60 protein-coding genes and 2 pseudogenes (1 of these 62 only partly in view) are annotated in these 56,767 nt (G+C 44.1%); 11 read left to right on the top strand and 51 right to left on the bottom strand.

The window, feature by feature from the left end; all coding sequences use genetic code 11:
• The 4 genes from artM to artP form a co-directional block, all read right to left on the bottom strand.
• Positions 1-379, bottom strand: the 5' portion of a protein-coding gene (artM, locus tag AB4351_RS01540; RefSeq protein ID WP_017061823.1) for an arginine ABC transporter permease ArtM. It extends 290 nt beyond the left edge of the window; 379 of the gene's 669 nt are visible here — the first part of the coding sequence; the start codon lies at positions 377-379; the stop codon falls past the left edge of the window.
• Positions 376-1,062, bottom strand: a complete 687-nt coding sequence (artQ, locus tag AB4351_RS01535; protein ID WP_017061822.1) for an arginine ABC transporter permease ArtQ — start codon at positions 1,060-1,062, stop codon at positions 376-378. Before artQ ends, artM begins: the two co-directional genes overlap by 4 nt.
• Positions 1,063-1,065: 3 nt before the next feature.
• Entirely contained in the window at positions 1,066-1,797 is a 732-nt protein-coding gene (locus AB4351_RS01530; protein WP_004733839.1) for a lysine/arginine/ornithine ABC transporter substrate-binding protein, read from the bottom strand.
• Positions 1,798-1,917: 120 nt separating this feature from the next.
• Positions 1,918-2,646: an arginine ABC transporter ATP-binding protein ArtP gene (gene artP, locus AB4351_RS01525; RefSeq protein WP_032545343.1), complete on the bottom strand. Its 729-nt coding sequence runs from the start codon at positions 2,644-2,646 to the stop codon at positions 1,918-1,920.
• A 570-nt stretch (positions 2,647-3,216) separates the two neighbouring features.
• Here artP and AB4351_RS01520 point away from each other — a divergent pair.
• Both AB4351_RS01520 and AB4351_RS01515 read left to right on the top strand, forming a co-directional pair.
• Positions 3,217-5,052 (top strand): ABC transporter ATP-binding protein/permease, encoded by a 1,836-nt coding sequence (locus tag AB4351_RS01520; RefSeq protein WP_372124900.1) that lies wholly within the window; start codon positions 3,217-3,219, stop codon positions 5,050-5,052.
• A gap of 180 nt (positions 5,053-5,232) precedes the next feature.
• Positions 5,233-5,697 carry a thioesterase family protein gene (locus AB4351_RS01515; RefSeq protein ID WP_017061819.1) on the top strand — a complete coding sequence of 155 codons (465 nt, stop codon included), beginning with the start codon at positions 5,233-5,235 and terminating at the stop codon, positions 5,695-5,697.
• A gap of 203 nt (positions 5,698-5,900) precedes the next feature.
• Here the strand turns inward: AB4351_RS01515 and AB4351_RS01510 are convergent, their stop codons facing one another.
• The gene (locus AB4351_RS01510) at positions 5,901-8,156 is read right to left on the bottom strand and encodes a peptidase U32 family protein (RefSeq protein WP_372124898.1); all 2,256 of its coding nucleotides are present in this window, start codon (positions 8,154-8,156) and stop codon (positions 5,901-5,903) included.
• A gap of 173 nt (positions 8,157-8,329) precedes the next feature.
• Between AB4351_RS01510 and AB4351_RS01505 the strand changes: the two genes are divergently transcribed.
• A complete protein-coding gene (locus tag AB4351_RS01505; RefSeq protein WP_372124916.1) occupies positions 8,330-8,920 on the top strand; it encodes a glutathione S-transferase in 591 nt (196 codons plus the stop codon).
• A gap of 223 nt (positions 8,921-9,143) precedes the next feature.
• Here the strand turns inward: AB4351_RS01505 and AB4351_RS01500 are convergent, their stop codons facing one another.
• The 6 genes from AB4351_RS01500 to AB4351_RS01475 all read right to left on the bottom strand — a co-directional run bounded on the left by AB4351_RS01500 (position 9,144) and on the right by AB4351_RS01475 (position 12,255).
• Positions 9,144-9,593 carry a GyrI-like domain-containing protein gene (locus AB4351_RS01500; RefSeq protein ID WP_372124896.1) on the bottom strand — a complete coding sequence of 150 codons (450 nt, stop codon included), beginning with the start codon at positions 9,591-9,593 and terminating at the stop codon, positions 9,144-9,146.
• 67 nt (positions 9,594-9,660) lie between these two features.
• Entirely contained in the window at positions 9,661-9,894 is a 234-nt protein-coding gene (locus tag AB4351_RS01495) for a hypothetical protein (protein WP_372110508.1), read from the bottom strand.
• 8 nt (positions 9,895-9,902) lie between these two features.
• Positions 9,903-10,154 carry a Rho-binding antiterminator gene (locus tag AB4351_RS01490; protein ID WP_004733849.1) on the bottom strand — a complete coding sequence of 84 codons (252 nt, stop codon included), beginning with the start codon at positions 10,152-10,154 and terminating at the stop codon, positions 9,903-9,905.
• 170 nt (positions 10,155-10,324) lie between these two features.
• Positions 10,325-10,957: a type B chloramphenicol O-acetyltransferase gene (gene catB, locus AB4351_RS01485; protein ID WP_017063920.1), complete on the bottom strand. Its 633-nt coding sequence runs from the start codon at positions 10,955-10,957 to the stop codon at positions 10,325-10,327.
• A 93-nt stretch (positions 10,958-11,050) separates the two neighbouring features.
• Entirely contained in the window at positions 11,051-11,782 is a 732-nt protein-coding gene (locus tag AB4351_RS01480) for a glucose 1-dehydrogenase (RefSeq protein WP_017066537.1), read from the bottom strand.
• An 89-nt stretch (positions 11,783-11,871) separates the two neighbouring features.
• Positions 11,872-12,255 carry a nuclear transport factor 2 family protein gene (locus AB4351_RS01475; RefSeq protein WP_372124895.1) on the bottom strand — a complete coding sequence of 128 codons (384 nt, stop codon included), beginning with the start codon at positions 12,253-12,255 and terminating at the stop codon, positions 11,872-11,874.
• Between the two features lie 184 nt (positions 12,256-12,439).
• Here AB4351_RS01475 and AB4351_RS01470 point away from each other — a divergent pair, with 184 nt between their 5' ends.
• Complete coding sequence (locus tag AB4351_RS01470) at positions 12,440-12,772, top strand: PBPRA1643 family SWIM/SEC-C metal-binding motif protein (RefSeq protein ID WP_017068336.1); 333 nt, start codon at positions 12,440-12,442, stop codon at positions 12,770-12,772.
• Between the two features lie 94 nt (positions 12,773-12,866).
• Here the strand turns inward: AB4351_RS01470 and AB4351_RS01465 are convergent, their stop codons facing one another.
• The 15 genes and pseudogenes from AB4351_RS01465 to AB4351_RS01395 all read right to left on the bottom strand — a co-directional run bounded on the left by AB4351_RS01465 (position 12,867) and on the right by AB4351_RS01395 (position 21,273).
• On the bottom strand, positions 12,867-13,418 hold the full coding sequence (locus AB4351_RS01465; RefSeq protein ID WP_017061809.1) for a DUF1349 domain-containing protein: 552 nt from the start codon (positions 13,416-13,418) through the stop codon (positions 12,867-12,869).
• A gap of 17 nt (positions 13,419-13,435) precedes the next feature.
• Positions 13,436-14,464, bottom strand: coding sequence for a radical SAM protein (locus AB4351_RS01460; RefSeq protein WP_017061808.1), 1,029 nt, complete (start codon positions 14,462-14,464; stop codon positions 13,436-13,438).
• Positions 14,465-14,602: 138 nt separating this feature from the next.
• Entirely contained in the window at positions 14,603-14,827 is a 225-nt protein-coding gene (locus AB4351_RS01455; protein ID WP_017061807.1) for a hypothetical protein, read from the bottom strand.
• A gap of 132 nt (positions 14,828-14,959) precedes the next feature.
• Positions 14,960-15,475, bottom strand: coding sequence for an adenylate kinase (locus AB4351_RS01450; protein WP_372124893.1), 516 nt, complete (start codon positions 15,473-15,475; stop codon positions 14,960-14,962).
• Positions 15,476-15,734: 259 nt separating this feature from the next.
• Positions 15,735-16,199, bottom strand: coding sequence for a DUF302 domain-containing protein (locus AB4351_RS01445; RefSeq protein ID WP_017066540.1), 465 nt, complete (start codon positions 16,197-16,199; stop codon positions 15,735-15,737).
• A gap of 200 nt (positions 16,200-16,399) precedes the next feature.
• A complete protein-coding gene (locus AB4351_RS01440) occupies positions 16,400-16,921 on the bottom strand; it encodes a GNAT family N-acetyltransferase (RefSeq protein WP_065583645.1) in 522 nt (173 codons plus the stop codon).
• A gap of 69 nt (positions 16,922-16,990) precedes the next feature.
• Positions 16,991-17,248, bottom strand: coding sequence for a hypothetical protein (locus AB4351_RS01435; protein WP_372124891.1), 258 nt, complete (start codon positions 17,246-17,248; stop codon positions 16,991-16,993).
• Positions 17,249-17,451: 203 nt separating this feature from the next.
• Positions 17,452-18,033 (bottom strand): HD domain-containing protein, encoded by a 582-nt coding sequence (locus AB4351_RS01430; RefSeq protein ID WP_017070700.1) that lies wholly within the window; start codon positions 18,031-18,033, stop codon positions 17,452-17,454.
• A 129-nt stretch (positions 18,034-18,162) separates the two neighbouring features.
• Positions 18,163-18,579 (bottom strand): VOC family protein, encoded by a 417-nt coding sequence (locus AB4351_RS01425; RefSeq protein ID WP_017061801.1) that lies wholly within the window; start codon positions 18,577-18,579, stop codon positions 18,163-18,165.
• A 119-nt stretch (positions 18,580-18,698) separates the two neighbouring features.
• Entirely contained in the window at positions 18,699-19,043 is a 345-nt protein-coding gene (locus AB4351_RS01420; protein WP_050649969.1) for a VOC family protein, read from the bottom strand.
• Positions 19,044-19,120: 77 nt separating this feature from the next.
• On the bottom strand, positions 19,121-19,591 hold the full coding sequence (locus AB4351_RS01415; RefSeq protein WP_017070703.1) for a GNAT family N-acetyltransferase: 471 nt from the start codon (positions 19,589-19,591) through the stop codon (positions 19,121-19,123).
• A 36-nt stretch (positions 19,592-19,627) separates the two neighbouring features.
• Positions 19,628-19,927, bottom strand: a complete 300-nt coding sequence (locus AB4351_RS01410; RefSeq protein WP_372124914.1) for a hypothetical protein — start codon at positions 19,925-19,927, stop codon at positions 19,628-19,630.
• Between the two features lie 126 nt (positions 19,928-20,053).
• Positions 20,054-20,335: pseudogene (locus AB4351_RS01405) on the bottom strand (glyoxalase); the annotation flags it as partial.
• A 78-nt stretch (positions 20,336-20,413) separates the two neighbouring features.
• Positions 20,414-21,139, bottom strand: a complete 726-nt coding sequence (locus tag AB4351_RS01400) for a pseudouridine synthase (protein ID WP_372124889.1) — start codon at positions 21,137-21,139, stop codon at positions 20,414-20,416.
• Complete coding sequence (locus AB4351_RS01395) at positions 21,112-21,273, bottom strand: hypothetical protein (RefSeq protein WP_012604036.1); 162 nt, start codon at positions 21,271-21,273, stop codon at positions 21,112-21,114. The genes AB4351_RS01400 and AB4351_RS01395 overlap by 28 nt, the downstream gene beginning before the upstream one ends.
• A 208-nt stretch (positions 21,274-21,481) precedes the next feature.
• Between AB4351_RS01395 and AB4351_RS01390 the strand changes: the two genes are divergently transcribed.
• Positions 21,482-21,883: a YkgJ family cysteine cluster protein gene (locus tag AB4351_RS01390; protein ID WP_004733901.1), complete on the top strand. Its 402-nt coding sequence runs from the start codon at positions 21,482-21,484 to the stop codon at positions 21,881-21,883.
• A 53-nt stretch (positions 21,884-21,936) separates the two neighbouring features.
• On the opposite strand, the gene AB4351_RS01385 is transcribed toward AB4351_RS01390, so the two are convergent.
• From AB4351_RS01385 to AB4351_RS01340, 10 genes are all read right to left on the bottom strand, one after another.
• A complete protein-coding gene (locus AB4351_RS01385; protein ID WP_372124887.1) occupies positions 21,937-22,338 on the bottom strand; it encodes an NUDIX domain-containing protein in 402 nt (133 codons plus the stop codon).
• Between the two features lie 228 nt (positions 22,339-22,566).
• Positions 22,567-22,947 carry an STAS/SEC14 domain-containing protein gene (locus tag AB4351_RS01380; RefSeq protein ID WP_372124885.1) on the bottom strand — a complete coding sequence of 127 codons (381 nt, stop codon included), beginning with the start codon at positions 22,945-22,947 and terminating at the stop codon, positions 22,567-22,569.
• Between the two features lie 121 nt (positions 22,948-23,068).
• Positions 23,069-23,563 carry an HAD family hydrolase gene (locus AB4351_RS01375; RefSeq protein WP_136982728.1) on the bottom strand — a complete coding sequence of 165 codons (495 nt, stop codon included), beginning with the start codon at positions 23,561-23,563 and terminating at the stop codon, positions 23,069-23,071.
• 130 nt (positions 23,564-23,693) lie between these two features.
• Entirely contained in the window at positions 23,694-24,158 is a 465-nt protein-coding gene (locus tag AB4351_RS01370) for an ASCH domain-containing protein (protein ID WP_017059207.1), read from the bottom strand.
• A gap of 262 nt (positions 24,159-24,420) precedes the next feature.
• Positions 24,421-25,476: a glycerophosphodiester phosphodiesterase gene (gene glpQ / locus AB4351_RS01365; protein WP_372124882.1), complete on the bottom strand. Its 1,056-nt coding sequence runs from the start codon at positions 25,474-25,476 to the stop codon at positions 24,421-24,423.
• 77 nt (positions 25,477-25,553) lie between these two features.
• Complete coding sequence (gene glpT, locus AB4351_RS01360) at positions 25,554-26,927, bottom strand: glycerol-3-phosphate transporter (RefSeq protein WP_029235174.1); 1,374 nt, start codon at positions 26,925-26,927, stop codon at positions 25,554-25,556.
• Between the two features lie 505 nt (positions 26,928-27,432).
• Positions 27,433-27,687, bottom strand: a complete 255-nt coding sequence (locus tag AB4351_RS01355) for a DUF3297 family protein (RefSeq protein ID WP_017059204.1) — start codon at positions 27,685-27,687, stop codon at positions 27,433-27,435.
• A gap of 242 nt (positions 27,688-27,929) precedes the next feature.
• Positions 27,930-28,364, bottom strand: a complete 435-nt coding sequence (locus tag AB4351_RS01350) for a GNAT family N-acetyltransferase (protein ID WP_017059203.1) — start codon at positions 28,362-28,364, stop codon at positions 27,930-27,932.
• A 66-nt stretch (positions 28,365-28,430) separates the two neighbouring features.
• Complete coding sequence (locus tag AB4351_RS01345) at positions 28,431-28,565, bottom strand: hypothetical protein (RefSeq protein ID WP_017059202.1); 135 nt, start codon at positions 28,563-28,565, stop codon at positions 28,431-28,433.
• Between the two features lie 23 nt (positions 28,566-28,588).
• Complete coding sequence (locus tag AB4351_RS01340; protein ID WP_372124880.1) at positions 28,589-29,719, bottom strand: PcfJ domain-containing protein; 1,131 nt, start codon at positions 29,717-29,719, stop codon at positions 28,589-28,591.
• A 235-nt stretch (positions 29,720-29,954) separates the two neighbouring features.
• Here AB4351_RS01340 and AB4351_RS01335 point away from each other — a divergent pair, with 235 nt between their 5' ends.
• The 3 genes from AB4351_RS01335 (at position 29,955) to AB4351_RS01325 (ending at position 32,982) form a co-directional block, all read left to right on the top strand.
• Entirely contained in the window at positions 29,955-30,377 is a 423-nt protein-coding gene (locus AB4351_RS01335) for a universal stress protein (protein WP_017063967.1), read from the top strand.
• A gap of 293 nt (positions 30,378-30,670) precedes the next feature.
• Entirely contained in the window at positions 30,671-32,242 is a 1,572-nt protein-coding gene (locus tag AB4351_RS01330; protein ID WP_017068315.1) for a cryptochrome/photolyase family protein, read from the top strand.
• Positions 32,242-32,982, top strand: coding sequence for an SDR family oxidoreductase (locus tag AB4351_RS01325; protein WP_372124878.1), 741 nt, complete (start codon positions 32,242-32,244; stop codon positions 32,980-32,982). The genes AB4351_RS01330 and AB4351_RS01325 overlap by 1 nt, the downstream gene beginning before the upstream one ends.
• A 147-nt stretch (positions 32,983-33,129) precedes the next feature.
• Here the strand turns inward: AB4351_RS01325 and AB4351_RS01320 are convergent, their stop codons facing one another.
• The 7 genes and pseudogenes from AB4351_RS01320 to AB4351_RS01290 all read right to left on the bottom strand — a co-directional run bounded on the left by AB4351_RS01320 (position 33,130) and on the right by AB4351_RS01290 (position 41,152).
• Entirely contained in the window at positions 33,130-34,014 is an 885-nt protein-coding gene (locus AB4351_RS01320) for a PA4780 family RIO1-like protein kinase (protein ID WP_372124876.1), read from the bottom strand.
• A gap of 147 nt (positions 34,015-34,161) precedes the next feature.
• Positions 34,162-34,311, bottom strand: coding sequence for a DUF2256 domain-containing protein (locus AB4351_RS01315; protein WP_086970005.1), 150 nt, complete (start codon positions 34,309-34,311; stop codon positions 34,162-34,164).
• 330 nt (positions 34,312-34,641) lie between these two features.
• Positions 34,642-38,358, bottom strand: coding sequence for an SbcC/MukB-like Walker B domain-containing protein (locus AB4351_RS01310; RefSeq protein WP_372124874.1), 3,717 nt, complete (start codon positions 38,356-38,358; stop codon positions 34,642-34,644).
• Between the two features lie 4 nt (positions 38,359-38,362).
• Positions 38,363-39,616 carry an exonuclease subunit SbcD gene (gene sbcD, locus AB4351_RS01305; protein ID WP_372055876.1) on the bottom strand — a complete coding sequence of 418 codons (1,254 nt, stop codon included), beginning with the start codon at positions 39,614-39,616 and terminating at the stop codon, positions 38,363-38,365.
• 213 nt (positions 39,617-39,829) lie between these two features.
• A pseudogene (locus AB4351_RS01300) lies at positions 39,830-40,003 on the bottom strand (porin family protein); the annotation flags it as partial.
• Between the two features lie 13 nt (positions 40,004-40,016).
• Entirely contained in the window at positions 40,017-40,613 is a 597-nt protein-coding gene (locus tag AB4351_RS01295; protein WP_017059193.1) for a LysE/ArgO family amino acid transporter, read from the bottom strand.
• 14 nt (positions 40,614-40,627) lie between these two features.
• Positions 40,628-41,152: a GNAT family N-acetyltransferase gene (locus tag AB4351_RS01290; RefSeq protein ID WP_372124872.1), complete on the bottom strand. Its 525-nt coding sequence runs from the start codon at positions 41,150-41,152 to the stop codon at positions 40,628-40,630.
• A 472-nt stretch (positions 41,153-41,624) separates the two neighbouring features.
• On the opposite strand from AB4351_RS01290, the gene AB4351_RS01285 reads away from it, so the two are divergent.
• Positions 41,625-42,380, top strand: coding sequence for a class I SAM-dependent methyltransferase (locus AB4351_RS01285; RefSeq protein WP_065605278.1), 756 nt, complete (start codon positions 41,625-41,627; stop codon positions 42,378-42,380).
• Between the two features lie 137 nt (positions 42,381-42,517).
• On the opposite strand, the gene AB4351_RS01280 is transcribed toward AB4351_RS01285, so the two are convergent.
• The 4 genes from AB4351_RS01280 to AB4351_RS01265 all read right to left on the bottom strand — a co-directional run bounded on the left by AB4351_RS01280 (position 42,518) and on the right by AB4351_RS01265 (position 49,555).
• Positions 42,518-44,548 carry a TonB-dependent receptor domain-containing protein gene (locus AB4351_RS01280; RefSeq protein ID WP_372124870.1) on the bottom strand — a complete coding sequence of 677 codons (2,031 nt, stop codon included), beginning with the start codon at positions 44,546-44,548 and terminating at the stop codon, positions 42,518-42,520.
• Between the two features lie 181 nt (positions 44,549-44,729).
• On the bottom strand, positions 44,730-45,650 hold the full coding sequence (locus AB4351_RS01275) for a LysR family transcriptional regulator (RefSeq protein ID WP_017059189.1): 921 nt from the start codon (positions 45,648-45,650) through the stop codon (positions 44,730-44,732).
• 229 nt (positions 45,651-45,879) lie between these two features.
• On the bottom strand, positions 45,880-48,069 hold the full coding sequence (locus AB4351_RS01270) for an immunoglobulin-like domain-containing protein (RefSeq protein WP_372124866.1): 2,190 nt from the start codon (positions 48,067-48,069) through the stop codon (positions 45,880-45,882).
• A 487-nt stretch (positions 48,070-48,556) separates the two neighbouring features.
• Positions 48,557-49,555, bottom strand: coding sequence for a DHH family phosphoesterase (locus AB4351_RS01265; protein ID WP_372074063.1), 999 nt, complete (start codon positions 49,553-49,555; stop codon positions 48,557-48,559).
• A 239-nt stretch (positions 49,556-49,794) separates the two neighbouring features.
• Between AB4351_RS01265 and AB4351_RS01260 the strand changes: the two genes are divergently transcribed.
• Positions 49,795-50,034: a PAS factor family protein gene (locus tag AB4351_RS01260; RefSeq protein WP_004733935.1), complete on the top strand. Its 240-nt coding sequence runs from the start codon at positions 49,795-49,797 to the stop codon at positions 50,032-50,034.
• A gap of 145 nt (positions 50,035-50,179) precedes the next feature.
• Here the strand turns inward: AB4351_RS01260 and AB4351_RS01255 are convergent, their stop codons facing one another.
• The 4 genes from AB4351_RS01255 to AB4351_RS01240 all read right to left on the bottom strand — a co-directional run bounded on the left by AB4351_RS01255 (position 50,180) and on the right by AB4351_RS01240 (position 55,061).
• Positions 50,180-51,904 (bottom strand): methyl-accepting chemotaxis protein, encoded by a 1,725-nt coding sequence (locus AB4351_RS01255; protein WP_372124913.1) that lies wholly within the window; start codon positions 51,902-51,904, stop codon positions 50,180-50,182.
• Between the two features lie 618 nt (positions 51,905-52,522).
• A complete protein-coding gene (locus tag AB4351_RS01250; protein ID WP_017059185.1) occupies positions 52,523-52,939 on the bottom strand; it encodes a MarR family winged helix-turn-helix transcriptional regulator in 417 nt (138 codons plus the stop codon).
• On the bottom strand, positions 52,917-53,912 hold the full coding sequence (gene dmeF, locus AB4351_RS01245) for a CDF family Co(II)/Ni(II) efflux transporter DmeF (protein WP_372124864.1): 996 nt from the start codon (positions 53,910-53,912) through the stop codon (positions 52,917-52,919). The genes AB4351_RS01250 and dmeF overlap by 23 nt, the downstream gene beginning before the upstream one ends.
• Before the next feature lie 276 nt (positions 53,913-54,188).
• Positions 54,189-55,061, bottom strand: coding sequence for a LysR family transcriptional regulator (locus tag AB4351_RS01240; RefSeq protein ID WP_017068305.1), 873 nt, complete (start codon positions 55,059-55,061; stop codon positions 54,189-54,191).
• 214 nt (positions 55,062-55,275) lie between these two features.
• On the opposite strand from AB4351_RS01240, the gene AB4351_RS01235 reads away from it, so the two are divergent.
• On the top strand, positions 55,276-56,535 hold the full coding sequence (locus AB4351_RS01235) for an adenylosuccinate synthase (protein WP_017059182.1): 1,260 nt from the start codon (positions 55,276-55,278) through the stop codon (positions 56,533-56,535).
• The last annotated feature ends 232 nt before the right edge of the window (positions 56,536-56,767 follow it).

Genomic DNA, 56,767 nt, shown 5'->3' with positions numbered 1-56,767 from the left:
CACGACACGCTTCCCACTGCCCTGCTGGAATGGCGTTGAATGCGCCTCTGAACAGTAGCGTGCTGTATGCGGCAGTGTTCAAAGCTAATGCTAACATTGCACAGAACCAAGGTTGGCTTAACCAAGTCCACATGAAGCTTTCACGAATCCAATCGAACTGACCCGGGCCGTAATAGACCAAGAAGATCTGCACCAACAATGGTGTGCCGGTGAACAGCGTGATGATGCCACGTGTTAACCAGTGAATCGCAGGTATTCTTAGGATTAGCGTTACCGTCATCAGCAGTGACAAGATACAACCAACCAGCAATGAAGCGCCTGTAAGTTGAAGACTGGTCACTAAGCCTTCAAGCATTTGAGAGAGGTATTGTTGATTCATGCCATTGCCCCTTTGTTACCCAAACCTTGAATAGAGAACTTACCATCAATCACTTTTACCAATCTTTGTGTGATTAAAGTGATGACCAAGTAGATTGCTGCTGCTGTCGCGTACCAAGTAAATGCTTCGTGCGTTGCAGCGGATGTTAGTTGTGCTTGTTTCAACAAATCCGTTACGCCAATCAGCGATACTAATGCAGTGTCTTTTAGTAACACTAACCATTGGTTGGTTAACCCTGGTAGTGCGTGTCTTACCGCTTGAGGTAACACGATACGAAAGAATGCACGAGACTGAGAAATACCAAGCGCGCTTGCTGCTTCTCTCTGCCCTTTGCTTACTGCTTTTAATGCACCACGTAAGGTTTGCGAAGCGTAAGAAGCAAAGATAAGTGACAGTGCAACAACACCAGATAAGAACGGGCTCACTTCTATGAAGTCGCCAGTGATCATGAACAGAACTTGTGTCGAACCAAAGTAGATAAACAGTACGACCAGAATTTCTGGTAAACCACGAACAATCGTCACAAATGCAGTCGTTGGCCATTTGATTGCAATACGACGAGACATCTCACCACTTGCAAACAAAACTGCTAGAACCAATCCAACCAATAGGCTTACGAACGCAAGCTGAACAGTCATCCAGCTTGCTTCGACGAGCCCTAAAGAGTAACCCGTTAATTCCATAAATTACTTACCGAAGTACTTGTTGAAGATCTTATCGTATTCGCCGTTCGCTTTTACTGCTGCAAGTGCAACGTTAAGCTGGTCTACAAGTTCTTGGTTGCTCTTGTTTACTGCGATGCCAAAGCCGTTACCGAAGTACTCTTGGTTTGTTACTTGGTCGCCAACGTACGTTAGGTTGTCTTCTTTCTTGAACCATTCTGCTACAACGGCTGTGTCACCGAATACAGAATCGATACGACCGTTTTTCATGTCGATGAATGCATCTTGGTAGCTTGAGTAAGGTACCGCTGTTACGCCAGTCATTTGCTCAAGTAGGAAGCTCTGGTGAGTAGAACCGTTTTGAACGCCAACACGCTTACCTTCTAGTGCTGCTTGGTCTGCTACTTTGCCTTCAAAAGAGATGAATGCTGCAGAGTTGTCGTAGTATGCGTTAGAGAAGTTCACTTGTTTAAGACGCGCTTCTGTGATGTCCATTGCCGAGATAGCCGCATCGTAACGTTTGAATTTAAGTGCAGGGATCAAGCTATCGAATGCTTGGTTGTGGAAAGTACAGGTTGCTTTCAGCTCTTCACAAAGTGCGTTTGCTAAGTCTACGTCAAAACCCTGAATTTGGTTGTTCTCATCCATGTATTCGAATGGTGCGTACGTTGCTTCCATCGCGAATTTGATTTCTTCTTGAGCTGCTGCGTTAAAAGAAGCAAGGCCGATAAGTGAAGCTAGTAGAATCTTTTTCATTTTGTTACTCCGAATACTGTGTAATAGCGGCCTGTGGCCATTCTTATAATTTGATTGTTTTAATTGATGTTGTGTTTAGCTAGATCTAGTGAGTCAACTTTCTTTTAATAAGTGACTTACTTAATGAGTCAGATACTCGGCAAACTCAGGTGTCTGCGGATTAACGAATGAATCGCTGGTGCCGTGTTCAACGATGTACCCTTTTTCTAGGTACAGAACGTGGCTAGCAATCTTCTTCGCGAAATCGACTTCATGCGTCACGACCACTTGGGTAATGCCCGTTCCGCTCAATTCTTTAATAATGCTCACGACTTGGTTGGTGATCTCAGGATCAAGCGCCGCTGTTGGTTCATCAAACAACAACACATCCGGTTTCATCATCAGCGCACGTGCAATCGCAACACGCTGTTGTTGACCGCCAGACAGTTGAAGTGGCCAAGCGTCTGCTTTGTCGGCAAGTTGAAGTGTCTTTAGGACTTCTTGCGCTTGCTTAATCGCTTCTTGCTTATCCAAACCCGCCACTTTGGTTGGTGCTTCAATCAAGTTTTCCATCACCGTCATGTGTGGCCATAAGTTGTATTGCTGGAACACCATGCCGACTTTACGACGAAGTTTAAGCCCCTGCTTCTCTTGGATTTGGCTTGAAAAATCGAATTGCTCATTCGCAATGTCTAATTCGCCGTTGTCCGCGATTTCTAGCAGGTTCAATACACGCAGTAATGAACTCTTGCCCGCGCCGCTTGGGCCAAGCAATACCAAGGTTTCGCCACTCTCACAGTCGAAACTAATGTCGTGAAGAACTTGGGTATCACCGTATGATTTGTTGATGCTCTTTACTTGAATACTCATGCCACAATACTGCATTAATTGTCATTTGTTGGTTATTCTATTCAATCCGAGGTTTTATGCAAGAAAAATGTATAAAAAACTACTTTGTTGAATTTTTGTAACAAATATTCCACAAAAAACAGTCGCTATAACTGGTCTTACAACCAAAACTTACAAGTCATTGATAAAGCTAATATCGAGATAAATAGCAAACGTTTTGCTATCAATTTATAAATCATCGCACGGTTGCTTGTTTATGTGTGCACTCTCCTATCAACGCTAATTTACTTGCATAAAAATTAGGGTTAAATAGCTTGGTTTCCTATCCAACTGACTGGATCAAAATGCTTAGTTTTCCTTTAAGGTCGTTTCGAATTATTCACTTAGTGTTGATGAAATATTGGAAATTGAGTTTCCTAGGGAGCGTCACAGCGCAATAAATGCTTTAATGGGTTCGATTCTCAACAACAATTACTGCCCAGCGAACAACGCGCAGTACAGGCAATAAGTCATAAAGCAATTAGCCATAAGCAACAAGCAACAAGCAACAAGCCATCTATTTTTAAAGCGACAACACATTAAGGCAGTCATATGCAAAACGATGTCTCTTCTACGCTCGACTCGAACCAGCGACAGACTCAGCGATCGACTCAACAAGCGCCAGAACCCAAACCTGAGAAAAAAAGCCTCAGTATTTTGTTTGAGCTGAGTAAATTCATTCAGCCTTATAAAGGTCGTGTTATTGCTGCGTTGATCGCGTTGATCTTCACAGCGAGCTTAACCCTTTCAGTCGGACACGGTATTCGTCTTCTTATCGACCAAGGCTTCAGCCAACAATCGTTGTCAGACTTAGGCAGCGCGATTCAATTCATCATGGTGGTGGTCGTGCTGATCTCGATTGGCACCTTCTTCCGCTTCTATTTGGTCTCTTCTGTTGGTGAGCGAGTAAGTGCGGATATACGCCTGTCGGTTTTCAATCACGTGGTGACGCTGCACCCGAGTTACTTTGAAACCAATGGCAGTGGCGACATCATGTCGCGAATCACCACGGATACCACTCTTCTTCAAAGCATCATCGGTTCATCGTTCTCGATGGCGATGCGCAGCACGTTGATGTGTATTGGTGCAATCATCATGCTGTTTGCGACCAATATTAAGCTGACGTTGATTGTATTGGCCTCGGTGCCATTTATCTTGATTCCGATCCTTGTTTATGGGCGCCGTGTAAGAGCCCTATCTCGCCAAAGCCAAGATTCGATGTCTGATGTGGGTTCTTACGCAGGTGAGGCAATTGAGCACATTAAAACGGTGCAAAGCTACAGCCGAGAAGAGCAAGAGAAAGCATCATTCGCGGTAGAAGTGGAAAAGGCGTATGAGATTGGTCGCCAGCGTGTAAAACAGCGCGCGATTCTTATTTCTGGCGTTATCGTGATTGTATTTAGTGCTATTGCAGGCATGCTTTGGGTTGGCGGCAGTGATGTTATCAACGGCACTATGTCGGCTGGTGACTTAGCGGCGTTTGTGTTCTACGCAATTATGGTTGCTTCATCGTTAGGTACGATTTCTGAAGTGATGGGTGAACTGCAACGCGCGGCAGGTGCGACCGAGCGATTAATCGAGATCCTACAAGTTGAAAGCCATATTGTTGCGCCAGTTGCGAATCCAACTTCGCTTGCTAACGTAACGCCAGAAGTTGCATTTGATGATGTGACCTTCTGTTATCCATCAAGACCGGACCAACCCGCAACAAGCAACCTCACGCTTACTGCCCATGAAGGCAAAGTGTTGGCACTGGTTGGCCCGTCTGGCGCAGGTAAAACTACCCTGTTCGAACTGCTGCAACGTTTCTACGACCCACAAGTGGGTAAGGTCACATTAGGCGGTGTTGAACTGAATCAGTTTGATCCTAACGAGCTAAGAAAGCAGATGGCATTGGTACCGCAACAACCTGCTCTGTTCAGTAACGATGTGTTCCATAACATTCGCTACGGCAACCCGCAGGCAACAGACGAGCAAGTGATCGAAGCGGCGAAGAAAGCGCACGCACACGAGTTCATTCAAAACCTACCTGATGGCTACAACAGCTTTCTTGGTGAGCGTGGTGTAAGGCTTTCTGGCGGACAGAGACAGCGTATTGCTATCGCACGTGCCATCTTGAAAGATCCGAATATTCTATTGTTGGATGAAGCAACCAGTGCACTAGACAGCGAAAGTGAGCATCACGTACAACAAGCGTTAGAAGAGTTAATGCGTGGCAGAACGACGATCATTATCGCCCATCGATTATCAACAATTAAACACGCCGACCAGATTGCGGTGCTCGATAAAGGACAGCTAGTAGACATCGGCGACCACCAGTCTCTCATCAATAGCTGCGAATTGTACCAACGCTTGGTTGAGCTGCAATTCAAACACCTTAGTGCCTAACCATTGCGTGCAGGTGTAACTAAGTGACTGACATTGTGTGGTTTCGAGCTTCAAAAACTTGAATCACACGTGTTGCAGTTTTGTTAATTTGACGGTAGGGTTTTTATTCCAATAACAACTTACCCCGATGAAGGGTAAGTCGATAACGTTAATTACACAGATAAGCATAAGAGAGTTCGCATGGAAGCACTATTATCTGACTACCCGGTAGTAACAGAAATCCCTGTCGCTTGGGGAGAAATGGACGCACTCAATCACGTTAACAACGCTGTATATTTTCGCTATTTCGAAACCGCTCGCTTAGATTTTTTCAAGCACGTCGAGCTGATGGAAGAGATGGCGATTACCAAAGTTGGTCCTGTTCTTGGTGACACTTACTGTAAGTATTTCCGCCCAGTCACGTATCCAGATACCTTGATGGTCGGCTCACGTGTTACCGATATTCAAGATGACCGATTCACCATGGAATACGCGATTGTCAGTAAGGCTCAACAGAAACTGACGACCGTTGGCACTGCGACTATCGTGATGTTTGATTTTGCTTCGAACCAGAAAGCCCTGCTCTCGCTGCGCTTAACCAATGAAATCGAAAAGATGAACACGTTGAAAAGCCCATGCTTCAAACAAGAAGCCGTGACAGAATAACGTATTCGTTGGTTGAGAAAGATTCAGAAAGTTTCAGACATTAAAAAGGCCACTCGATTGAGTGGCCTTTTGTTTATTGGTTCAGAGTGCTTATAAGCGGTTGAGCGTTATAAACCTTGAACGCTCTTTGCGTTAGAAGCTATAAGCCTTACAGCCCATAGACATTGAACCCTATAAACCTTGTACGCTATAGACCTTGCACCCTATAAACCTTGAACGTATTGAGCATTAGTTCGAACTTCAACCATCTGCTCTAGGTTCTGTTGTGAACCATCAACACCGTTAATCAAACCTTGGAAATGTTTAATCAGCTCTACTTTGTCTTGTACTTCTTTCGAACCCGCGCCGATGTTGGTCAGGTCAATGAAGAACTCGTCGAACAGACCAGAGAAGTCAGTTACTGCGTCGTGGTTCAAGAACTGCTCGTGGTTGTAAATGCTTGGGTAGCCACCCTTCTGTTTATCAACCGCAAAAGAGATGCCTTTCACGTTGGTAATCGTGGTCGCTTTCTCACACTTCAACATACAACCTGCTTCGATGCTTGGCTTGTTACAACCCACGGTTCTTTGGAAGAAACACTGACGGCTGGTCATCATCAAGATTGGGTGGTAAATGCTGTAGAACAGTTTGAAGTTCTCTGGGCGACGAATATGACGAATCTGACCTTTGTTGATCTCGTTCGAAATGAATGCGCCTGCACAGTTCAGCTCTTCTTTCAGAGTAACCAGTGCGTGAGAGTTGGTCGTGTTCATGAACGGGCCTGCAACCCACTCAATACCCATCTCGTAAGCTTTGTAAGCAATACCCGTGTTGTTGGTTACGATGCGAACTGGCTTGATCTCTTCAAGAATACGAACCGCTTCGTCGTAATCTTTACCGATCAATACCGCTGGGAACCAAGGAATCAAACGTGGGTTTGCTGCCAAGATGTCGATGTACTTGTTACAACGCTTCTTGAAGCTTTCTGGAAGTTTGAAGTAAACATCCGCGTCAGTCACGTCACACAGGTGTAAGTCTTCTACATCGGCGATAAGCATCGACATAGTCGGCTTCTCGTTCACTTTAGGGTGCTGAGGCAGTGCTGGCACTTCAACGTGCTTAATCACTTCCACAGAGCCGTTCAGAATGAAGTCGATCTCGTCTTTTAGGTCTGAAACTTCTTTTAGAGGAATCAACAAGCCTGCATCCACTTCACTGAAGTCGTGGCTTTCTAGCGTGTGAACTGCACTCTTCACGTTTTTGAATCGCTTCTCAAGTAGCTCTTGAGTAATCGCCTTCTCTTCAACCGCTTTCAATAGCGATTTAGATTGAAGAGTAAAGTTCTCTTTTGGCGTGTTCACAGTCACCGTAAATGGTTGACCCACTTTTGCGCTGAACGACAGGGCTACTGGTGTCTTGCGAATATCAAGGAACTCGATCTTGTCACGCATTTCGTTACCAAGAACGTCTTTCGCTTGGTGAAGTTCGTTGGTCACTTCTTGAATCTGTACGACTGAGATTTCGTTGTTCTGCTCCGTCGCTTTCTCAACAGCGTAGTTCATGCTGTTGTCGCGCGGGTTATCGATGAACATGTCTTTCGTTAGGTTGCCCTTTAGGAAAGAGTTGGTGAAATCACGGTTGAATACTTTGTGCAGGTTCGAATCGTCTTCGATCAACAAACCACTTTCTACAAAGCTATCAATCTGTTTACGCCATGTGTCTACCACAGTGTAAACGTAGTGTGCGCCTTTAATACGGCCTTCTACTTTCAGTGAGTCGACTTTCGCGTCAACCAATTCAGGTAGGTCGTAGTAAGCTGAGTTATCTTTCAGGTTAAGTGGGAACTTGTTGCCCGCGTTGGTGATTTCGTATTCATCACGACACGCTTGGCTACAACGACCACGGTTACCTGAGTTACCCACACTTACTGAGCTTGAGTAACACTGACCAGAGAATGCGATACACAGAGCGCCGTGTACAAACACTTCAGTTAGTACATCGTTATCGTGTGCCACTTCCGTCAGCATCTTGATTTCAGGCAGGTTCAACTCACGAGACAAGTTAACGCGTGTCGCGCCAATCTTAGACAAGAACTTAATCTGGCCTTCGTTGTGCGTAGTTAACTGAGTCGACGCGTGAACGTCTAATGATGGGAAATGCTTCTTAACCAGGTTGAATAAACCCAGGTCTTGAACAATGATGCCGTCCACTTTGGTGTTCACAAGCTGGTTCAGCAGTTTGGTGATGCTCTTAGTCTCATGCTCCAGTAGCACAACGTTAAGAGTCAGGAACACTTCACAGCCGTATTCATGAGCAAGGCGAATCACACCATTCAATTCGTCTAACGATAGGTTAGAGGCTCTGTTACGAGCGTTGAATGTGTCTAAACCACAATAAACTGCATTAGCACCCGCTACGATGGCGGCTTTTATCGCTTCTACATCGCCACCTGGGGCTAATAACTCAATTTTTCTGCTCATTTTTGAAGTCGCTCACTTACTTATAATTTTTAAGCCGCGTATTCTACCCACATCACGATCTCTTTACCACCGTACAACACTTTTCAAACTAAATGACCTCAATAATGCCGAACGAATCCGACCTACCTATCCTTTATTCTTTGCGCCGCTGCCCTTATGCATTGCGCGGAAGAATGGGCATCGCACTATCAAAGCAAAAAGTGTTACTTCGAGAAATCGTTACCAAAGACAAGCCTAGCGAACTCTTGGCCAGTTCGCCAAAAGGAACAGTGCCTGTATTGGTGTTACCCAATGGACAAGTCATTGAACAGAGCTTGGATGTGATGAACTGGTCACTTCAACAAAACGATCCTCAAGATCTTCTGCGTTCAAGCAATCCAACGCTTAGCGAACAAGTTCAGCAGCTCATTAAAACCAACGATGAAGAATTTATTGGTCACTTAGAAAGGTATCGTGCATCGGTTCGTTACCGAAACATCGATGTTGAACAACGCCGACAAGCCTGCGAAACCTTCATTAAGCAGTTAGAAGTGCGACTTACCGATCAGCCCTACTTTTTTGGAGAAAGCCCAAGCTTGGCCGATTTTGCGGTGATGCCTTTCGTCAGTCAGTTTGTGCGAGTCGAAAAGAAGTGGTTTGTGAAATCGGAATATCAAAACGTAGGACGTTGGTTAAGAGCGCACCTTGAAAGTAAGCTCTACACCCAAGTCATGAAGCAATACCCTTTGTGGAATGAAACCAAGCAAGATTGTCTTTTTGGATAACTTAAGAGAATTTTGGGTGACTTAAGGGTATCTAGGGTGATCTAGGGGAATTCTGGAATAGATAATTCCTAGGTATTAAAGTAGTTACGTGACACTTTATCTTCTTTGTAAAGAACAGATATTCAAAGGCTTAACTGGGATTCCGTTGTCTCTTTACCGGTAACGACTGTCTCTTAACTGGCAAACACAGTCTAAGCTAAGCCTTTTGTTCATTTTAACCTGATCACTGAATCGCTATCGAAATCTCGACTTCAGTTTCACCTTTGTATAGTTCAAAATCTGTCATGTAAGTTCTCACATGTGGGCAGTCAGCAGCGCTGAAATACGCCCACACTTCACCCCATAGGTCGATCACAGCTTGTGGTAATTCACCTTCAGCAGAAAACGTTAAGTATTTACCTGCTTGTATTTCGGTTTCTACAAGCGTATCAACATTCTGATCCGTAAGTGCATTAGTACACGCGATAACATCAAATTCGCCCGTAAAGTCAGACTCGTAGTTAGTGTAAACGCCATACACTTTTGAATCCGGTGTTAATTTCGGAAATGCTTGGTCAAAAAAGCCCTGCCACAATTGCCCTATCTTGGCTCTTGCTGGGTCCATCTCATCGGTATTGGTGGTTCTTACTGAAAAACCATACGCCTTTACGGCTTCTATCGTTTCAACTTTCATTCGTTCTATTCCTAAGCCAATTGACGATCTAACTGTATTGAATCCAATGTTTTATAAGATAACGATGCTAATCTTGTATCTCTTTATGGCCACATTTTTCACAGACAAGGTGACGAGAAAACTCATCCATTGACGCGACAAACGGGCCAAGGAACCAACCTTTTATCATGCCTGCCCAAAACTCACTTCGCTTTTGGTTAGGTTTGTCTGCAAACGCACTCGTCTTTCTGACCAACACCACAACGTGCTGTGTATCTTCTCGGCATGCGGTGCAATAGCATTGTTCTATGGTGTTATTCATTTGAAAGCCTATGACGTTTTGAATGAAATCTGCTGAAAATGAGGGTTGTCGACACAAACTTCTAGTGTGGAAAGGTCTGTGAGTACGACAAGTTGTTCTACACCTTGAATACTGACCTTAATGCACTCTTCACGGCTATCATTGCGTTGAGTATCTAATCCGACACATTCAATCTGCTCGCCAGATTTCAGCGTTAATTTGATTGGGTATCGGTGCATACACACAATCTCAATATAATCGTAATCGTTGCAACTAATCATAATACCCTTCCAATTCATCCACCACGCTAATGCGACATGCCATACTATTCAATATCTTTACAATCAATAAGTTACTCGTATCACAATCGCATTGCCATAATCAGATTATTGAGTAATTTGTTAAATTTAATCTCGTTCTCACCATTCACATTTCATCTGTGAACGACAATTTAAGGCTTCAAGAATCCTTTCCAATAATGGTACAAACCACCAATGTCTGAAGAACACATTAGCGACATTGCGCCTTTGATTTGTTCTTCGCTCCATTCCCACCATTTCATTTCTAGCAACTGAGCGATTTCAGTCTCATTGAAACGATAACGGATATGGCGTGCTGGGTTTGAACCGACAATCGAGTATGGCGCGACATCTTTAGTCACAACCGCTCGACTTGCGATGATGGCTCCGTCACCAACCTTAACACCACTCATGATCATGGCTTCTGTACCAATCCACACATCGTTACCAATCACGGTATCACCAGAGCGTTCAAAGCCGTCTATCGCACCTTCAAACTTCTCATCGTCTTGATAGAAAAACGGGAAGGTACTCACCCACTGGTTTTGGTGGCCTTGGTTGCCCGCCATCATAAACACGGCGCCAGAACCAATCGAGCAGTAGCTGCCAATGATCAGCTTATCGATGTCGGTTCTATCCGGTAATAGGTAACGCGCACAGTCATCAAAGCTGTGGTTATGGTAGTAACCCGAGTAATAGCTGTGCTCGCCCACGATGATGTTCGGGTTGGTCACTTGTTCTTTGAGTGACTTTCCAACAAACGGGCTTTCAAAATAGTTTTTCATGGTTGTACTCTTAGTTTCATTCTTTTAGTTAGGTACTTTTGTTGCGTGTTGATGGTTGTAACTTGTTTATATTAGTGTAAAGGCAAACGTGCCCTATCGACCGCCTGCAATATCAATAAACGAGCCGGTGACATACGAAGCTTCGTCTGATAATAACCACGCGATAGAGTTCGCGACTTCTTCTGGTGTGCCACCTCGTTGTAACGGTAACTGCGAAGCTAGTCTGTCTACGCGATCTGGCTCTCCGCCGTCTGCATGCATCTCAGTATAAATACAACCTGGCCTTACGCCATTCACTCGGATATTGCGTGAAGCTAATTCAAGCGATAAGCCTTTGGTGAGTGAATCCATCGCACCTTTCGATGCTGCGTAATCCACATACTCAAACGGTGCGCCAGTGCGAGAAGCGGCAGACGATACATTCACAATCGAACCCGCGCCATCGGCTTGTTTGATAAAGGCTTTACTGCACAGAAAGCAGCTTGATACGTTGGATTTCATCACCTTTTCAAAGCGATCCAATTCAATATCAACCAATGGTGACTGGGTAAACAAGATCCCGGCATTATTGACCAAATGAGTCACTGGGCCTAGCTTGTTACGAGCAATCTCGAATAAGGATTTCACGTCCGATTCAACAGACACATCCGCACGCACACTAATCGCGGTTCCGCCTTGTTCGCGAATCTCATTCACTAGATCTTCAGCTCGCGACTCATTGTGTATGAAGTTAACGCATACAGCATAGCCTTGACTGGCCAACAATTTAGACGTCGCTGCGCCAATGCCTCGGCTTCCGCCGGTTACAACCACTACCTTGCTCAATGAAACCTCCTAATGTTTACTTATTCTGTGCAACCTGATTATTCGATACGACCTAGTTGTTCGTGACAAACTGATCGTATCGATACAAACTAATTGTTCGATACGATCTGAACCCACTGCGATCGCCACGCCGGCGCTTCGAATGGGTCTGGCCAAAACTCAGTTTGCTTTTGGATTAAACCATCAACAATCGTGTGAAAGGTAATCACGCGATCGTTTAGTACGCTGTCCGTCACTGATACATCGGTCACGACGGTATCACCTTCGCAAACAATCGAGTTCAGCTCAAACTTCCAAACCCCATTCGCTGGATATTCAGAATTGATAGCTGTGAAGTTATCACGCCCTACCGTCAATTCAGACGACTGAGGCCAATACCCTTGAAAATCTTCCGCTAGCCATTCGGCCGCTTTGGCAAAGTCGTTGGTGCGCATTGCGTCCCAAAAACCTAATACCACGTCTTTTGATGTCATCTCTATTCCCTAATGTCTGTTTAAATCAGATAAGTGCCGATACTCTCAATCATACTTAAGTAGAAACCAAACAGCTTTTACTCACATCACTGCTTTATCAATTGCAATATATGCGTATAATCCCCGCTCCATTGCGCTATCGCCGTTAAAAATAGCGCCATTCAACATTTTTAATGAGTACCCAATGTCGAAACTATTTTTCAAAGGCCGTATCGAAACAAGACAGAACCACGTTCTTGCTGGCTACAACGTAAACCGCGATGTGAAAGCGGGTACTGAAGAATCTCCAATCGCAGTAATGGTTCAAACTGAAGCGCGCAAAGCAGAAGTTGAAGCACTAGCCGCTGAAAATACTATCTTCGTTACTGTTACAGTCGACGCAGACAAAGAAGAGAACACCATCGAGCTTGATACTCTACTGAACAAGCCAAAAACGATGACGTTTGAAAAGACCCCTAACCGTAACGATCCGTGTTCTTGCGGCAGCGGTAAAAAATACAAGAAGTGTTGTGCATAAGCGCTTTGACTTGAAGAATTTAAAAACGGACCGGTAGCAATATCGGTCCGTTTTTTTATACGCTAAGCAAGCTTATTCAGCGTAAGACAAATTATTAGGCGTCAGACAAACTGAAGCCACTAAATTTGGCGAAATTAGGCGTCGCCTTACTGCCACTGAACGTATAAAGCATCACACCCTGTTCACTGCCTACTAACGAATCAAACGTGATCACTTCCTGCCATTGTTGTTTTTCTAACGGGCGGAAATGAGCGCTGACTTTTCCGCCTTGTTTGACGAGCTTTACCGACACACTAGATTCACTAAACAACAGACGTTCCTTGATCTGTGGCTGACCATTTTGTTCTACAACGAACACCAATGAACGCTCGCCCATGAACATCTCTTTGCTCACTTTAATGTAGTTGTCGTTATCCCAGTAAATACCTAACCCAGCTTGTTCAAATGCGAGGTTTGGATCTAATTGAACCGTCACTTCTGTGCTGTAATCCGAGCTAGATACTGGATGAACGAAGATATTATCAACATCAGCTGAACCCGCACCAAAGATATTGCCCTCTTGCACTTGCATCGTCAGCACGCCGTTTTCCAAAGACCGATGTTCCGGATTTTCATTTCTGATTTGCCAGTTAACGAGGTTATTCATGTTATTAGTCCTTGCTGCTAGATCATGCGTTGACGGAGTTGGTAAAACACATTGTCGAGTTCATCGGGATTTTGCTTTTGAATGCGATTAAGCTCTCTTTGTACAGAATCGTACATAAGTTGGTTATCCATGTCTTTCAATGCGGCGTAGTAATGAATGCGACGTCCCAAGATAAAGTTATTCTGGTCATTCTCACTCATCATATTGAAACGGTCTATTGTCGCTAAGAACTTCGCTTTATCCTGTGGCAGCTGTCCGTTCAGTTCCATCAACAAATTAATACCGTGATAGTTACCATAGTTGCCCGTCACGCGGTTTAGTTTACTGATCAATTGATATTGTTCTTCAAGCATTTCACGTTCGCTAAGTGGCGTGAACTCTCCATTCTGCACCAGTTCATCCAATTCGGTTCCAGGCTTCACAGCAAGCGACAGAATGCGTATTTCATCTGGGTTGATCTGGTTAAGTAAGGCCGCCGTTTCTTCAACATGCTGCGCCGAATATTCTTTACCACCCAAGCCAAGGATAATGAAGGTCATCATCTTCATACCCGCTTGCTTCGCGTATTCGGTCGATTTCAAAATAGATTTCGGAGTAATGCCTTTTTTCATCAATTTGAGAACATCAATAGAACCCGATTCCATACCGCAATAAAGCATGTTGAGCCCTGCATCACAGATGGCTTTCATCTCTTCAGGCGACTTCTTAGTCATGCTTTGCGCTCGTCCATAAGAGCTGATCTGCTTTAACTCTGGGAAGGCTTGTTTGAGTGTATTCAACACATCCAGCAAGTCTTCGGTATCCATAGTGAATGAATCACCGTCTTGCAGAAAACAGGTCTCAAATTTACGGTTCTTATAGAATGCTTTCGCAGCCCAAATGTCTTTCTTAATCTCTTCAACGGGACGAATTGCAAACTCCATCCCCTCAAACAGCGTACAGAATTTACATTTGTTCCAAGGACAACCTTGGGTGGTGCGAATCAATAAGCTATCCGCTTCTGAAGGTGGACGAATATGCCCTTGTTGGAACTGATACTGTGTCATTTGAATGCCCAATAATTAACTATTCGCATAGGCTACTAGAAGTTCATTCAATGAAAAACACGGTACAATTTGAATTATTATCAAATGAAAACGGATAATTAAAGAAGAAGAATGTTGAAGTATTAAGTAGGTTAAAGGCTAATCAAGGTTGTCCGGTGTACGTAAATTGGTTCCACACTTTGTACATTTATAGTCACCGTTTCCGCCACTTGAAGCTAGCGACGATAAAATCATTCCAAGCAACCCTGGCTTCTTTTCATGTTGTGGCGCTTTTTCGGCTTGGTTACTGAACATAGTGTACTTGTGCAGTGTCAGTTCCTTACAGTTACTACAGAACGCTCTCGTCTTCTCACTTCCATACATAATATCTATCTCCTTAACTCAAAGCACAAACTAAACATATGGCAAATATGCCACACGTAGAGTTAAATCTAAATATTTTCATGAAGTTATGAGTAAGTAAGAGCGTTTTAAAGAAAAGTAAACTCTCGACTGTTAAGTGAAGTGTTGGTGAACAAAGTTATTCAATTCAGTCACGCTTCTGATGATATAAACCTCTTTCTCTTTAGCGCGCAATTCTAACTGCGCTTTAAAGTCGTCATTCCAAAATTTAGGACACAGTTTTAGTGTCTTATAACTTTGTATCGTGCCTTTTATAACTGAACTTCCATCAGGCCAGCCTTCAGGTTTAACGAATAGACCTTTGAGCATTCTCTTGGTTACAAACCAGTAGCTAATTGAATAAGGAAGGTCGATATAAACCAAGGTATCAGCTGCATCTAAACGTGTGTTGAACGAGCCTAGAGGGCCAAAACCATCGATGATCCAGCTTTCTGACTTAAGTATGCTCTCATGAGCCTCCTCAAATACTTCACGTTCAACAAACTCTCCGTTGGCCTTGTAAACAATAGAGTCCAACTGGTGAAGCTCTATCCCTGTAGCTAGTGCTAACGCCTTGCTGACTGTCGATTTTCCACTCCCAGGCTTGCCAAAAACCGCGATCTTTTTCATATGACTTCCTCTATTCAGATAAAACCCATAAGACAGCGACAAAAAACCCACCTTACGGGTGGGTTCGATAAACAAAGCGCATCAACAATCCCACCATTCCTATGGAATGATGATAATTCGTTGGTTAGATTGCGCTAAATTCAGTTTCATAAAACTACTTTTATATACTGTTGCTTAGTTGTCAACACAATGACTATTGGGCGATATCATCGTCATATCGCACCCATTAATAGTCTTAATGAGTGCTTATTGATCTTGGTTATTTTGCTTTCTTTTTCGCCACTGTCGCTTCTGATAGCTTGCTTAGTACACCCGATACTTTCTTAACGACCTCGTCACAGCCATTGATCGCGTGACGCTCTACCAAGTAATTAGGATCGTTGTAAGACAACCATACTTTCTTATTAGAATCCTCAGTGACTAACACCTTCTGCGGTAAATCTATCGCGACTTCTTGAGCACATTGCATTAATGGTGTCCCTACTTTCGGGTTACCAAAGATGATGACTTCCGTTGGTCTCAATTCAAGATCGACCTTACTCGCGTTTTTCTGATGGTCGATTCTCGCAAACAAGGTCAAACCTTTGCTCTTGGCGATTTCTTCAAAGCGGTCAGCGGTCTCTTTCACTGAATAATTACTTTGGTATTTAATCAAACCATCAGAAGCCGCAGCTGAAAATGATGCCGAGAGTAAAATGGCGCATAGTGGTAGTAATTTTTTCATCGTCACCTCTGAGATTTAACCTAATCAAACTTACATTCATAGCGCCACTTCCAAATTCAGCGACGTAACCCATGTCAGTATAGACGCGATTCCATTCTCAGTTTGCAGAGAGGATCACTTTTCTAATGCGTCTTATTATCATCAATTTACCTAGGGTTTATTCACATCGTTAACTCATGGAGTAACTTAAAACAAGAGAGCTAATACATATAGCCAAGCCAATCAATATCCCCTAAAGGCCATTGTTTTCCGTTCAATGGCTTTACATATAGGTCATCAATTTCTTCAACAGCGACGCCATAACTAAGGTGCTCATGAAGTCTTAACCAAGAGTTAGTACTAGTAATTTGGATATACCCTTGTGAGGAATAGAAATCATGAAGATCTGATATCAAAATAATGAAATCGACATCCCTATTCTTTGCATACTCATCCAATTCACACAGCATAGATTTACCAACACCTTGCCCTCGGACATTCTCAGCAACACAAAAATCAATAACACCTAATACTTTGTAAGCACTGTCACCAACACTGACCATACGGTAATCAAGACCAAGGTAGCCGACGAGTCGTTCTTCACGGTATTGCAGAGCTCGCATATGAGGGAGTTGTTTATAATAAGAACGCTCTACCGGATGATCGGGGAAAGAGCTATTTCTCAGAGCGGTAATGGCTTGATGTTGCTCTTTAGACACTTCAATTTCGGATATGATTTCCATACAGGCCCTTGTAATTTCTGACTCATATTTATTATTGTCATGAGATTTACATCAAATGTTCATACCCAATCAGTGCCACGACTTAGTCCCACATTTCTCACATTGGTATTCGTAATCACTGTCTACATAAAAACCGGGAACATAATGGTCACCTCTAAACAATAACGTCACCAGGTATTCCATCAACACGCCTAACTTCCATTGTTTCTTTTCAGATTCAGCGTCCGCTTTAGATTCAGCATCGGAAGCGTTAACAGCAAGGTGCGGGGTAAGTGCGTTACACTGTTCGCAGTGATAAGGATGTTTAATATACTTATTATCAAGCATTTATATAAGCCAACCAATATTTATAAAGTTGATGCATACTAACAACTTATCACTCGGTTCTCGAACTTATTGTTGTCCACTAGATCTTTATTTGAAAGAAATGAGACACAAGGTAAGTGCCATGCATCTTGAATCAGTTACCATCGAGATCTCCCTCATTGAGCCGCTAAAGCTATACTTACGCTAAGGTATGAAATTAGCTTTTACTTTAATAACCCTTTGTCTGCAGCGCCTTCAAGTTGTACTTCTAGTTCTTTCCATAGAGCACGACTGCCTTTAGAAATACGCTCGCCATTGAAGGTCAGTACTTTGTCTTTAGATACGTTGTGCTTCTTCCAGCTGTGACCACCACCATGGATGTTATGAAGCAAAGGCGGCACTCTATCGATCGCCTTACCAAATCTGGCTTCTGGTGACTCACCTGCTTCGAACTCAAGCCATAAATCCAAATACTCGCTTCTTGAATGGCTCGGTAATGATTTCAGCAAGCGCTCAACGCAGTTTCTCTCTTTGAGCTTGTTTTCTTCGGTTTCACTGGCATAAATGATGGTGTCTCCGGCATCGATTTCCCCAAGATCATGAATCAGCAGCATCTTCATTACTCGCGTAATATCGATTTCTTCATTGGCATAGTCTTTCAACATGAGTGCGCTCAAACAGACGTGCCAACTGTGCTCAGCGGAGTTTTCATATCGATCCAATCCAACCGGTTTTGTCTGTCGATGAACATCCTTTAATTGTTCAATTTCGACCATGAATTGCAGAATGCCTTTGATTTCTTCCACGATAAGCTTCCTTAACTTAAGTTGATGATTGAGCGGTGCGGAGGGTTAACCTAGCGACAAAGAAGCGTTACTCCCAATGAACCGACATTTTGTAATACGCAACACCCGATGGTTGTGGGCTAAGCTTATCTACCTGTTAGCCATAGGGTGTTCAGGATTTAACTGAAGCAGATCCCACAAGTTACCGTAAAGATCTTCAAACACAGCAACGGTGCCGTAGCCTTGCTCTTTAGGCTCTCGGACAAAGTTAATGCCCAAAGACGTCATACGTTCGTAATCACGCCAGAAGTCATCGGTGTTTAAGAATAGGAATACGCGTCCACCAGCTTGGTTGCCGATGAAATCGAGTTGCTCTGGCTTGGAAGCTCTAGCAAGTAACAGGCTCACACCGGTTGAATTTGGTGGAGCAACAACAACCCAGCGCTTATCTTCTTCTGGCAGATACGTGTCTTCGATGAGATCAAACTTAAGCTTGTTTACATAGAAATCAAGCGCTTCATCGTAGTCTTTTACCACGAGTGCAATGTGGACAATATTCTGTTTCATAACATACCTTGTTGGGGTTTTAGCTGCGTGGAATGATGCCATGAAGCAGGTAAAGACACTAGGTGTCGCATCATAAATCGTAGTATCTCGTCCGTCACAATCTAAAAGGTATACATCATTTATAACTGCCAGAATCCGAGCTCGACGCCACCTTGAATGACAATGGCACACATCCCGTGACGTGGTAACTCCATTGGCGGCACCGCAACTTCGGCGCCTAGTTTCTCGGCGGCATTTACTGCAGACTGAATATCCTCAACCAACGTGTAATGACGAACAGTTGGTTCTTCAGTTTCACGAAGCGGTGCTCGAATGCCAATTACCCCGCCATTAGATAGCTTTGCAGTGCGCGCCCCACCAAGGTTCACATCTGCACCACTGAATTTCACGTTGTAGAGCTGAGCGTATGTTGCACAAACGACATCGACCTCTGGGGTAACCACTTCAAGATATTGAACCTTCATCAAATTTCCTTCTCGTGTTCTTTAAGACTCTCAACCTGCATACAGCTGTGCAGGTGTTTCTCATCAATAATTTATTACTAAGCAATTCGACCGCGCATGATAAATTGCGGGCCTGCTGCGCCACCTAAATACTGTTGATTGATATCTTCGAAGCCGCCTTTCTTATAACAGTTGAATGCTGCCGGATTTTTGCAATTCACAGTTAAGTAAATCGACTCATACGCTGAGTAATTCGCTTTTAAATACGGAAACAAAGCCTTCACCGTGCCTGTTCCTAAACCTTTACCTTGCTGGTTTTTATCAAGCACAAAAGCTCTCAAGCCAATGCTTCCTTCAGGGCAGAATTCGTAGTGCTCTGCGTAAGCGATATCCAGCTTAAAGAAACCCACAACTTCGTTATCAGACTTAATCACGTGCAAGTGCGTCGTTTCACTGCCGTCTAATAAAAACTCTGCAGCTGTACCAGCGAACTTAACCTGTTCATCGGCGAGTTGGATGGCCTGAACTAACGCCACATGTGAATCTTCAAGCCTTTCGATAGTTATCATTGTTGTTCCTTCTGTATAACACGCACGAAAAACCGACTAGAGCTCATCGCTAGTGTCTCGAGAACCGTAGTTTGGGAAGTTGATATTAAGAACGTTATCGTCCTCAAGAGTGAATAGAACACTTCCATTCTCTACACCGGTTTCGTTTCTATCTGAACAGCCTAGAAACAGCTCCCAATCAAACGAATATTGAAGTCGGTATTGATTCGCATTGATGTGGAGAACGCCTTTGATTTTGATACCGTTCACCACATGTGCCATATCATCGATGTATGACAGATCAGGAATTAATTTTTCTTCGAATTCACGTTTATGCTCGGTTAAGAAATTGAGCAGTTCAGAACATAACTCGGAGCCATGAACCTATGGTTTAGACAGACTAGAAAACAACATTTCTAAATACTCCAAGGATTGTTTTGATATTGGGAAGATGCGCGCGAGTCTGTTACAAATTCAAGCTCAATCGGAAACGGTAACTTCAAAATCCGACACTACATTAGAGTTTTGGATGTGTTGATACCAACTTTTTACGTCTTCAACCAGCAAGTGCATCATGTAATTGTGACAGTGCGCAGGTTCATAAAAGTTTTGCAGAAGGAACGCACAACTGCCGTGTCGTAGATAGGCGATATCGTGAAATTCAGACTTCACTTCAAAGCCGATTGACTGGTAAAAACGCTTGGATAAATCGAAGTCTTTCGCGGGTACAAAAGACTTAGTTTCTGAGACTTTGAGGTTTTCCATCCTACATCCTTATAGTGTTGATATTCTGCTCCTGACCCGCTTAACGCTTTTAGTGGTTACAGCGTTTATTCAGAGCTCTTATTCAGAGTCTTGCTGAAATGAGTCGACTTCGGCTTTAGTTAGATAACGCCACTGGCCTGCTTCAACATCTAAACGAACATCACCAATCTGTTCACGGTGTAGGCCAACAACTCGATTCCCTACCGCAGCAAACATTCGTTTTACTTGATGAAACTTACCTTCTGTAATGGTCAACAGCACTTCTTTACTGTTAATCACTTCAAGCTCTGCCGGACGCGTCAGTTTTTGCTCGCCCTGCAATTGCATGCCCGCTTTGAACTTGTCAGCGACATCGTCTCTGATATCTCGTGACAATGTCACGCGATACACCTTCTTACACGACTTGGTTGGCAGCGTGATGTTGAATGACCAGCGCCCATCATCGGTAATCAAAACTAAGCCTGTGGTGTCGGCATCTAAGCGGCCTGCGATGTGCAGTTCTGAAGCTTTGTCTATCTCGATGTAGTTGAACAATGAAGGATAAACTTCATCGATATTGGAGCAGATAGTACCCGCAGGCTTGTGCATTAAAAGGTATCGAAATTCACGCAACTTAAGCGGCATGCCATTTAATAAGATGGTGTTGCTTTCATGAACCTGAGCTGATTCATCGGAGACTGTTTCACTGTTTACGTTCACCTCGCCATTATGGATGCGTTCAATCGCTTCAGGCTTGGTTAGGTCAGTGCTTTTACATAGATATTTATCAAGGCGCATTAATCGTCGGCACCACATTTTGCGCATGGCTTATAAGTACGTTCGCCTTGAGCAATCACCACATAGTCTCGAACGCAGTTATCACATAGCGCCAACTTTGGGTATGCGTCTTTCTGTTTCTTTGCGTTGATGTCGCCTTCGGTGGTGTATACGGTTCTCATTTTTATGCCTTGTTTTAATAACTTGCTAGGCGCAAATTGTATCATTGTTTACAGCCTTGTTTGGAGTGGTGTTAGGTAGTTAAAGTAATATTAAGTACTTCTATTTTAGGCTCCCTTCCCGAAACAGTTTAACCATGAACAACAAAGTCAACGTGCCACGCTTATCAGTGGTAAAATGATAAAAGCTCACCAACCAATGAAGTCACTAATGAAAAATTGTAATCAATGCGGGAAATGCTGTATCAAATACGGAGATGGTGACCTTGCCGCAACGCAAGAAGAGATTGATTTGTGGGAGCTGTTCAACCCAGACATCTTTGAATATGTTCGAGGAAGCGAGATTTGGTTTGACCCTGAATCAGGCGAACGTTTAACTCGCTGCCCTTTTCTAGAGCTAGTTCCGACGAAAGACACCAAGGCTCAAGCCAAGTACACATGCAGTATTTACTTAGACCGACCAGAAGATTGCAGACACTATCCAAGCTTGATTAATGAGATGGTACGAGATGAGTGTGAAATGATTGAGGTGGTGGATTTACAAGACACGAAGAAAGCTCAAAGGAAACTCGACCTGTTGATGAAAGACAGCCGCCCTTCAAGCTATTCGTAAGCGATGATCTTTTGAAGATCAATCTTCAGTATTAGCTAGTAGCCGCTAAAACCTTAAGACAAATACTGGTTCGCTTCTAACCAATCAAGCGCAACCAGTGCCGCCAATGAGCATACCGCTCTGTCGTTGCCATCAACAAACTTAAGCTCTTCGATTTCGGCATCTGGAGACAGTTCACCAGTATAATCAGCAAGGTAACAAGTCAATTGCACTGATACGCCTTCCGCTTTGCCATCAGCTTGGCCTGTAAACGTTTCAACGTATTTGATTGAATCAGGCACTAAATCTACTGAGATCTCTTCTTTGATTTCGCGAACCAGTGCTTGCTCGTCACTTTCGCCAGCTTCGCGCTTACCACCCGGTAGGTAGAACAGTTCTTTGCCTTTTGATCTCACCATCAACAACTTGCTGTCTTTGATGAATATCCAAGCCAGCTTATCAATTACCTTATGCATGTCGTTAGACCTTATTTCTGTTTTAGTTCTCGTTCTTACTGAATCAAGCCACACCATTAGTCGCGACCAAACAAAGCCTGGGTATGTTACACGCTGGAAGGAATATACTCTATTGAATCGAATAGGAAATATCATAACCAAAACGAAAAATGACAGCGTTCGAGACAATTCTCGTCAACTGTCATTGGCGATGTTTACGAACTGCTCTCTAGCTGCCCGCGAATAGTATCAATCGACTAGCCACTTAAGCGCAGAGTCATGGTCTTCGAATGACTTAATCTCACCGGACACAAACCAGCTCCCTACTTTTGAAGCGAATTCTTGCCAGCTTTTATCGCCGAAAATAGCAATCTTGTCTATCTTAGAATTGAGCTCTAATCCCAGTTTAAAATCATCCCAAGCTGCACGTAACTCCCATCCTGTTAAGGTTGAGATATCGACCAGCATCTTGAGTTTAGATGAATCGAGTTCTTCTAGCGTGGTATTTAGAATTGGCATCATTGCCTGATAGTCATCGTGTGTGAGTTTGCCTTTCGCTTTGAACACAACGATGGTTTCACCGCTAACACGTTCAATTCCAACCGATATTCCATGACGTTCGATACTCATAACCTAGCCCTCATAGTAGAAACTAGAGTTAGCTTAGAGGATTAAACAGCAAAGAGATGAGAGGTTTACGTCAAAACGGACAAGCGCTTTATCTGAACTTAATATCAGAGAGTTAATCGCGCTACTCCAACAGTTCGCTTAGGGATTGAACTTGTACGATACCTGGATGCTGTGACTTAAGCTCAGCACCTTCCGTGTTCAACCACACCGCTTGCAAACCCGCTTCAAGTGCTGGATAAATGTCTTTCTCTAGAGTGTCGCCTACCATGGTGATCTCTTGTGGTGAAACACCGAGCTTAGAAATAATGGCAGGATAGAACCCCGACTCGAACTTAGAAAAGCCAATGCTCGCCTTACAAAAGTAACCCAAGATATATTGAGACAGGCCAACACGCTCAAAGGCTCGAATGATGTCGTCTTTACTGGAATCACCAGCATTGGTAGCAACATAAACTAGATGAGTTTTCGACAACTCCCCCAGTAATGCACGAGCACCACTCACTTCTTGTACGGTTTCCCAGTCACACATCTTCCCTTGTGCGTCTGGGAAATCGACCATCAGCGTATTGCCCCAGTCGAATAAGACTATTTCTGTTAATTCGATTAGCTTTGTCATCTTGCCTCCTGCATACGATGAATTATCTAATGTTTAAGCGAGCCTATAAAAACTTCTCGGACGGTTAGGCTCATTATGGACAACCTTGTTACTGTTTATGGAGCACGATCTTCTAAACACAAAATACCCTTTATTGATAAACCACTTTGAAACGCTCCAACATAAGTAACATGTCTTCACTTGGTGAGATCTTGAGCTCTTCACATTCACGAGAGAAGAAGTTCCAGTGAGCTTCTTTCCACCATTCGAGTGTTTTGTCACCCTCGCCTTCGGCAGCAGCAAACTCCGCCGTCACTTCGTTATATTTGCACTGTGAGACTGAAGTGATCTCTACAATGCAAACTGGCTTGCCATCCCAGTCAGTGACGACTTGCAAGTGACCAACTACTGGTCTCGTCTCGCCTTCATGGCTGTACCAATATTCAAGGCTGCAAGACGCTTGTTTTTCACCCTTGAGAATTAACTGGGCGCAGAGGTTGGCGTTGTATTCATCAGCACAGTAATAGTCGGCACTAAAAGAGGTGTATTGCGAGGCAACGTCTGCTGGTAATGTGTTGAGGTAGCTATCAAGATAAGCTTTGCTTCTTTCTTCCATGATCTTTCCAAATTCAATATCAGGTTGAGCCGATAAACACTTATAGATTAAGCATCTGGCTGCATTGGGAGTAACCTATCAAGTCAGGTTATAGCTGTAAACCGAGTGAATATCAAAATGCGGGCTGAGAAAGAAGAATATAGGTAGGATTTCGAGGCCAGTACAAGGAGATCCAAAAAGTGAAAGAAGAGCCAAAAGCACCTTTAGTCGGTGCTTTTGGCTCTTAGTATCTCGTTACTAATAGCTCGTAACTGACGGGGTATTAACGGTTCAAGAAGTCGACCGCTTTGTCTGGGAAGTCGGTAAACACACCATCAACTTTGACTTGGTTGTAGAAGACATCCAACATGCCATCAAAGTTATCAGCATAAGCTGGGATTCTTCCTGGGTCAGCACGGAACGTGTACGGGTGAACATCTAAGCCCGCGTCTTTTGCTGACTTCATTAACGGTTTAATAATGATGTTATCTTTGGTCGATGCATCGTCCACCAACATTGGCTTCCAAGGACCAATTCCTTCAGCATAACTCGCCACTTTTTCCATGCCACCAGCTTCAAACATCCAGTCATAACTGTACGGCGTTGCTTTGTCACCTTGGTACGTCATGGTTTCATTCCAATCTGTATAAGCCATCAACTGAACGAGCTTAAGATCCATTTCCATCGCTGGCATGAGCTCATCGTTAATGCGTTGAAGTTCATTGGCGTCAAAACACTGCAAATACACTTTGTCGTCTTTTGATAGGTAACCATATTGATGCAAGGTTGCAAGCACAGCTTTTGAGATATCTTTGCCTTCGTGACGATGGAACCAAGGTGCTTTAATTTCAGGATAGATGCCCACGTCATAACCTAAGGTCTTATTTAGGCCTTGGATCAGCTCGATTTCTTCTGCAAAGGTAGCGACACGAAAATCAGACTGCCACATTGGGAAGCGCGTTGGGTACCCTGCCACTCTTTTACCTTGGTCATCGAGGTTAAAGCCTTCGGTCACTTTCAGGGATTTAATCTCAGCGAGCGTAAAATCAATCGCGTAGTAACGGCCATCTGAACGAGCACGTGTTGGAAAGCGATCCGCGACATCGGTGACTCGGTCTAGATAATGATCATGCAAAACCACCAATTGGTCGTCTTTGGTCATCACGACATCTTGTTCGATGTAGTCGGGTTTCATTGCATAAGCGAGCGCTTTAGCGGGTAATGTGTGTTCAGGTAAATAACCAGAAGCACCGCGATGCGCAATCACTAAAGGATCTGCTAATGCATTTGCAGATAAGCTTAGTGCTAATAAGGTCAGAGACAGTGACGTTGTTTTCATTATTGTTTCCCTTGATAAAACAGAAGCAGGATATACCTGCCTCTGTTGTTATTTATAGATGTGATTCAGTAAATACACTACTGAGCTAGCGCTTCTCTCTCTCGTTCGAGATCTTTTTGTTTATGGTGCGCACGCTCACCTAAGAAGGCGTAAAGCAGACAGATGATTGAAGCCACACAAGCGCCGACCAAAATAATGAAGCCGCCATCCCAGCCGTAATGGTCAACCATAAAGCCGAGTATTGCGTTCGCAGCAACCGCGCCACCTAAGTAACCAAACAAACCCGTTAGACCAGCCGCTGTACCCGCTGCTTTCTTAGGCGCAAGTTCCAGTGCATACAAACCGATCAGCATTACAGGACCATAGATAAGGAAACCAATCGCAACCAGTGCCAGCATATCAACCGTTGGGTTACCAGCTGGATTCAGCCAATATACCAACACAGCGACTGTCACTAGAACCATGAACAAGATACCTGCAGGTGCACGTCGGCCTTTGAATAACTTATCTGAAATCCAACCACACAATAAGGTGCCAGGGATACCTGCCCACTCATACAAGAAGTAAGCCCAAGATGATTTATCTACAGAGAAGTCTTTTGCTTCTTTTAAGTAAACTGGAGCCCAATCGAGTACGCCATAGCGGATAAGGTAAACAAACGCATTGGCAATAGCGATTGACCACAACAGCTTGTTAGAGAAAACGTACTTAAAGAAGATCTCTTTCGCCGTCATTTCTTTCTCATGAGACGTATCGTAGTCGTCTGGGTAATCGTCTTTGTGTTCTTCAATCGGTGGTAAGCCGCAAGATTGAGGTGTATCTCTTACAGTAAACCAAACAAAGACAGCAACGAGAGTGGCAAAAAATGCAGGAACATAAAAAGCGGTTCGCCAATCGTCGTTAAAAGCCCACAGCCCCAACAAGAACATTGGGCCAATCAAACCGCCACCCACGTTGTGAGCAACGTTCCATACTGACACTATCTCACCACGTTCTTTTCGTGACCACCAGTGAACCATGGTTCGTCCACAAGCTGGCCAACCCATACCTTGGAACCAACCATTCAAGAACAGCAGGATAAACATCGCAGTGATGCTGCCTGTTGCCCAAGGCATAAAGCCAAAGCAGAACATCACCAGTGCCGACATTAACAAGCCACCGCTGAGGAAGTATCGAGGATTAGAACGGTCAGAAACACTGCCCATTAAGAACTTAGATAAGCCGTAAGCGATAGATACCGCCGCTAATGCAACCCCTAGTTCTCCACGGCTAAAACCTTGTTCAATGAGATAAGGCATCGCCAAACTAAAGTTTTTACGGACTAAGTAGTACCCCGCATAGCCAACGAAGATGCCAAGAAACAGCTGCCATCGTAGTCGTGTGTAGGTGCTATCGATCTTATCTGATGACAAGCGATCGATATGCGCCATAGGTTTGAATATTCCAAACATAGGAACCTCATAATTATTGGGCGAAGGAAGAATTTAAATGCTCGAACGAAAAAATTTAGCGCTCATTCGAAATCAAGGGAATTGTATGTGCTTCAGGATTAATTTCTGTGATAGAGGTAGTTATTAACAAAAAATAACTTTAAATACAGCATATTAGTTTCATTTAATTAGACTGCGCTTCATATTTTTGTTTGTATCTGTTTAATTAAACATCAGAACTTTCGAGTACGAATAAATCCAAAAAGAGCGAGCGAACATAAATCAACCAACAACAACTTTGTTATTACTGCGAATGCATAGTGAATAACAACAATTTTGGTTGAATCTGTGGAGTTATGAAGGTGGTTTGGGCTATTGGTTAAAGAAGTTCGCTAAAATCAATGCAAACAAAAAGGGTCTAGATTTCTCTAGACCCTTTTAGGTAATAACGCTTGGTGGCTTGATGTTGGCTAATTAAGCAAACATTAGCTAATTACTCGAAGTATTAGCTAGCCACACGACGTGATTATGCGTCGATGTAAAAAGCTTCTACAGTGCCTTTTAGAGTAATAAGCATTGGCTGACCAAAACGATCTAGCGCTTTTGGAGAAGGGATCTTAACCCAACCTTCGCTGATGCAGTATTCTTCAACATCAGTACGCTCTTTACCATTTAGACGAATGCCGATTGGGTATTCGAAACACTCAGCAACGTGGTGTGGGCTGCGTGGGTTGCCTGCAAGATGATCTGGTAAAGCTGGTCTTGAATTAGTATCGCTCATGTTCATTACCTGTATGTACGTAAATAAAAAAAGTGCGTCATTCTAGTCAATATAGGCTTTGTGCTCAACAACTGCTGCAATAAATCGTCTTGATCGTTTTAATCAACAGCTAGTTGTTTGATTTAAAGGCGATATCGGCATGAGTTTCAACGAAAATTTAACAGGTTTATGCATTATGGATGAAAGGGAGAAATTCATTACTCGAACGGCAGATAAACTAATATCAGGCTTTTATTCCGAGCTTATCGATTAAGCTCAATACTCATCACTTTATGGTTCGGTTCTGATTCGATATTTACGATTGACCAACCTAGCCCTTGGTAGAGACCCATGATATTGGTGTACGCGTAGAGTTGAGTTTGCACTGCAGAAGAAACCTGTCTGACACCACGATTAATCAGTTCACTGGCAATGCCTTGACCGCGCCATTGAGGGTCGACAAACACAGCGTTGATCCACACTACATCACGAACTTGGTGAGGTTCTTGAAAATAGGAATACGCCAAGCCACCAATGACCACATTATCGCGAAGTACTGTTATTACTGGAGGGAGTTGTACGTTTTCTTTATATGTATCTTTAAACTTGAAATCAGACCATTCACTTTGAAATAAGCCCTCTAACTCATGCCAATAAGGTGAGTTTTCATCGCAATTTCTAAAGATTACTTTCTGCATTTTTCCGTCCTTTTAAAGAGAGTAATTCGGCTATCCTAGCCTTGTTTAATCTAAGTGTAGGTAAAGCTACTCTTCTTCGTCGTAATCGTCTGCTGGGTCTTGATTAATTTCTTCGCCGCATCCTAGGCATTCGCCTTGCAGATCCGTAGGCATCACAATAATCAAACCACAATGAGGGCAAAGATCGCCTTGTTGAAACATCCTGTATTCCTTCTACTTAATGGCTATTGCTTAGGATATTTTTGCTTACTCGCTTCTAGCCAGTCGTGAATCACTTGGCGAGCGGATTCCGACGGAGGTGCATTTCGTTTTCCGCAGATTTGGTCTATTTCAAAAGGAAATGCTTTGCTCGGGACGCGGCGTAAACCTATGGTTAAACGCTGAGGCTTGAGCATGCGGAACACCACATAACGATCGCTCATGATTCGGTTGTGATACACGCCAATACAGTGCTTCTGCTCGATGCCTTCGTGTTCAAGGTCGTAATAATCCGTGAGCGGATGAATGTTGTCATTGCCAAGTAAAGGAACGGGATAAGGGATGTCTTTATCCATTGGGCAGTTACCCTCCAAGCGTCGTAATTGGCGTTGCTCCGTCCAGCGGTCATGGAGTTGTTCAAACATCGCAAAAGAGTTCTGACTGGTAATCGCGCGCAGTGGATCATCCATCTCCAAATCTTGCCCTAGCAATATCGCATCTTGGAACATCGCCATCTTCGACGGTGCGTTAAGTCTGCCCTCTTCCACCATTGCAATCCCTAGCCTGCTACCAGTTAGAAATGGATGAACTTGGTCCAAACGCAGGGCTGTGTATCCAACTTTTGAGTAATGCTTAAACTTAAGGACTCGTCTTTGCAGCGGTTCGAGAATACGAACAATGTGGTCGAGTTCATCACCAACATTGTAATGAAGCTCTAGCTTGTCGATGAATTTGAGTGTCGCCTTGCTGCCGTCTAAGCCCAACTTGGTAAGGATCTTCTTCTGCCCTAAGCGACTTAGTACCAGTGCTTTCTTGTTGTCGACACTGTATTTCATGCAGATCAAAGCCAAAATAACAGGCCTTAATTCAAGCAATTGCGCGGCTTCATAAGTATTCGCAGCAAGCCACAACATCTGGTATTGGTATTCTGGAAAGTCGTCGGTGATTTCACGATAACGCGCAGGTAATGAATTTAGCCAACGACCATTCACGTCAAACTGTTCAACAAGGTTGAGGCTCAGCCCAATGCCTCCATCAAGCGGTCGTCTACCATCTTCAAACACATGAAAGCCGACGAGCTTTTGAGACCAGTCTCGGATCTCAATATCGTAGTCGAAACCTAATGTTCGAGTGGGAATGGTTAGTAGTGCTGTCATTGATGCCTCTTCGTTATTGGCGCATTGAACTATCAAGCCTATCTAACAGCATAAGCTAGCGCTTCAACCACTATATCAACCTTTTGTAAATTTCTTACCAATCAAAGCGATATAAATACGATAGTGCTTAGAAGAACATTGAATGATGATTTTACGGAATATGAGATCTCTTCGATATCATTTGCGTCAACAGAAACTATGCTTGTTACATAACTCACAACAAGAGGCTTTAATTATGGATTACCGACATATTCTGGTCGCACTTGAACTGTCTGACGACACCAAGATTCTCATTGATAGAGCGACCTTCTTCGCTGATAAACTGGAGGCTGGCATTTCATTTGTTTATATCGATGGTACGCATGGAGAAATTTATCCAGAGCTCGTTGATATTCAGGGAAATGACGGTGATTTACCCATCAATGAAGATGCCGTTAAGCATTTGAAAGAGTTTGAAGCCTACGCCAAACACCCAATCAAGCACATTTTCGTGGGAACGGGTGATTTGAACGATAAGCTCAAAAATGCCATCGAAGCAAACGGCGTTGACCTATTGCTGTGCGGCCATCACCATGATTTTTGGCATAAGCTCATCTCCCATTCTAAACAGATCATCGATACTTCCCCTATCGATATTCTCGTTGTTCCAATGGAATAGAAGCTCCAGTTCGACACTCAAAAATAACCGGCTTTGCCAACCTCTATCGGTATTATTGGTTGGCTTGATATCCTCTTCAACACACTCATCCTGACCGAAATCTCCTATTTCCCACTTAGAGTAATCATTTGTGATCTTGTCAGCCTATCAACTCGTAAGCGTCTAATAATTAACAAATCACGTCATTTCGATTTGAATCAACGTACTGAAATGTACGACCCAGACCATGCCTTCATCAATCAATGGACAGGCGGTAACGCAGTCACAACAAGCCTCACAAACCAGGACGCATTATGAAATTTAAAACGGTACGACTTGTATTAGGTGACCAACTCAACATTGAGCATTCATGGTTTAGACAGGTTAACGATGACGTTATTTACATCATTGCTGAGCTAAAACAAGAAACAGATTATGTTGCCTCTCACGTTCAAAAAGTGGCCGCGTTTTTCTGTGCGATGGGTTACTTCGCTAACGAACTCAAAGAACAAGGTAATCAAGTACTACACCTTACTCTTGACGACACAACGCAATTTGAAAACCTAGACACACTTCTAAAGCACTATGTACACGAATTCGGCGCAGAGAAATTCGAATATCAAAGGCCAGATGAATATCGCCTTTTAGAGCAGATGAACAAGCTCAAGCTCACCAATGCGACCAAAGGTTGTTGTGATACAGAACACTTCCTCTTTCCATTCGAAGAGATCGAACAACAGTTTCCGAAAGACAAACACATCATGATGGAGCACTTCTATCGCCGAATGAGAAAGCGTTTCGACATTTTGTTAGAAGACGGAAAGCCCGTTGGCGGCAAATGGAATTACGACGCGAACAATCGAAAGAAACTCAAGAAACAAGACATCGAAAACCTGCCTCAGCCGCTAATGTTTACCAATGACATAACCGACATTTTGCAGCGTATCGAGCACCACCAAGTGCAAACTATTGGTCAAGTCGGTAACCAGTTACTATGGCCGGTGAACCGCGCACAAAGCTTGTCTCTACTCGCTCATTTCTGCCAAGTCTGCTTGCCGTTATTTGGGCAGTTTCAAGATGCGATGACGACAGAGCACGACTCTAAATGGAGCTTGTATCATAGCCGTATATCGTTCTCGCTGAACAGTAAACTGCTGAGCCCTAAAGAAGTGATTGATGCAGCACTGTCGGCCTACCAAGCATCCTGTCTTCGAGACAGCTCACCAGATAAGCCAAGCATCGATATTGCACAGGTCGAAGGATTTGTACGCCAAATACTGGGGTGGCGAGAGTACATACGCGCCGTCTATTGGGCAAACATGCCTGCTTACGCCAACAAAAACCATTACTCAGCACATAATAACCTGCCCCATTACTTTTGGGACGGACAAACCAAGATGAACTGCATGAAGCATGCGATTGACCAGTCTCTTGAGTTTGCTTACGCGCACCACATCCAAAGGTTAATGATCACTGGCAACTTCTGTTTAATCACGGGTATAGACCCTGACCAAGTCGACAGTTGGTACCTCGGTATTTACGTCGACGCGATTGAGTGGGTTGAAATGCCAAATACGCGAGGTATGGCACTGTTTGCGGATGGCGGGATCGTAGGAACCAAACCATACTCTGCCAGCGGTTCCTATATCAACCGCATGAGTGACTACTGCAAAGGCTGTCACTACAAGATAAAAGAACGCAGCGGCGAGCAATCTTGCCCTTTCAATAGCTTGTATTGGCGCTTTATGGACCAGCACCGCGATGCGTTAAACCGCAACCCACGTATGGGCATGTTATATCGCTCTTGGGACAACATGGATGAGCAATCACAACAAGCGATTCTCGATACTGCTGAACAACGAATCACAAACTTGGAGAACTTATAATGGTGGAGCAACTCGGATTACACATATTGGTGGTCGGTGGGAGCGGCGGTATTGGTTTCGCTGTGGTTAAACACCTATTATCTGAGCTCTCTCGGTTTGATTTTCTTGATGTGCATGTAGACGCGACTTACCACTCTCAACAGCCGGAACTAGAAAACAATCGCTTGACCTGGCACAAAGTCGACGCCACCGACGAAGCTGATATTAAGCGCTTGAGTTCTGAGTTTGAACAACTTGATTGGCTGATCAACTGCGTGGGTATGCTCCACACTCCAGATCTTGGACCGGAAAAGAACTTGTCGTCCATCGACCCTGAGTTTTTCCTCAAAAACATCTCTGTGAATACCCTGCCCAGCTTGTTATTAGCAAAACACTTCACGCCGATACTTAAAGCGAGCGACAATCCAAAGTTTGCTGTGGTATCCGCAAAGGTTGGCAGTATTTCAGACAACAGATTAGGCGGTTGGTATAGCTACCGCTCATCGAAAGCAGCCCTAAATATGTTCATCAAAACCATGTCGATCGAATGGCAACGCACCATTAAGAAAGGCACCGTGTTGGCTCTGCACCCGGGCACGACAGACACAGCTCTGTCGAAGCCTTTTCAGACCAATGTCCCTGAAGGTAAGTTGTTTGAGTCAAGCTATGTCGCCCATCAGTTGGTCGATATTATTCGCACTGCCACACCGGATAACAGTGGGCACTTCTACGCTTACGATGGTGAACAGTTAAATTGGTAGTTGATACGAGTGTCCGTCTTTCATTAGTGCTAAAAAAGAAAACCCAACAGAGTTGAAGCTCCATTGGGTTTTTATTTAGAAAGAACGCCTCTGTTTTAAAAGGCGTTTGGTTGATATCTAGCTAAAGATCAAAACTGATCATCACGATTATTCAGCCCAATTGAACTTAGTATCGTCAACACCTTCTTTCTCTTCTTTAGCTCGCTCGCGTCGATGTTGTTCTTCAATTCGCGCAGCGTCTATCTCTTGCATGATGGCTTCGATATCAGCCAAGTCGTCGGTTTCCGTAAACTCACCCGTCAGTTTGCTGTCTGGCTTCAAGTCGCCTTTCTCGTACAGCGCCCACATTTCCTTGGCATACTCGGTTTTTGCCAGTTCAGGAGCAAACTGAGCGTAATAGTCACGGATGTTATTGATGTCACGAGCCAGTATCCACTCAGCGTTGTTGTTAGCCGAAGCGTCAACCGCTTGTGGTAGGTCGATAATTACTGGACCGTACTCATCCACCAATACGTTGAACTCAGACAAGTCACCATGGATCAAACCAACACACAGCATTTTAACTACGTAAGTCATCATCACGGCGTGGTCTTCGATCGCTTGCTCTGCTGACATCACCACATCGTTCAAACGTGGTGCAACGTAACCCTCATCGTCAGTGACCAGATCCATAAGCAGTACGCCATCAAAGCAACCATAAGGGACAGGCACACGAACACCCGCTTCTGCCAGTTTATATAAGGCATCCACTTCAGCACTTTGCCAAACCTTTTCTTGTTGTTCACGACCAAAGCCAGAGCCTTTTTCCATCGCTCGAGCGCGGCGGCTATTTCGGACTTTTCGGCCTTCACGATACGCGGTCGCTTTTTTGAAGCTGCGTTGGCTTATTTCCTTATATACCTTGGCACAACGGATCGTATCGCCGCAGCGCACAATGTACACCGATGCTTCTTTGCCACTCATGAGTTGGCTTGTCACCTCGTCGACTAAACCGTCGTCAACTAAAGGCTGTATTCTTTTAGGTATCTTCATGCCGCCTTTATACATCACTTATCTTACAGATAGAAATATTAACTTGAGAAATGAATGACGAAACGATTAAAGGATCATCAAAATGATGTCAAAGGAAGGAAATATAGGAGTTAGTGGGTTTAGATCGTGAGGATTGAGCTGATCTATTCAAGAGTATGGAGATTCAGATTTATTACGACGACAACGTTCAGAACAGTAGATCACGTCATCCCAACAGCGCTGCCACTTTTTACGCCATGCGAAAGGCTTTTGGCAAACAGGACATGTCTTAGTCGGTAAATGGGGCTTCTTGTGCATGGCCGTTTCCTTCTTGATGAGTCCACTTCCTTCGTTTACTAGAGATTCCCTATTACGCTCGTACCTCGCTTTAGGGAATGACGAAGGTAATGCGAACAAATCTAGATTCCCTATTACGTTCGTACCTCGCTTTAGAGAATGACGAAGGCAATACGAACAAAGCCTAGTTCTCTATGACGTTCGTTCCTGACTTTAAGGAGTGACTGCGTAGTGATTTGCGACTACTCCCGACTCCGTCATCCTCGAGAAGGAGGAACGACTGAGTCGGGGATCTGCTTCATCTAGCTCTATTTCTGCGCAGATAAATTTAGCAAGAACCAAAGTAACAACCTAAGCAACAACCTTGTACTGTTTATCCATCTCACTCACACCTAAGCCTGAGTGTTTTGTCACTTTAAGCTGAACGGGCACTCGCTCTTTCAGTGCTTCAACGTGGCTAATGACACCGATCATCTTGCCTGATGCATTCAAGTTATCTAACGCGTTAAGGGCAATGTCCAATGTGTCACTATCCAACGTGCCGAAACCTTCATCTAAGAACAGAGAATCAATACTGGTTTTGTAGCTCACAAGATCAGAAAGCGCTAATGCCAACGCCAAGCTCACCAAGAAGCTTTCGCCACCTGATAACGTCTTGGTATCACGCATCACATCGCCCTGCCATGTGTCGAGCACTTGCAGTTCTAAACCATCGTCGGCTTTGCGTTTAAGCTCGTAACGACCATGCAAACGCTGTAGCTGCTTGTTCGCAAGGTACACCAAGTTTTCCAACGTTAAACCTTGGGCAAACTTACGGAATTTATCGCCGTTCTTAGAGCCGATAAGTGAGTTCAGACGTGAAATATCATCAAACTCGACTTGTTGCTCGTCGATCTGCTTAAACAGATCTTGCTGATTGCTGCGGTTCTGGCTATCCGTTTCAAGATTGGCAGAAATTGCGCCGATCTTGGTTGCATGGCTTTGTTGTGCGTTTTGACACTCAGTCGTCGCTTCTTCAACTTGCTGTTGGTTTTGCTCTTGCCATGCTTTCGCATTTTCGTGATTTAGTAGATCCACTTGTGTCGCTTTGGCGGCGTTCAACCTAGCTTGCGCACTGACAATCGCTTCGTCTAAAGACTTCTTCAGGCTTTGAAGTTGAGTTCTAACCTCTTCATCTAACAACGCTGCTTCAAAATTAGCCTCATCTTCGAACGGGCTAGTTTTCAGCGCTTCTAACCAAGCATTCGACGCTTGTATGTAGCTCGATTGCTTACTGACTAACTCGTCCGAGAAACCAGTGTGTTTGGTTTGCTCGGTTCGATGTTCAAGTTCGCTGCGGTTAAGCACTAACTGCGCGGCATCAAATGCATTTACTGCTTCAGTGACTCTTTGCTTCATCGCATTGCTGGTGGCTTGAATGTCTTTGTCACCAAACAACTCTGTTCTTTCAGCCGTTACACGAGTGAGTTCTGACACTAAAGACTCACTCTGTTGCGTCAGTGTCGCGAGCTCTTTCTCAACACTGCTTAGCTTGTCGTCTAACGTTTTCAATTCGGCATTTTGAGTAATCAGTTGCTTCTCAATATCGGCCTGTTGCTGTTTGGTTTTCTGCCATGTGCTTGATGCTTGCGATTTCGCAGTAAACCAATCATCGATATGTTCAAGTTCAGGCGCTTCTATAGAAGTTTGAACAATGCTCTCTTTCAAAGCGTTCCATTGCTGCTCTTTCGCTTGAGTTATCTGAGTCACTTGTTCGTTTGCGACTTGGTTTTGCTTATTCAGATCCGCTAAGCGTTGCTCGGCCAACTCGAGATTCGATTGTGCCTTGTCAGCCATAACACTTACAGACAGGCGTTGTTTCTCAGCTTCGGCATAATGCGCTTTAGCATCACTCAACGCTTTGAGTTGCTGTGAGATCTGACTTAGTTGAAGTTCACACTGCTGAGCAAAGGTCGTAACCGTAGCTTCATTTCCTAAATCGTTAATCGCTAGCAGCGCCAGTTCAGGAGCCGTGCCAACAAAATCCGATAAATTCTGTTGAAGCTTGCCGACAACGCCTTGCCAATTCAATTGAGCCTGCTGAATATCCGCTTGCGCACGTTGAATATCATCGTTCAACGCTGCAATCATAGGGGCAAGAGAATCTAACTGCTGACGATGCTCTTGGCCTTCTTTTTTGATAGCCGTTAGCTCTAGGTTTTCTCTATCTTTTTGAGCAACCAAATTTGCAATATCTTGAGACTGTTCAATCGCATGGTCTGTTGAACCACACAGTGGGCATTCAGACCCAGATTCTAGAGCTGCACGATATTTTGCTAATTCACCTTCTTGATCAATCAATCGCGTTAATCGCTCAAGCGAAGTCTCTTTCTCTTTATATCGCTCCACCAACACTTCACGCTCTTTCGAAAGCTTGTCGACCAACTGGGTGTTGGTTTGATGTGCCTGTGTTTTCACGTGCAGCTGTTGTTGGGCATTTAGAAAACCACGGTTGATCTCAAGTAATGAGTGCGTATTGCGGTTCCAAAACTCCAACAGATCTTTTTGCGAATTCAACACTTGCTCGCTAGTGTTGCCTTGCAAGGCTTCCCACTGTTGCTTTGCACTACTCTCGAGAACAACCAATTCAGCTAAAGTTTTATCTTGCGTTGCTTTAGCATCTTGCGCGGATTTGATGATCGTTTGCTGTGCATCAACTGCAGACAAAGCTTGCTTCGCTGAATTCAACTGCTCTGAATGCTGGCGCTCTAGAGTACGAACTTGCTCGACCTTTGCTTGCCACTGACCTAGGTATTTTTCCAGATGTTGGTCAGCTTGATGCATATTTAGGTACTCAGTGCTGAGTTTATCTTGTTGCTTCAGTGCATCTGTTTTTTGGACTAAAACAATCCGTTGATTACGCTGCTGCGTATGTTGCTCGTTAAGCGTATTCGCTGCACTAACGGCCGCAGTTTGCTTATCTTTGAGTACGGCAATTTGGTTATCTAACGGGCGAACCTGCTCGATGATCTTCTCTTGATCCTGCTGTTCGGCTTTTACCTGTTCGACAATCGCACTGCTTTGAGTCAGTTTAGTTTGCGCGTCTTGCATTTCTGCATCACGAACGGCAAGTAACTTGGTGCTGTTATCTAGGTGAGCTTGAGTAGTGTTCACCTCTTGTTCGCAACGCTTTAAATCTTTGTGTACTGGACGCAGCTTTTCAGCCGGCTCACTGTTTGCCAAGCGCTCTAGTGACGGTTGGTTACGGTCTAGTTCATCTTGAGCGGTTTTCAGATCGAGCTCACTGGCCGCAATAGTTTGCTCAGCTTTGGTCACGTCTTTCCACCAGCTAAGATGCACTTGCCACTCTTTTAATTGCTCGGCTAAACGCTTCTGCTCTACTTCTAGCGTTTCACGCTCTGCGGTCAGCTCTTTGATTTGCTCTTCAGACAGTAAGCTCACACCTTCAGCTTTCGCTTTAAGTTGATTAAGCGACTCTTCACTCGACTTAAAATGATCGTAGATACGCTCTGAAATCAGGCTATAAACTTCGGTTCCCGTCAGCTCTTCAAGTAGCTCTGCACGGTCGTTAGCATTGGCATTTAAGAACGCCGCAAACTCACCCTGAGACAACATGATCGATTTAGTGAAGCGTGAGAAATCGAGCCCTGTAACCTGCTCCACCAGCTTGGTCTTCTTGGTCAACATGGTCTCTAAGACTTTGTCGGTGTCCGCATCGGCAAACTCGCACGTTGGCGTTTGCAATGCGCCATCGTGTTTTCCACGCGCTCGCTTTTGGTGGAAATTAGATCGGTACGTTTTACCTTGAACTTCAAATTCCAGTTCAGCAAAACACTCGCCCGTACCACGAGTCATTAATTCATTATTACCTTTAGCAATGCTTTTCAAACGCGGTGTGCGATGGAAAAGTGCCAAGCAAATCGCATCAAGAATGGTGGTTTTACCCGCCCCAGTTGGACCAGTAATTGCGAACAGACCGTTTTCTGCAAACGGCGATTGGGTAAAATCGAGCTTCCAGCGCCCTTTCAAAGAGTTCAGGTTTTCAAATTCTAGGCTTAAAATCTTCATACGATTACTCTTCTACTTTATTGGGCGCTTGAGCGCTTTCAGACACTTCGACCATCACTTGTTTGAACTTCACCGTCATGCGCTCTAAACGCGCTTTTTCAGAATCGGTTTCAAACTCTTCTAAGGCAATACGCTTCGTAAACACGTCCATCGGGCTCAGTTCAGATAAGGTCTCTGCCGACTCTTGCTCTAATGCTTGATTACGACGCTCTCTTGCTCGGCGCAGTTGAAGTACTTCCACATTCAATCCTTCGGTCAGTGCGCGCATACGTTCTTGTAGATCCGACAAGTAATCTTGCGCTTGCACTTCGATCGATAACCACACGCTTTGTTCGCTATCTAAACCTATGTATTGGTTCAGCTGAGATTCGATCTCGCTCAAGTCGCCTTTGATTTCAGCTAGAGGTTGGAATGTGGGAACAGGCAATTGAGAAATGGTGCGCTCACCTTCAACAAACTCAACAACACACACTTGTTTCTGAGACTTAAGTTCATCAAAACTTAGTGGGATTGGAGAGCCTGAATAACGAATGTATTCACGCTTTGCCACCACTTGTGGGCGATGGATATGACCAAGTGCGATATAGTCTGCGTCTGGGAAGCCATCAGCGGCGAAACCATCAAGGTTGCCGACATAGATATCACGCACAGAATCCGATTGTTGGACACCCATCGCCGTTAAATGACCGGTAGCGATAATCGGCATGTGCTCGCTGTTTACAAACGTCGCGCGCTTAGCAACCGCCGCATCATAAACACTTTGATAATGCTGTTTGATTGCATCGCCGAGTTGCTTCTGACGCTCAACGCCAGTGACACCCGCCTGGCTCATCAACACATCGCGAGGGCGAATAAAAGGAATGGCACAAACCAGCGCTTCTACATCGCCGTTCTTGCCTTTTAGTTCGACAACCTGAGTCGCATGATCTTCATTGGTATTAGGAATCACGTCTGCGCCCATGTATTTGAGCAGCTGTTGTGTCTCTTTAAGCACAGAGACTGAATCGTGATTTCCACCTAATAACACCAATTGGCAACCGATCTTGTTCGAATCGACCACAAACTTGTTATACATCTCACGAGCGTAACTCGGCGGTGTACTGGTATCGAAAATGTCGCCAGCAACAATGATCGCGTCGATGTCGTGCTCTGTAACTTGCTCAAGTAACCATTGTAAAAACCGTTCATGTTCATTCTTGCGGCTTTTATTGTAGAAGTTTTGGCCAAGGTGCCAATCAGACGTGTGAAGAATCTTCATTGCTGCTCACTGGAAGTCGGTAATACCTTTAATCTACCAAAATAGTCGAGATAATTCCCTTTTATAAGCTTGTGAAAACCAACTAATTTCAGGCTTTGGACCAACTCCGCCCATAGCGTGACCAATCGTTATTTTTGACATAAAAAAACCGCTCAACGTTAGAGCGGTTTTAGGTGTCCATAGCTTTAGCTTTAAGCTATTTCACAGAGGTCGTCAAAAATTGTACGAAGCGCCCAGAGTTACTGTGCTAAACGCTACATCACGGCTTGCCAGTCTATTACCATTCGGGCCGAAGAATTCGATATTTACTGCATCTGCTTGTGAGATTAAACGTAAGGTTAGGCTTTCTACTGGCGTGTATTCAACACCTATACCAAAATGGAAGCCTAATTACGCGCAGCTAGACAATCAAAGATATTGCAATAGATGCCATGATCACGCCAACGACAAATTCCAACACCTTCCACGCTCTCGGGTTCTTAAACATTGGAGCCAAGAAGCGAGCGCCATATCCAAGTGAAAAGAAGAACACGAATGACGCCGATACCGCCCCAGCGCCAAACAACATTTGATCCGGTTGATATTGAGTTGAGATAGACCCCAGCAATACCACAGTATCCAAATACACATGCGGGTTAAGCCAAGTGAACGCCAAACACATCGCAATCGCTTTGGTTAATGAGTCTTTAGTTTCTGCCGTGGCTTCTAAGGCGTGGTTTTCGGTAAATGCTGATCGGAAGCTTAAGAATGAATAGACACCCAAAAAGATAGCGCCACCATAACGGGCGAACTGCTCAATTTGTGGGAACTGTTTAACGATTGCGCCAAAGCCCGTCACGCCAAAGCTAATCAGTAAGGCGTCAGAAATGGCACATACAGCACAAACTGCCAATACGTGTTGGTTCTTAAGCCCTTGCTTTAAAACAAACGCATTTTGAGAGCCAATCGCAAGAATCAGCGAAAGGCCAAGGGAGAAACCTGCAAAGTAAGTCGACATCTAAGGCTAGTCTCTTAACGCAACTCAATACTCATAAACTGGCTGTGCGGGTCTAACACATAATCAGCAAAGGGTTCACAGTATCCGAAGCCAAACTTTTCATACAGGTTACGCGCAGCCTTAAAGTAGTCTTCTGAGCCGGTCTCTAAACTGATTGTTTGATACTGGCGGGCGGTTGCTATATCCAATACGTGCTGTAAAAGTTGGCTCGCAACACCTGACTTTCGAGCAAACTGTGAGGTTCTCATCGATTTGAGTTCAGCGTGTTGGGTATTCAGCTCTTTAATGGCGACACACCCAAGTAGTTGGCTGTCTTTCCAAGCACTGAAAAAAGTAATCTCTGGTGACTTGAGCCCATCTAGATCCAGTGCATGAACGCTTTCGGCTGGCGAAGTGGCGTACATATCAGCGAGGTGCTCTTCAAGTAATTCAATGACTTCCCCACCCGACAAGTCATCCACCTTAATTTCTATTGAAGCACTGCTTTCCAATGCTGTTCTATTTTCCATTGAACCCTGTGCATTTATTGCTGATGTCATTGTTTCAACTCTCCTTGTTTAGTTCGCTTATTTAGCTTGAGTGATTTGGTTTTTATCAACAGCCCACTTTCCTGAATTGTTTCCTTTTCAAGAACTCGGTTTGAATCAGTAAAATTACTGATTAATCATAAAATTATAAATGTCACACTGGGTTTACCTAGATACCATGTTTTTCCTATCTCGTCTCGTGATAAAAGCGTTCCGCAAAGCCCGTATGGTCGCTGCATTGAGGGAGCAACACCTGTTTTAGTTAACGAATAAGTAGTCAGGGCAAAGTGAATAGCGATGACACGCGTACTGATGTTGTTGGCAGCTTAAACATCCCTTTAAACGGTCTCATTTAAAACGACCATAAGTTAGAAAATAAAACGCTTTCATTGATCGAATATTTGATTGCGATTTCGACATTTCGGTATATGATGCGCCACCCTCATTATATCAGCTAACGCTGTAGGCACTTATGTCCGCCAATATGTCAGCTACTATTTCTTCCAACGCACTTTATACCGACCTATCCGGTTACTACGATTTAATGTGTGTTGATATTGACTATCAAGCGCAAAGTAACTGCGTACGTAGGCTACATCAAATTTTCGGAAATGGTGGAAAGACTCACCTCGACTTAGCTTGTGGCACTGGTCCACACGTTCGTCACTTTATCGATTTTGGTTACCAAAGCAATGGACTCGATCTCAACGCGCCAATGCTAGATATCGCTCAGGTTCGCTGCCCCGAAGCCAATTTCTCAGAGCAAAACATGAGCAGTTTTGAAGTGGCGGAACCTCTGGATTTGATCACCTGCTTCTTATACTCAATCCATTACAACGATGGTTTCGAGAAGCTAAAAGAATGTGTTGAGAGCGTACATCGCGCTTTAAAACCAGAGGGGATTTTCTGTTTTAATGTGGTGGATAAAGACAAGATCAGCAATGATCTTTTTGTTCGACACACCACCAATCTTGAACAAGATGATTTCACGTTCAGCTCAGGCTGGTATTACTCTGGCAAGGGCGACAAGCAAGCGTTAAAACTCAGTATTGAAAAGACAACAGCTGGTGAGACACAAGTTTGGAATGATGAACACCCAATGGTGGCATTCTCGTTTAAGGAGCTCATTGAAATATTGAAACCCTACTTTGAGGTTCATATTTTTGAGCACGATTATGACAAGCTGATTCCTTGGGATACTCAGTCCGGTAATGCGCTGATCACATGTGTCAAAATTTAGATAAATAGATAAATAGATAAACGGCGAGTTAAGCCAAATCTATAGATCAAAATAGAACCCATACTCGCCGTACTCTTTATCGAGCATCAGCCAGTGTGGGTTCTTTTGTATCAAGCTATCAGTTACTGAACTCTAGATTAGAAGTCAGCTGTCATACCTACGTAGTAAGTACGTGGCTCTTCAACATAACCTAGATATTCTAGTTCTTCAGATACTGACTCGTCCGTTAGGTTCGAAATACCTGCACGTAGTCGTACTGAATCATTCACGTTGTACACTGTGCCGATGTTCAATGTTGTGTATGCGTCTTGAGTTAGGTCGCTTTCGATCTGACGCTCACCACGGTAACGAGCACTAACAAAGGTGTTCAGGTCGTAAGTCGGGCTCCAGTTTAGTTTAACTAAACCCGAGTGCTTGTAACGCTCAAGTAGTTGTTCGCCTGTCGACTTGTCTTCAGTATCTAGGTAAGTGTAGTTACCAGAAAACGCCCACTTATCAGAGATTTGATACATACCACCTAGCTCAACACCTTGAATGATTGCTTCAGAGACGTTTTGGTAAGTTTTCGCGCCTAAATTACCCGTTGGTGTGCCGTCAGGGTTTTCACATTGACGAGCACTTTCGTTCCAATCACCGCCTTCTGGACAGTAACCTTCCGTTCTTTCAATCAGGTCATTAATCTCATTTCGGAACAATGCCGCTTCGATGTTCCAACGAGGTTGAGTGTAAACCGCCGCCAACTCGTAGTTTAAGCTTGTTTCTGGGCTTAGATCTTCATTACCGACTAACGCACAGCCACCTTTACAGCTTGGTACCTGATAGTCAGATTGGTTTTGAGTCAATGTTGGGGCTTTAAATGCTTTACCCACACCACCCTTGATGATCAGGTCATTCGTTGTTTGATGAACCAAGTACACACGTGGGCTGAACTCTTCACCGTACAATTCGTGCTTATCTAAACGACCACCAATAGTTGCCGTTAGTTGATCCGTCATTAACCATTGGTCTTGAACAAATAGTGCACCTTGATAAGCTTCAGACGAACCACTCACTAAGTTCTCTTTGTTGGTCAGCTCGCTCAGTTGGTAATCCATACCAAACGTTAGCGTATGGCTTTCACCAAGATAAGTGGTCGCAGACGCTTCAACAATCTGAGTCAACTCTTCGATATCGCTGCTGAAGTTATTACCCAGATCAGCCGCATCATTGTCAGTCACATTTTCGCGTGAGTAACGTACTTGCGTGTCACCCCAGCTCCAAAAACCGCTGTGTGTAATCGCTTGACTGTTACGTACAACACGCGTGTCAGACTCAATAACTGAGCTTGAGCTTTCAGCCGCTGAATTACGTTCGTCGTCGCTGTAACCAAAATCGAAATCGATGGTTTGGTTATCCGTTGCATTCCATGTCAGGCTTGCAAGCATGCTTAGCGTGTCACGGTCTTCTAAAGCTGTAATATCTTCACGATCGTAGCCAGAGCTGTGTGTACCAGAATATGGTTGCCATGCGTTACGGCTTGTTTGGTTAACAGAAACTCGCGCAAACAACTCATCTTCAATCAACGCACCAGAAGTCGTGAAGCCCATCGAATACTCTTCCCCTCCATCACCATCAAGTGGAGATGAAGTGTCCATGCTCAGTGTAGAGCTCCAATCGTTTTCTGGAGCCTTAGTGATGATGTTGATTGTACCGCCCATACCATCTGAACCGTAAAGTGCAGACATTGGGCCACGGATTATTTCAACACGTTCGATCGAATCAGCAGGAATCGTTGATAGGTCAAAGTCGTTACCACGGATGATGGCACTTGCAGAGCTTAAACGACGACCGTTCACCATGATAAGAGTGTAATCTGAATCCATACCACGAATAGAGATCATCTGACGGCCAGCACGTGTGCTATCAAAATCAGACTCTACACTCGTTGATTCTGCAACGATGTCCGCCAAGGTAATACCAGGGCTGTCTTCAATGTCTTGCGCGGTGATAACCGACATTGAAGCTGGCGCTTGTTTTAGTGCCATCTCGGTACGAGTTGCCGTAACAACCATTTGTTCATCTGTTGCTTGCGCTTCTTCTTGCGCTAACACGTTAGCTGAAAGTGAGGTACAAATAACAGCGACTGCGATCGAAAGAGGTTTGCGAATCAAAAGAGATCTCTCAGACATGATATTCATTCTTATATGTGATTGGTAATGATAATGGTTTGCATTAAATAACCAACTACCACTCTTATCAACGAAAGTTTCATACCAAAAATCGATTCTCGTTATTCACCATTCAAATAATGAAAGAGATCTATATCCAACTCGATAGGTATTCGTAATTTTCATTCACCCTGCAGATGGATTATGTATAAAGCTCTTTGAATATATTGCGAACCCAGCGACACATCGGGTCGTTATGAAAGCGCTTATGCCAGTATAAGTAGACGTCTTCTGATGGGTGGCGCAACGCTTTAGGCACGCGTTTACAAACAAGATCTCTTTGCGTAGCGGCTTGTTGAGCAAAAGGTGTCGGTAAATGAAAGATGATGTCGGTTGCTTCTGCCATATCCGGCGCGACGTTAAAATTGGAAAGCTGAATTGGAATGGACAGCTGGCGCTGCTTATCAATCAAGCCAAGATCTTTAAATCGACTTTCGATCGAGAGCTTCTTATCCCCTTGCAGTGAGATTTGACCAAGTTGGCTATTCAACAAGTCATCAACCGTGATCTCTTTGTCCGCCAAAGGATGTTTTTTACTCATCAGCAAACGGTAATCGCGGCTAATCACGAACATTCGATACAAATTTTGCTCTGAACTTAACGGCTCGTGGGTCGACAACACAAAGTGCGCATCACCGGATAACAGAGGCTCAAAGTGTCGTTTAGGAATCGAGTCGATATCAACAGTCATGTTTGGCGCTTGTTGACGTATCTCCGCAACTACCTTGGGCAGCAAGTGCGCGACATTAGGCACTAAACCAAAGAAGCGAACCGTACTGTCACTGCTTTGCGGTTCGAATACATCGCCATGTACCAGCTTTTCTAAACGTGTCAATACCGAATTGAGATCTTGCTTAATGGCTTCTGCTTTTGGCGTTAACTCATAGCCATAAGCCGCTCGCACCAATAGATCATCATTGAAAACGGTACGCAGTTTTTGCAGAGATCGGCTCACCGTAGGTTGGCTCATATCCAGCGCCAATGCCGTGTTGGAAACGTGCTTCTCTTCAAGAAGGTGTTTAAGAATAACGAGTAGATTGAGGTCGACTTGAGCAAGATTCATTATGCAAATATTAACAATATATAAAATTCAATGTGCGCATAGTGCTATTTCTTAACATGTAATACAATTGATAATCACTCCTATTTTGATCTAGAGCAATATGCAGAGCAGAGTTTAAGGTTAAGTGGGTTTTAAAGCTCTAAGTCAGAACTGTTTAAACATAAAAAAGAGAGGCACAATGGCCTCTCTTTGATCGTCTACTTTATATTGCTAGCGTTGAGCTATCAGACTACAGCTTTGTCCAAGCATCTTGCCAGTATTGGCTATCTGCTGGAGCGTAAGACGCGCTTGCACACCATGCCGTGTATGGCCAAGGCTTACATTCGTACAAGCCATTATCGCTGCCGACCACAATGTCACCCGCTGCGTAGTTGGTGCCCGCTTCATATGGAGGATAATCACCTGGAGGAGGTGTTGTACCACCACCGTCTTTAACAGCGAACGAATCGTTTACCATCACCATTTCACCGTCAGATGCTTTACCGACCACTTCAAGTCCATATTGCCCTTCCGCTACATCGTATAAGTCGATGGTAATGGCGCGGCTGTCCGTTACGTTAACCTTAGTTTGCTCAACCACAGTACCTGCACTGTTGATCACCATAGCGGTAACATCTAACGCTTCATTTGATGTCAGTGTTAGATCTAAACGAACATTGCCGTTATCTGGCGCATATTCTGATTGAAGCCCTGAAACAGCAAGCTCTAAGTCATCGCCCGGATCTGGGTTACCACCACAAGAAGAATCTGAAACTTTTCTCCAAACGCCCCACTCACCTGTCGTTCCAGGTTCTTCGCCGCGAGTGTACCACCCTGCTCCCCACGTTGAACCGTCATGAGATACTTGGTCACCTTCAACATAAACGGTGTCGGCATCCCATGCAGCAGCACAGTTAGAACCATCAGTTACAGATACCTTACGGTCAGCGGTTACAGTTTGGTTCGCGCTGTCTGTTACGCTATACACAAGTGTGTAGTTGCCGATTTCATTTACATCGACACTGCCAGTGTGTGTGATGGTGCTTGTCAGGTCGCCATCTTCTGCATCATTCGCCGTCACGCCTGCCATTGCATCAAACGCAGTTCCCAACACAACAGTCGTGTCAGACACACCATTAAATACTGGCTTCTGGCTGTAAACCTCTACCGTTCTCGCTTTAGTGGTTTCGTTGTTATCGCTGTCTTTCACTCGGTAAGTCAAAACGTAAGTGCCAATAACACTGGTTTCAACGTAACCTTCAACATCGATTGATGACGTTAGATCGCCGTCTTCTTTGTCTGTTGCCGTCACGCCATCCATAGGATCAAACGTTGTGCCGTGAAGAACACGCGTATTTTCGACACCTTTAAGAACGGGCTCGCCCTCGACTGGTGGTGGCGTTACCTGACCGTGTACAAACGGGCCGTAGTCTTTAATGAACTGCTCGTTGTATTGTTGGCCGTTTTTGTTGGTGCCCATGTCCCAGTTAATAGACCAAGTCATTACACCACGTAGCGGTTGACCTTGCGCCGTTAGGCTATCAAATGCGTCGTATAAATCTTGTGGCTCTTGTACAAAACCGGTTGCTGCAGCATCGATGCTTGAAGGAATACCAAACACCAGCTTGTCATGTGGGATCTTGTGGAAACCACGCGTTCCGTTGATAAGAGAATCAGAAATGTAGTAGATGAACTCTTCTTTTAACGCATCGTTGTTTTGAGCAATCCAACCCACGCCTTCAACCCAGATACCATCGCCACCTTGGTTGTAGAATTGTGGGTTAATCCAGTCGTAATAGCCTTCTAGATTATCGATATAAGGAACGTACTTACCGCCTGTCGTGAGATACGGGAACTCAGGCGCCATAGTAATAAGGAAGTTTTTACCTTCAGCACGGTAGTGGTCTTTTACCAACTTAAGAGCATCAGGAATCACGGTTTGATTGTTTGCTGCGGTTACGGCTGCTTGTTCAAGGTCAATATCTAGGCCATCGAAACCGTAACGCTCAGTTAGACGGATAATCTCATCAGCAAAGGCTCTTTCATCACCGGTTTCTAGCTCTACGTGTGCATCCGCACCACCTAAAGCCAACAGCACAGAGCGACCTTGCTTGTTGAGTTCCGAGATTTGGTCAATAAATTGTTCTTCTGAAAGCCCAATGGTTGGGTCCAGTTTAAAAGTTGGGATTCGACCATCAGCCACATCGTAGACCTTCATGAATGACACATTCACGATGTTGTACATTGGGTTCACTTCATCCAGCGTCACACATGGCGCATTACCACCTTGGTAGCCGCCACCGTCACACCAGTTATGCCAATAGCCAACCACCACGCCAGAGTCTGGATTCGTCATATCTGAACCATTCGCATAAACAGCGCCAGACATTGCCGCCATGCCGAGCGATACTGCTAATTGTAGAGCTTTACGTTTCAACATTAGTCCCACTTCCTTACTTAACAGCTGTGCCAATCACAACCGAACCAATTCATTGTAATCATGAATATTTATAGAGAAGTAATGGAATTTATAGGAAAAGATGACCTTTGATTTAACTTGTGATTTTAAGTCACAGATTGAATATCAGAATCAATATGATTTTGACTTTTCATTCAAATTGAAATGCTAAAAACTGTTATTTTCGGCTGAATGCATTGACCATATAAATATTTAATCAACCTTAATTCACTAAGATAATTAACCAAAAATATAAAAAATCACCGATAGGAAAAAATAAACTTTAAATCGGCAAAAATCATCCCAAATACGCCGTAATTACTGACCTAAGACCAGATACCATTGCGAGTGATATCACTAAAACAGCCTGGATATAGCCATCATACATGTGCTAGCAATACGCACGTATAACGGAATATAGGAGCAAGAATTTGTAGGATTTTGAATGTATACGTCGGGAGTTTTTCAGTTAACCGTCAGTGCCAGATGAATAATATGCATCCAATAGTGAAATAAAATTCACCTTATCAAGTTCATTAAGTTGATTAATTCCAGCCGCTGCTTTTCTTCCTCCGCCAGTCGCAAAACTTGAGCAAATTTCGTCTGCACCCGTTCTATTTGATAATGGCGCACGTAAGCTCACCGTGTAAGACTCGCCGTCTTGGTTTTTCGTTAATACTGCTTGCGCTCGGTTTGGATCTTGATTAACGATTTCATTACCAAATACGCCACTGATGCGCCTTGCCCACGTCTCACCTGGCAGTTCAAACACACGTGCGACTTCACTTTCATAAACAGGAGCAAGGTTTGATAACTGCTGGCGATCATTTTGATAAGCATCTCGTAGTCGATAAAACACAGAGTCTTTATCATCCAAAAGATCAAACGGATTCGGGTATTGATAAAGGGTTTTGTAGAGCTCAGCTGGCGTGAAATGCAAATCACTCAGTGACGAACCGTAACCGTTGTAGTTAACCAAGGTACCTAGCTCTTCTAGAAACTCTTTTTGAGATTGAGCGAATCCATTTTCATCCGCTAGCCGCGCCGCCACCGTTTTTAGATTGTCGCCAAAGGCAGCTGCGATTGCCCAAGCCACATGCGCACCATTCAGCTTCTGGTTAATCAGCAAGCTCGTGCAGCTCTCTGGCGCGGTATCAATCAGAGTATCTAAATGACTAGAAGTTGGGACATCCCCTGTTCGGTGGTGATCGCAATAAAATACATTGATGTTTGCGTCTAGCAGTGAGTGCAGTGCAGGCAGGTTTTTCTCCATCGATACATCTAAAACGGTAACGGAAGAAACATCACCTTGCTTACCCGGATCCATAATTTGAGTAACAACTTGAGAGACCAACTTAATATCACGCTTAACACCAGTAATGAGCACGTTCTCTCTTGGCTCACTTAATCGCAGCTGTAACAACGCGATTATGCCATCTGCGTCTCCGTTGAATACGTCGTAGTGCATGTTGTTCCTCTTCCTATAGATTTAACCGTTTGCCAGAAACGCGCCAATTCGTTTGTGTGTTCGATAGTCTGTCATTATTTTAGTTATATTTCACAGATACTTAAGTCTATTTTGGAATGCCTTATTCTCATTAGATTGAAAAGATAAACACATTAATAATATTGTATGACTTATATCACAGTAAACGAATACGAAAAGATTATAAAATAAGCGCCTCCCACTTAATGATAAAGAGACGAATGAACACTACCACCACTCTTGTTTATGACACTTTGAAAAGCCTTGCTGCTCACGCTCCTGAGCAACATGCCGAGATTCGCCAGCGTTTATATGAGCAGTTGAGCCTGCCATTTAACAAGCAGCTCTCGTTATACGCTAATGTGCTTGGTCCTATCAGCTCAGGTAAATTAGCGGGATGCGACAATATTGATAAAGCGGTTGAACTGGCACTGGATGTGCTGGAAGGCCGAAATAAGTAGTCCCCCCTTTAATACGTAATATAACGGCCCAGATCTTCCCCCAGATCGGGCCGTTTTTTTATTCTCGTCATTTATCTATTTGAATTTCAGGCACAAAAAAGGCGTAGATGATCCACGCCTTTAGTTTTAGTAAGTTCTATGTTGTTTATGAAGTCTTGAACTGCGCGACCGCTTGGTCCATATCGTTCGCTTGCTCTGCTACCTTGTCCACTTCAACTAAGCAATGCTGTGCCGAAGCGTTGTTGTCGTTCGAGATAGTGTTCAGCTCAGTAATTGAGTCACTCACTTGCGCCATTACTGCGCCCTGCTCTTCAATCGCTGAAGCAATACGTTCTGAATTACCTTGGATGCTTTCCATGTCGCTCAAGATAAGTTGCAAGCTCGCATCCAGCTCTTCCGAATCTTTCAGCGTTAGTTGACCTTGTTGATTACACTCGCCAATCTCTGCCATCGACGCCTGCATCTGGCTTTGAATTGCACTCACCACTGAAGTTATCTCTGTGGTCGATTGATGCGTTCTGCTTGCTAGTGCGCGTACTTCATCGGCAACTACCGCAAAGCCACGACCTTGTTCACCCGCACGTGCTGCTTCAATTGCTGCGTTCAATGCCAATAGGTTAGTTTGTTCTGCAATGCCTTGGATGATGTTTACTGCATCGCCGATCTGGTCAACATGATGGTTCAGTGAACTGATCGAATCTTGGCTGCTTGAAAGACGTTCAGACAACTGGGTGATGTTGCTGATGGTTTCAACCACCACTTCACGGCCTTTATCGGCATTCACTTTCGCTTGATGTACACCTTCAGCGGCAACCGATGTGCTTTCAGAGATCTCGCCAATGGTGAGTACCATCTCTTGAACTGACGTTGTCATTGTAGATGTGTGATTTGCTTGAACTTCAAACTGTTTGATTACTGACTCTAGCTCATCATGCATGTTCGATGTGCTTTGTGTCAGTTGCAGTGACTTAGATTGAGAGGCAGCGATAAGCCCTTCCAGTTGATCCAACAGTTGGTTGAAGTATTGGCCTAAAGTGCTGAGTTCGTCTTTGCCATCAAGGTGCGAACGAATAGACACGTCGTTAGAATCAACGATGTTACGAATCACCGAAAGCAGTGACTCAATTTTACCAATGATAGAACGGACGATTAACCAGCTGAACAGAATGATCGACACGAGTAGCGTGACGCAAAGGATGTTGTTGATCAGCGATAGCTTGTCCATCTCTTGCTGCGTTTGTTGGTCTAGCACCGCCGAGAATTCTTTAAACTGAGTCTCGATAACGAGCGAACCAGAACGCGCTTCGCCTAGCAGGCCTTCGTTATGCTTCAAACCGATCACGCGCTTTTGCTCAACCACTTGGCGAGCAGCGTCTATCAAAGCCGCTGAGCTACTCATATTTGAAGTTATAGAAAGAACACTCGGGTCAAACTCCCCCTTCTCAATTAAGTCATTGAACAGGTAAAGCTCGATTTTTTGTTCCGCACTGGCTGTCGCGCTGATGTTATCGAGCAAAACATGAAACTCGCCTAGCATACCTTTGTCACGTGATAGCCCATAGACTTCGCTCGCTTTAACTAAGTTAACAAAGCTGGTGTGGTAAGTTTCGATGTCTTCACGTAGGTGTGTGCTGTTGGCTAAACCTAAATCACTGAGCACTGTATCTAGCTCAGATTCAGACGCTAAGAATTTTTTGTAGTTTACGTCGAACTTGTCGAGGTATTTCATATCGCTACGCAGTAAAAAATCTTTCTCGTTACGGCGAAGGTTGAGCAAACGCACTTCAAGCTCTTTGGTAATTTGTTTGGCTTCGCTCATTTGAGCGGTGGTGTCTGCAAATTGTGATGTGGTAAACAGCAGTGAAATCATGCCGAAGATGGAGAACATCCCCAACGAATAGAGCTTTTTCTTTATATTCATATACGTGGCTCGTCTTTACTAAATTAACTATGAGTATCTAAATAAATCGCATCAAAGAATGGATATCCAACTTGCGCGACCTGATTATTGTTATATTTTTTGTATCAGTAATGAGCACTAAATCTAGCGACTGTTCAGCCCACCAGCAGTGACATTCTCAATGGTATTCAAACAGAGAATGAATCTTTTCACTAAAGATAAAAGCATCAATAACACAAATTGAATACATGTACATTAGTTGAATGATAAAAGTGAGAGACAGCTATTTGACGGAACATAAATGGCTTGAATGTCATGGTATACAAGGCATTGAATTAAAAGACTTTGACGCACATTTGGATGCATTATTTATGATGACATTTTTTTGGCTCTCCAGAAGAGCACGAACGAAGCGCAATATTGGAGGTTTTGACTTGGTTTTTAAACAGTGAATCCGTCTATTGATGATTGTACAGTAGAGCGTAAACGGCGAAAAAAATGGACCTACTCAATTCGAGTCAGGTCCATCTTTTGATTTTCTAGTCAATCGCTTTGCAGCTAAAGAGTTAGGTGCGAATTCAAGGGTGGCTAAAACGCTTTTACCATCTTGGTTAGGCACTTCAATAACACCGCTTTCTCGTCTTCTTCGATATCTTGCGTCAGCTCATTAACCAAATTCAAGTGAAGCTGATTGTGGTGAACGTGTATCTTCTGCCCTTCATCCGTCAAGGCAACCACAATCGCACGACGATCTGTTGGGTGTTCATGGCGCTCAATCAATTCAGCTTTAACCAACTTTTCTATTTGAACAGTAAGTGTACCCGTGGTAATACCCAACTTTTCAGCGAGCTCTTTCATTCTTAACGCACCATGCATACCAAGTACTTCAATGGTGTGTACTTGAGCCAGGGAATAACCCGTCTCTTTGACAACAGACTGCTCCCACGAAGACATTTTATCGTAGAACTCAGTCAGTATTTGGTTAAGCTGTTCTATATTTCGCATGGTCGTTTGAATGCACTTCAAGAGTAAGATGATTAATCTTATCAAACTTGGCGAGCATTTGTTTATATTCAGAGACGGTTTTATCACTGTTTGATTCAAGAGTAATCGCTGCTGAATAGTGATGCCCACTCACCTTCCACATATGGAAATCGGTGACCGACGCATAAGGCGTTAAGGTTTTGGTCACTGAGTCACGATAATCTTGGTCGATATTCTCATCCAGCAGGATTGGGCTGGTTTGTTTCATAAGGTTCATCGTCCACTTAGCAATCACGAATGCGCCAACCATTCCCATTGCTGCATCTAACCAGTTCCAACCGTAAAACTTACCAAATAGCAGCGCAACAATCGCAAGCAGCGAAGTTAGAGTATCCGCCAACACATGCATGTAGGCTGCGCGTAGGTTGTGATCATGATGGTGTCCGTGATGCTCGCCATGTTTATGACCATGGTCGCTGTCGTGCTCATGGCTATGTGAATGACCGTGATTCTTATTATGATTGTGGCCATGCTCGTGTCCGTGATCATGATGGTGATCGCCAAGTAAAAACATACTCACCACATTCACAGTTAAACCAATACAAGCAACGATGATCGCTTCATTGAACTGAATCGCTTGTGGGTTAAACAAACGATGTACTGATTCCACCAGCATCAACAATGCCACAATCCCCAATGCAATCGCGCTGGTGTAGCCCCCTAACACGCTGACTTTGCCAGTACCGAAAGAGAAACGTTCGCTCTCGGCATGTTTCTTCGCATAACGGTATGCAAATAAGGTGATACCAAACGCTGCGGCGTGCGTCCCCATGTGCCAACCATCGGCAAGCAATGCCATCGAGCCGTAAATAGTACCTGCAACAATTTCGACAACCATGGTAACGACGGTCAATAACAGGACATAGAACGTGCGTTTCTCACCTTGACTGTTATGTGAAGAAAAGTTGTGTTGGTGACGTGTTGGAAAACTCAAAATGGCGTCCTTAGCTTGTGTTTGTGGTTAGATGATCGTTGCAAATAAAAGCCCTTTGATTGACAAGTAATTTGACAATCAAAGTAATAATTTGAAATTTAGTTTGATTATCAAACTTTGTCAACGATGAATTTTGAAACTCTGATTTGCGGGACGAATAGTTGATGGTGAGCGCTAGTTTGTTCCAAAGATTATTGATTCAGTAAAAACGAGGCTTTCCAGGGACAAAAAAGCCCACTCGAGGTGGGCTGATTGAGTCAAACTCAATGATTGTATTTATTTGTTTTGCAATGAAATAATCTCATCATTCACCCAACCTAACAGCTGCTTGGTTGCTTTCGACAAGACTTGGTTCTGCCGAACAATATAACCAAGACTGGTGCTCGAGAAGTTGGTCAATGGTGTCACTTTCGAATGCAGGTGCTGCTTGGTTGATACCGCAAACTCCGGGACAATAGCCACACCAAATCCCGCTTCTGCCCAGTCGATTTGAGCATCGACACTCCCTACTTCCATCACCCTATAATTAGGTAGATTAAGGCTTGGTAAACCTTCATCAATAAAGTCACGCGTTCTCGTATCATGACCTAGTAGAATCAAAGTGAGCTCTGCATCAGAGTCTCGGATATCAACCCCATCGCCAAGCGCACACCAAGAAAGCTCTTGCAGCTTAGTGAAATACAAAGACTCGTTGTGCTGCTCTTTGGCGATAACAAAACCAATATCCGCTTGAGCATTTTTAACTAAATTCGATGCCTGAGATGACGTGGTATTCAAGAGCGTAAGGTCAATACCGGGATACTGCGCTTTGAACTTCTGGAACGGACGAATTAGCAAAAATCGAGAAATGATGTCACTTACGGCAATGGTTAACGTCCCTATTTTAAGGTCGTTAATCGCATTGAGATCGGCCTGACAAATCTGCAGTTCGAGTAGCGTTCTTTGGCTTGTTTCCAATAGCCGTTCACCCGCTTGAGTCAATTGAAAAGGGCTTCTCTCTATCAACTTTATGCGTGTTTGTTGTTCCAGTTGTTTTAGGTGCAAACTCACATTGGGTTGTGTCATGTGCAGTGCATTGGCCGCTTTCCCAAAATGCTTGTACTCCGCAAGCGTCACAAACGTCTTCAACAAATTAATATCGAGCATCATGTCCTCTCTCTCGTGTCACTAATATCATTCCCTAAAAGTAAAGAATGCCCCATCGTCATTCCCTACAGTGAGGAACGAACGTGATAGGGAATCTCGTTTGTAGCTTAAGACTTTAAGGATATATGAAATCCTTATCAAGATAATAAAGATAATTAATTTCTCTTATCCACCTTGTAGGCCTAACATGATTCCTCAATCAGTTAGGAGAAAAATTATGCCATCTATCGTTGTTGTGGGCGCAAACTGGGGTGATGAAGGCAAAGGCCGCATCGTCGATTTTTTAGCAGACCAAGCTTCTGCTAGCATTCGTTTCCAAGGCGGAAACAATGCAGGTCATACTGTGGTAAATGACTTCGGTACATTCAAACTGCACCAACTACCTAGTGGTATTTTTAATCCTAATTGTACGGCGGTTCTTGGCCCTGGCATGGTGATCAGCCCTGCTGCGCTAACTGAAGAGATTGCAGAAGTTCAAGAGGCTGGCATCAAAGTGAAAATGGCGATCTCAGATCGTGCGACACTGTGTCTCCCTTTACATGCTCTTGAAGATACGCTTGAAGAAGAGCGTTTGGGCGATGGCGCTTACGGCTCTACACGTCAAGGCATTGCACCAGCGTACGGCGATCGTGTAATGAAGAAAGGCATTCTTGTCGGTTGGCTGAATCAACCTGAAATTTTAGAGCAGCGTATTCAATTCCTACTTGATTGGAAGATGCCTCAGCTTAAAGCGCTCTACCCTCAATGTGACTTCTCCCAGACTGCTTCTGAAATGACAGAATGGCTACTTGAAGTAACTAAAGCGTGGCGCCCGTTCATCTGCAACGTAACTGAGCCGCTTAAAGCGCTGCAATCACAAGACGCAAACCTACTGTTTGAAGCTCAGTTAGGCGCAGGTCGCGACCTTGTCTACGGTGAATACCCTTGGACAACATCTTCGAATGTAACCGCAGCTTATGCTGGCATTGGTAGCGGTTTACCTGCACTTCGTCCTGAACGTGTTATCGCTGTTGCTAAATCATTCAGCTCGTCTGTTGGTACTGGCACGCTAGTAACTGCAATGGAAGAACAAGACAGCTTCCGCGAAAGCTCTAACGAATACGGCGCAACAACAGGCCGCCCACGTGACATGGGTTACTTCGACGCGGTAGCAACTCGCAACGGTGTTGACCTACAAGCTGCAACGGAAATAGCACTGACTAAGATCGATTGCCTGTCTGGTTTGTCTGAACTTAAAATCTGTACCGCTTACTCAGGAGAGCACACAGAGAACCCGATTTGGCCACAAACGGCTGAGCTAAAGCCCGTATATGAAGATATGGCTGGCTGGGATGAAGACATCACGGGTTGCCGCACGTTTGAGAGCCTTCCTCAAGCAGCGCAAGATTACGTTACTCGTATCGAAGAGCTGATGGGTGTGCCAATCGTGATGGTATCGGTAGGTCCTGAGCGCGAGCAAATGATCATTCGAGCTTAGCTTAGAAGACGACAAGATCTACATCAAAGCCCACATTCAGTGGACTTTTTTGATTGTTCATAAAGAACGAGATAAAACAAGGAATTACAGACACAAAAAAGCCCACACTAGGTGGGCTTTTTGCTGGTTCATAAAGAACGAATTTGGTGCCGCTACTGGACTCTACTATCCATGCTATCCAATTGATTAAAGTAAATATTATAAAAATCGAGTTTTAAGATGTTACCTCAGG

It is taken from the genome of Vibrio sp. 10N.261.51.F11 (genome assembly GCF_041471665.1).
GTDB classification, from domain to species: domain Bacteria; phylum Pseudomonadota; class Gammaproteobacteria; order Enterobacterales; family Vibrionaceae; genus Vibrio; species Vibrio crassostreae_C.
This window is presented reverse-complemented; position numbering and strand designations above follow the sequence as displayed.

Excerpts from the sequence above, each read along its gene's own strand:
- AB4351_RS01315 (WP_086970005.1), bottom strand. The coding sequence starts at position 34,311 with ATGCACAAGAAGCCCCATTTACCGACTAAGACATGTCCTGTTTGCCAA.
- AB4351_RS01265 (WP_372074063.1), bottom strand. The coding sequence starts at position 49,555 with ATGCACTACGACGTATTCAACGGAGACGCAGATGGCATAATCGCGTTG.
- AB4351_RS01275 (WP_017059189.1), bottom strand. The coding sequence starts at position 45,650 with ATGAATCTTGCTCAAGTCGACCTCAATCTACTCGTTATTCTTAAACAC.
- AB4351_RS01495 (WP_372110508.1), bottom strand. The coding sequence starts at position 9,894 with ATGAATAACACCATAGAACAATGCTATTGCACCGCATGCCGAGAAGAT.
- AB4351_RS01285 (WP_065605278.1), top strand. The coding sequence starts at position 41,625 with ATGTCAGCTACTATTTCTTCCAACGCACTTTATACCGACCTATCCGGT.
- AB4351_RS01380 (WP_372124885.1), bottom strand. The coding sequence starts at position 22,947 with ATGAGTATCGAACGTCATGGAATATCGGTTGGAATTGAACGTGTTAGC.
- AB4351_RS01420 (WP_050649969.1), bottom strand. The coding sequence starts at position 19,043 with ATGAAGGTTCAATATCTTGAAGTGGTTACCCCAGAGGTCGATGTCGTT.
- AB4351_RS01240 (WP_017068305.1), bottom strand. The coding sequence starts at position 55,061 with ATGATGCTCGATATTAATTTGTTGAAGACGTTTGTGACGCTTGCGGAG.
- AB4351_RS01330 (WP_017068315.1), top strand. The coding sequence starts at position 30,671 with ATGAAATTTAAAACGGTACGACTTGTATTAGGTGACCAACTCAACATT.
- AB4351_RS01290 (WP_372124872.1), bottom strand. The coding sequence starts at position 41,152 with ATGACATCAGCAATAAATGCACAGGGTTCAATGGAAAATAGAACAGCA.
- AB4351_RS01465 (WP_017061809.1), bottom strand. The coding sequence starts at position 13,418 with ATGAATAACCTCGTTAACTGGCAAATCAGAAATGAAAATCCGGAACAT.
- artQ (WP_017061822.1), bottom strand. The coding sequence starts at position 1,062 with ATGGAATTAACGGGTTACTCTTTAGGGCTCGTCGAAGCAAGCTGGATG.
- AB4351_RS01400 (WP_372124889.1), bottom strand. The coding sequence starts at position 21,139 with ATGCGCAAAATGTGGTGCCGACGATTAATGCGCCTTGATAAATATCTA.
- AB4351_RS01510 (WP_372124898.1), bottom strand. The coding sequence starts at position 8,156 with ATGAGCAGAAAAATTGAGTTATTAGCCCCAGGTGGCGATGTAGAAGCG.
- AB4351_RS01280 (WP_372124870.1), bottom strand. The coding sequence starts at position 44,548 with ATGTCTGAGAGATCTCTTTTGATTCGCAAACCTCTTTCGATCGCAGTC.
- AB4351_RS01385 (WP_372124887.1), bottom strand. The coding sequence starts at position 22,338 with ATGCATAAGGTAATTGATAAGCTGGCTTGGATATTCATCAAAGACAGC.
- AB4351_RS01310 (WP_372124874.1), bottom strand. The coding sequence starts at position 38,358 with ATGAAGATTTTAAGCCTAGAATTTGAAAACCTGAACTCTTTGAAAGGG.
- AB4351_RS01235 (WP_017059182.1), top strand. The coding sequence starts at position 55,276 with ATGCCATCTATCGTTGTTGTGGGCGCAAACTGGGGTGATGAAGGCAAA.
- AB4351_RS01325 (WP_372124878.1), top strand. The coding sequence starts at position 32,242 with ATGGTGGAGCAACTCGGATTACACATATTGGTGGTCGGTGGGAGCGGC.
- AB4351_RS01395 (WP_012604036.1), bottom strand. The coding sequence starts at position 21,273 with ATGAGAACCGTATACACCACCGAAGGCGACATCAACGCAAAGAAACAG.
- AB4351_RS01260 (WP_004733935.1), top strand. The coding sequence starts at position 49,795 with ATGAACACTACCACCACTCTTGTTTATGACACTTTGAAAAGCCTTGCT.
- AB4351_RS01270 (WP_372124866.1), bottom strand. The coding sequence starts at position 48,069 with ATGTTGAAACGTAAAGCTCTACAATTAGCAGTATCGCTCGGCATGGCG.
- AB4351_RS01490 (WP_004733849.1), bottom strand. The coding sequence starts at position 10,154 with ATGATTAGTTGCAACGATTACGATTATATTGAGATTGTGTGTATGCAC.
- AB4351_RS01390 (WP_004733901.1), top strand. The coding sequence starts at position 21,482 with ATGAAAAATTGTAATCAATGCGGGAAATGCTGTATCAAATACGGAGAT.
- AB4351_RS01350 (WP_017059203.1), bottom strand. The coding sequence starts at position 28,364 with ATGCAGAAAGTAATCTTTAGAAATTGCGATGAAAACTCACCTTATTGG.
- AB4351_RS01470 (WP_017068336.1), top strand. The coding sequence starts at position 12,440 with ATGTCGAAACTATTTTTCAAAGGCCGTATCGAAACAAGACAGAACCAC.
- AB4351_RS01455 (WP_017061807.1), bottom strand. The coding sequence starts at position 14,827 with ATGTATGGAAGTGAGAAGACGAGAGCGTTCTGTAGTAACTGTAAGGAA.
- AB4351_RS01355 (WP_017059204.1), bottom strand. The coding sequence starts at position 27,687 with ATGAGCGATACTAATTCAAGACCAGCTTTACCAGATCATCTTGCAGGC.
- catB (WP_017063920.1), bottom strand. The coding sequence starts at position 10,957 with ATGAAAAACTATTTTGAAAGCCCGTTTGTTGGAAAGTCACTCAAAGAA.
- AB4351_RS01450 (WP_372124893.1), bottom strand. The coding sequence starts at position 15,475 with ATGAAAAAGATCGCGGTTTTTGGCAAGCCTGGGAGTGGAAAATCGACA.
- AB4351_RS01370 (WP_017059207.1), bottom strand. The coding sequence starts at position 24,158 with ATGGAAGAAAGAAGCAAAGCTTATCTTGATAGCTACCTCAACACATTA.
- AB4351_RS01320 (WP_372124876.1), bottom strand. The coding sequence starts at position 34,014 with ATGAAGATACCTAAAAGAATACAGCCTTTAGTTGACGACGGTTTAGTC.
- sbcD (WP_372055876.1), bottom strand. The coding sequence starts at position 39,616 with ATGAAGATTCTTCACACGTCTGATTGGCACCTTGGCCAAAACTTCTAC.
- AB4351_RS01460 (WP_017061808.1), bottom strand. The coding sequence starts at position 14,464 with ATGACACAGTATCAGTTCCAACAAGGGCATATTCGTCCACCTTCAGAA.
- AB4351_RS01335 (WP_017063967.1), top strand. The coding sequence starts at position 29,955 with ATGGATTACCGACATATTCTGGTCGCACTTGAACTGTCTGACGACACC.
- AB4351_RS01255 (WP_372124913.1), bottom strand. The coding sequence starts at position 51,904 with ATGATTTCACTGCTGTTTACCACATCACAATTTGCAGACACCACCGCT.
- AB4351_RS01425 (WP_017061801.1), bottom strand. The coding sequence starts at position 18,579 with ATGAAACAGAATATTGTCCACATTGCACTCGTGGTAAAAGACTACGAT.
- AB4351_RS01440 (WP_065583645.1), bottom strand. The coding sequence starts at position 16,921 with ATGGAAATCATATCCGAAATTGAAGTGTCTAAAGAGCAACATCAAGCC.
- AB4351_RS01520 (WP_372124900.1), top strand. The coding sequence starts at position 3,217 with ATGCAAAACGATGTCTCTTCTACGCTCGACTCGAACCAGCGACAGACT.
- AB4351_RS01375 (WP_136982728.1), bottom strand. The coding sequence starts at position 23,563 with ATGACAAAGCTAATCGAATTAACAGAAATAGTCTTATTCGACTGGGGC.
- AB4351_RS01505 (WP_372124916.1), top strand. The coding sequence starts at position 8,330 with ATGGGCATCGCACTATCAAAGCAAAAAGTGTTACTTCGAGAAATCGTT.
- AB4351_RS01475 (WP_372124895.1), bottom strand. The coding sequence starts at position 12,255 with ATGACATCAAAAGACGTGGTATTAGGTTTTTGGGACGCAATGCGCACC.
- AB4351_RS01340 (WP_372124880.1), bottom strand. The coding sequence starts at position 29,719 with ATGACAGCACTACTAACCATTCCCACTCGAACATTAGGTTTCGACTAC.
- AB4351_RS01295 (WP_017059193.1), bottom strand. The coding sequence starts at position 40,613 with ATGTCGACTTACTTTGCAGGTTTCTCCCTTGGCCTTTCGCTGATTCTT.
- artP (WP_032545343.1), bottom strand. The coding sequence starts at position 2,646 with ATGAGTATTCAAGTAAAGAGCATCAACAAATCATACGGTGATACCCAA.
- glpQ (WP_372124882.1), bottom strand. The coding sequence starts at position 25,476 with ATGAAAACAACGTCACTGTCTCTGACCTTATTAGCACTAAGCTTATCT.
- AB4351_RS01500 (WP_372124896.1), bottom strand. The coding sequence starts at position 9,593 with ATGAAAGTTGAAACGATAGAAGCCGTAAAGGCGTATGGTTTTTCAGTA.
- AB4351_RS01345 (WP_017059202.1), bottom strand. The coding sequence starts at position 28,565 with ATGTTTCAACAAGGCGATCTTTGCCCTCATTGTGGTTTGATTATTGTG.
- AB4351_RS01415 (WP_017070703.1), bottom strand. The coding sequence starts at position 19,591 with ATGATAACTATCGAAAGGCTTGAAGATTCACATGTGGCGTTAGTTCAG.
- AB4351_RS01250 (WP_017059185.1), bottom strand. The coding sequence starts at position 52,939 with ATGCGAAATATAGAACAGCTTAACCAAATACTGACTGAGTTCTACGAT.
- glpT (WP_029235174.1), bottom strand. The coding sequence starts at position 26,927 with ATGTTTGGAATATTCAAACCTATGGCGCATATCGATCGCTTGTCATCA.
- AB4351_RS01515 (WP_017061819.1), top strand. The coding sequence starts at position 5,233 with ATGGAAGCACTATTATCTGACTACCCGGTAGTAACAGAAATCCCTGTC.
- AB4351_RS01445 (WP_017066540.1), bottom strand. The coding sequence starts at position 16,199 with ATGAAAAAATTACTACCACTATGCGCCATTTTACTCTCGGCATCATTT.
- AB4351_RS01435 (WP_372124891.1), bottom strand. The coding sequence starts at position 17,248 with ATGCTTGATAATAAGTATATTAAACATCCTTATCACTGCGAACAGTGT.
- AB4351_RS01530 (WP_004733839.1), bottom strand. The coding sequence starts at position 1,797 with ATGAAAAAGATTCTACTAGCTTCACTTATCGGCCTTGCTTCTTTTAAC.